Source organism: Emticicia sp. MM, from assembly GCF_001649495.1.
In genome coordinates, this window is sequence record NZ_LXHX01000111.1 from 1 (window position 1) to 57671 (window position 57671).

General features: G+C 37.1%; 50 protein-coding genes (1 of these 50 running past the window's edge). 24 read left to right on the forward strand and 26 right to left on the reverse strand.

Annotated elements, in window-relative coordinates; genetic code table 11:
* The first annotated feature begins 164 nt into the window (after window positions 1-164).
* From A6M55_RS14490 to A6M55_RS14505, 4 genes are all read left to right on the forward strand, one after another.
* Entirely contained in the window at window positions 165-1718 is a 1554-nt protein-coding gene (locus A6M55_RS14490) for an NFACT RNA binding domain-containing protein (RefSeq protein ID WP_064198287.1), read from the forward strand.
* Window positions 1719-1815: 97 nt separating this feature from the next.
* Window positions 1816-2100, forward strand: a complete 285-nt coding sequence (locus A6M55_RS14495) for a DUF1456 family protein (RefSeq protein WP_064198288.1) — start codon at window positions 1816-1818, stop codon at window positions 2098-2100.
* Between the two features lie 93 nt (window positions 2101-2193).
* Window positions 2194-2886 carry a hypothetical protein gene (locus A6M55_RS14500; protein WP_156511073.1) on the forward strand — a complete coding sequence of 231 codons (693 nt, stop codon included), beginning with the start codon at window positions 2194-2196 and terminating at the stop codon, window positions 2884-2886.
* 36 nt (window positions 2887-2922) lie between these two features.
* Window positions 2923-3615 (forward strand): pseudouridine synthase, encoded by a 693-nt coding sequence (locus A6M55_RS14505; RefSeq protein WP_064198290.1) that lies wholly within the window; start codon window positions 2923-2925, stop codon window positions 3613-3615.
* A 9-nt stretch (window positions 3616-3624) separates the two neighbouring features.
* On the opposite strand, the gene A6M55_RS14510 is transcribed toward A6M55_RS14505, so the two are convergent.
* The 4 genes from A6M55_RS14510 to A6M55_RS14525 form a co-directional block, all read right to left on the reverse strand.
* Window positions 3625-4971, reverse strand: a complete 1347-nt coding sequence (locus A6M55_RS14510; RefSeq protein ID WP_064198291.1) for a DEAD/DEAH box helicase — start codon at window positions 4969-4971, stop codon at window positions 3625-3627.
* A gap of 148 nt (window positions 4972-5119) precedes the next feature.
* On the reverse strand, window positions 5120-6766 hold the full coding sequence (locus tag A6M55_RS14515) for an FAD-dependent oxidoreductase (protein WP_064198292.1): 1647 nt from the start codon (window positions 6764-6766) through the stop codon (window positions 5120-5122).
* 122 nt (window positions 6767-6888) lie between these two features.
* The gene (locus tag A6M55_RS14520) at window positions 6889-7971 is read right to left on the reverse strand and encodes an aminotransferase class V-fold PLP-dependent enzyme (RefSeq protein WP_064198293.1); all 1083 of its coding nucleotides are present in this window, start codon (window positions 7969-7971) and stop codon (window positions 6889-6891) included.
* A 121-nt stretch (window positions 7972-8092) separates the two neighbouring features.
* Window positions 8093-9325, reverse strand: a complete 1233-nt coding sequence (locus A6M55_RS14525; protein ID WP_015029263.1) for a pitrilysin family protein — start codon at window positions 9323-9325, stop codon at window positions 8093-8095.
* A gap of 149 nt (window positions 9326-9474) precedes the next feature.
* Between A6M55_RS14525 and A6M55_RS14530 the strand changes: the two genes are divergently transcribed.
* Together A6M55_RS14530 and A6M55_RS14535 are read left to right on the forward strand one after the other, a co-directional pair.
* Window positions 9475-10554 (forward strand): glycosyltransferase family 1 protein, encoded by a 1080-nt coding sequence (locus tag A6M55_RS14530; RefSeq protein WP_064198294.1) that lies wholly within the window; start codon window positions 9475-9477, stop codon window positions 10552-10554.
* Between the two features lie 89 nt (window positions 10555-10643).
* Window positions 10644-11672 carry a fibronectin type III domain-containing protein gene (locus tag A6M55_RS14535; RefSeq protein ID WP_156511074.1) on the forward strand — a complete coding sequence of 343 codons (1029 nt, stop codon included), beginning with the start codon at window positions 10644-10646 and terminating at the stop codon, window positions 11670-11672.
* Between the two features lie 156 nt (window positions 11673-11828).
* On the opposite strand, the gene A6M55_RS14540 is transcribed toward A6M55_RS14535, so the two are convergent.
* From A6M55_RS14540 to A6M55_RS14560, 5 genes are all read right to left on the reverse strand, one after another.
* A complete protein-coding gene (locus A6M55_RS14540; protein ID WP_015029266.1) occupies window positions 11829-13094 on the reverse strand; it encodes an amidohydrolase family protein in 1266 nt (421 codons plus the stop codon).
* A gap of 31 nt (window positions 13095-13125) precedes the next feature.
* Window positions 13126-13755, reverse strand: a complete 630-nt coding sequence (locus A6M55_RS14545; protein ID WP_015029267.1) for a LysE family translocator — start codon at window positions 13753-13755, stop codon at window positions 13126-13128.
* An 11-nt stretch (window positions 13756-13766) separates the two neighbouring features.
* On the reverse strand, window positions 13767-14228 hold the full coding sequence (locus A6M55_RS14550; protein ID WP_015029268.1) for a hypothetical protein: 462 nt from the start codon (window positions 14226-14228) through the stop codon (window positions 13767-13769).
* 9 nt (window positions 14229-14237) lie between these two features.
* Window positions 14238-14528 (reverse strand): YciI family protein, encoded by a 291-nt coding sequence (locus tag A6M55_RS14555; protein WP_015029269.1) that lies wholly within the window; start codon window positions 14526-14528, stop codon window positions 14238-14240.
* A 171-nt stretch (window positions 14529-14699) separates the two neighbouring features.
* On the reverse strand, window positions 14700-15644 hold the full coding sequence (locus tag A6M55_RS14560; RefSeq protein ID WP_015029270.1) for a hypothetical protein: 945 nt from the start codon (window positions 15642-15644) through the stop codon (window positions 14700-14702).
* A 320-nt stretch (window positions 15645-15964) separates the two neighbouring features.
* Here A6M55_RS14560 and A6M55_RS14565 point away from each other — a divergent pair, with 320 nt between their 5' ends.
* Complete coding sequence (locus A6M55_RS14565; protein WP_064198296.1) at window positions 15965-17149, forward strand: MFS transporter; 1185 nt, start codon at window positions 15965-15967, stop codon at window positions 17147-17149.
* Between the two features lie 2 nt (window positions 17150-17151).
* On the opposite strand, the gene A6M55_RS14570 is transcribed toward A6M55_RS14565, so the two are convergent.
* The gene (locus A6M55_RS14570) at window positions 17152-17598 is read right to left on the reverse strand and encodes an NUDIX domain-containing protein (RefSeq protein ID WP_082893041.1); all 447 of its coding nucleotides are present in this window, start codon (window positions 17596-17598) and stop codon (window positions 17152-17154) included.
* Between the two features lie 160 nt (window positions 17599-17758).
* Window positions 17759-21460, reverse strand: coding sequence for a 3-coathanger stack domain-containing protein (locus tag A6M55_RS14575; RefSeq protein WP_197491717.1), 3702 nt, complete (start codon window positions 21458-21460; stop codon window positions 17759-17761).
* A gap of 366 nt (window positions 21461-21826) precedes the next feature.
* Here A6M55_RS14575 and A6M55_RS14580 point away from each other — a divergent pair, with 366 nt between their 5' ends.
* Window positions 21827-22807 carry a pyruvate dehydrogenase complex E1 component subunit beta gene (locus tag A6M55_RS14580; protein ID WP_015029274.1) on the forward strand — a complete coding sequence of 327 codons (981 nt, stop codon included), beginning with the start codon at window positions 21827-21829 and terminating at the stop codon, window positions 22805-22807.
* A gap of 50 nt (window positions 22808-22857) precedes the next feature.
* Here A6M55_RS14580 and A6M55_RS14585 read toward each other — a convergent pair whose 3' ends face one another.
* Complete coding sequence (locus A6M55_RS14585; protein WP_064198298.1) at window positions 22858-23439, reverse strand: Crp/Fnr family transcriptional regulator; 582 nt, start codon at window positions 23437-23439, stop codon at window positions 22858-22860.
* A 169-nt stretch (window positions 23440-23608) separates the two neighbouring features.
* Between A6M55_RS14585 and mgrA the strand changes: the two genes are divergently transcribed.
* The gene (gene mgrA, locus A6M55_RS14590; protein ID WP_064198299.1) at window positions 23609-24604 is read left to right on the forward strand and encodes an L-glyceraldehyde 3-phosphate reductase; all 996 of its coding nucleotides are present in this window, start codon (window positions 23609-23611) and stop codon (window positions 24602-24604) included.
* 22 nt (window positions 24605-24626) lie between these two features.
* On the forward strand, window positions 24627-25826 hold the full coding sequence (locus A6M55_RS14595; protein ID WP_064198300.1) for a PQQ-dependent sugar dehydrogenase: 1200 nt from the start codon (window positions 24627-24629) through the stop codon (window positions 25824-25826).
* A 135-nt stretch (window positions 25827-25961) separates the two neighbouring features.
* On the opposite strand, the gene A6M55_RS14600 is transcribed toward A6M55_RS14595, so the two are convergent.
* The 4 genes from A6M55_RS14600 to A6M55_RS14615 form a co-directional block, all read right to left on the reverse strand.
* On the reverse strand, window positions 25962-27071 hold the full coding sequence (locus A6M55_RS14600) for a glycoside hydrolase family 18 protein (RefSeq protein WP_064198301.1): 1110 nt from the start codon (window positions 27069-27071) through the stop codon (window positions 25962-25964).
* A gap of 261 nt (window positions 27072-27332) precedes the next feature.
* Window positions 27333-28406 carry a hypothetical protein gene (locus tag A6M55_RS14605; RefSeq protein ID WP_064198302.1) on the reverse strand — a complete coding sequence of 358 codons (1074 nt, stop codon included), beginning with the start codon at window positions 28404-28406 and terminating at the stop codon, window positions 27333-27335.
* Window positions 28407-28479: 73 nt separating this feature from the next.
* Window positions 28480-29277 carry a hypothetical protein gene (locus tag A6M55_RS14610; protein WP_064198303.1) on the reverse strand — a complete coding sequence of 266 codons (798 nt, stop codon included), beginning with the start codon at window positions 29275-29277 and terminating at the stop codon, window positions 28480-28482.
* Window positions 29255-29809, reverse strand: a complete 555-nt coding sequence (locus A6M55_RS14615; RefSeq protein WP_015029281.1) for an RNA polymerase sigma factor — start codon at window positions 29807-29809, stop codon at window positions 29255-29257. The genes A6M55_RS14610 and A6M55_RS14615 overlap by 23 nt, the downstream gene beginning before the upstream one ends.
* Window positions 29810-30073: 264 nt before the next feature.
* On the opposite strand from A6M55_RS14615, the gene A6M55_RS14620 reads away from it, so the two are divergent.
* The gene (locus A6M55_RS14620) at window positions 30074-30319 is read left to right on the forward strand and encodes a type B 50S ribosomal protein L31 (RefSeq protein WP_015029282.1); all 246 of its coding nucleotides are present in this window, start codon (window positions 30074-30076) and stop codon (window positions 30317-30319) included.
* 82 nt (window positions 30320-30401) lie between these two features.
* On the opposite strand, the gene A6M55_RS14625 is transcribed toward A6M55_RS14620, so the two are convergent.
* Window positions 30402-31283, reverse strand: a complete 882-nt coding sequence (locus A6M55_RS14625) for a DMT family transporter (RefSeq protein WP_064198304.1) — start codon at window positions 31281-31283, stop codon at window positions 30402-30404.
* A 126-nt stretch (window positions 31284-31409) separates the two neighbouring features.
* A complete protein-coding gene (locus A6M55_RS14630) occupies window positions 31410-32132 on the reverse strand; it encodes a GNAT family N-acetyltransferase (RefSeq protein WP_409012489.1) in 723 nt (240 codons plus the stop codon).
* Window positions 32133-32480: 348 nt separating this feature from the next.
* Between A6M55_RS14630 and A6M55_RS14640 the strand changes: the two genes are divergently transcribed.
* Window positions 32481-33107 (forward strand): phosphatase PAP2 family protein, encoded by a 627-nt coding sequence (locus tag A6M55_RS14640; RefSeq protein ID WP_156511075.1) that lies wholly within the window; start codon window positions 32481-32483, stop codon window positions 33105-33107.
* A gap of 82 nt (window positions 33108-33189) precedes the next feature.
* Here A6M55_RS14640 and A6M55_RS17645 read toward each other — a convergent pair whose 3' ends face one another.
* Window positions 33190-33315, reverse strand: coding sequence for a hypothetical protein (locus tag A6M55_RS17645; RefSeq protein WP_255364425.1), 126 nt, complete (start codon window positions 33313-33315; stop codon window positions 33190-33192).
* On the opposite strand from A6M55_RS17645, the gene A6M55_RS14645 reads away from it, so the two are divergent.
* The 3 genes from A6M55_RS14645 (at window position 33259) to A6M55_RS14655 (ending at window position 35571) form a co-directional block, all read left to right on the forward strand.
* Entirely contained in the window at window positions 33259-33789 is a 531-nt protein-coding gene (locus A6M55_RS14645) for an RNA polymerase sigma factor (protein ID WP_229235545.1), read from the forward strand. The genes A6M55_RS17645 and A6M55_RS14645 overlap by 57 nt on opposite strands.
* A gap of 95 nt (window positions 33790-33884) precedes the next feature.
* Window positions 33885-34454: a hypothetical protein gene (locus A6M55_RS14650; RefSeq protein WP_015029287.1), complete on the forward strand. Its 570-nt coding sequence runs from the start codon at window positions 33885-33887 to the stop codon at window positions 34452-34454.
* On the forward strand, window positions 34429-35571 hold the full coding sequence (locus tag A6M55_RS14655; RefSeq protein ID WP_064198307.1) for a DUF4097 family beta strand repeat-containing protein: 1143 nt from the start codon (window positions 34429-34431) through the stop codon (window positions 35569-35571). The genes A6M55_RS14650 and A6M55_RS14655 overlap by 26 nt, the downstream gene beginning before the upstream one ends.
* A 123-nt stretch (window positions 35572-35694) precedes the next feature.
* On the opposite strand, the gene A6M55_RS14660 is transcribed toward A6M55_RS14655, so the two are convergent.
* The 6 genes from A6M55_RS14660 to A6M55_RS14685 all read right to left on the reverse strand — a co-directional run bounded on the left by A6M55_RS14660 (window position 35695) and on the right by A6M55_RS14685 (window position 44368).
* Window positions 35695-36852: an endonuclease/exonuclease/phosphatase family protein gene (locus tag A6M55_RS14660; RefSeq protein WP_015029289.1), complete on the reverse strand. Its 1158-nt coding sequence runs from the start codon at window positions 36850-36852 to the stop codon at window positions 35695-35697.
* A gap of 113 nt (window positions 36853-36965) precedes the next feature.
* A complete protein-coding gene (locus A6M55_RS14665) occupies window positions 36966-37910 on the reverse strand; it encodes a hypothetical protein (RefSeq protein ID WP_015029290.1) in 945 nt (314 codons plus the stop codon).
* 109 nt (window positions 37911-38019) lie between these two features.
* Window positions 38020-39390 (reverse strand): HAMP domain-containing sensor histidine kinase, encoded by a 1371-nt coding sequence (locus tag A6M55_RS14670; RefSeq protein WP_082893044.1) that lies wholly within the window; start codon window positions 39388-39390, stop codon window positions 38020-38022.
* Window positions 39391-39428: 38 nt separating this feature from the next.
* Entirely contained in the window at window positions 39429-40106 is a 678-nt protein-coding gene (locus A6M55_RS14675) for a response regulator transcription factor (protein WP_041693521.1), read from the reverse strand.
* Window positions 40107-40223: 117 nt separating this feature from the next.
* Complete coding sequence (locus A6M55_RS14680) at window positions 40224-43064, reverse strand: glycosyl hydrolase (RefSeq protein WP_064198308.1); 2841 nt, start codon at window positions 43062-43064, stop codon at window positions 40224-40226.
* Between the two features lie 173 nt (window positions 43065-43237).
* Window positions 43238-44368, reverse strand: coding sequence for a glycoside hydrolase family 88 protein (locus A6M55_RS14685; protein WP_064198309.1), 1131 nt, complete (start codon window positions 44366-44368; stop codon window positions 43238-43240).
* Between the two features lie 293 nt (window positions 44369-44661).
* On the opposite strand from A6M55_RS14685, the gene A6M55_RS14690 reads away from it, so the two are divergent.
* The 6 genes from A6M55_RS14690 to A6M55_RS14715 all read left to right on the forward strand — a co-directional run bounded on the left by A6M55_RS14690 (window position 44662) and on the right by A6M55_RS14715 (window position 53464).
* The gene (locus A6M55_RS14690; protein ID WP_015029295.1) at window positions 44662-46041 is read left to right on the forward strand and encodes a Gfo/Idh/MocA family protein; all 1380 of its coding nucleotides are present in this window, start codon (window positions 44662-44664) and stop codon (window positions 46039-46041) included.
* Between the two features lie 157 nt (window positions 46042-46198).
* On the forward strand, window positions 46199-46984 hold the full coding sequence (locus A6M55_RS14695) for a S1/P1 nuclease (RefSeq protein WP_082893045.1): 786 nt from the start codon (window positions 46199-46201) through the stop codon (window positions 46982-46984).
* A gap of 266 nt (window positions 46985-47250) precedes the next feature.
* Window positions 47251-47535 (forward strand): hypothetical protein, encoded by a 285-nt coding sequence (locus A6M55_RS14700; protein ID WP_015029297.1) that lies wholly within the window; start codon window positions 47251-47253, stop codon window positions 47533-47535.
* Between the two features lie 191 nt (window positions 47536-47726).
* On the forward strand, window positions 47727-48866 hold the full coding sequence (locus A6M55_RS14705) for an efflux RND transporter periplasmic adaptor subunit (protein ID WP_015029298.1): 1140 nt from the start codon (window positions 47727-47729) through the stop codon (window positions 48864-48866).
* A gap of 13 nt (window positions 48867-48879) precedes the next feature.
* Complete coding sequence (locus A6M55_RS14710) at window positions 48880-52038, forward strand: efflux RND transporter permease subunit (protein ID WP_064198310.1); 3159 nt, start codon at window positions 48880-48882, stop codon at window positions 52036-52038.
* A complete protein-coding gene (locus A6M55_RS14715) occupies window positions 52025-53464 on the forward strand; it encodes a TolC family protein (protein WP_015029300.1) in 1440 nt (479 codons plus the stop codon). Before A6M55_RS14710 ends, A6M55_RS14715 begins: the two co-directional genes overlap by 14 nt.
* Window positions 53465-53532: 68 nt before the next feature.
* Here A6M55_RS14715 and A6M55_RS14720 read toward each other — a convergent pair whose 3' ends face one another.
* Window positions 53533-53853 carry a hypothetical protein gene (locus A6M55_RS14720; RefSeq protein WP_064198311.1) on the reverse strand — a complete coding sequence of 107 codons (321 nt, stop codon included), beginning with the start codon at window positions 53851-53853 and terminating at the stop codon, window positions 53533-53535.
* A gap of 136 nt (window positions 53854-53989) precedes the next feature.
* Between A6M55_RS14720 and A6M55_RS14725 the strand changes: the two genes are divergently transcribed.
* From A6M55_RS14725 to A6M55_RS14735, 3 genes are all read left to right on the forward strand, one after another.
* The gene (locus tag A6M55_RS14725; RefSeq protein WP_064198312.1) at window positions 53990-56485 is read left to right on the forward strand and encodes a bifunctional YncE family protein/alkaline phosphatase family protein; all 2496 of its coding nucleotides are present in this window, start codon (window positions 53990-53992) and stop codon (window positions 56483-56485) included.
* A 108-nt stretch (window positions 56486-56593) separates the two neighbouring features.
* On the forward strand, window positions 56594-57085 hold the full coding sequence (locus A6M55_RS14730) for an NUDIX domain-containing protein (protein WP_064198313.1): 492 nt from the start codon (window positions 56594-56596) through the stop codon (window positions 57083-57085).
* A 404-nt stretch (window positions 57086-57489) separates the two neighbouring features.
* A protein-coding gene (locus A6M55_RS14735) for a T9SS type A sorting domain-containing protein (protein WP_064198314.1) crosses the window boundary here: on the forward strand, window positions 57490-57671 show its 5' end (the start). It continues 3463 nt past the right edge of the window; 182 of the gene's 3645 nt are visible here — the first part of the coding sequence; the start codon lies at window positions 57490-57492; its stop codon lies off the right edge, out of view.

Here is a 57671-nt window from a genome sequence, read left to right on the forward strand (position 1 = left end):
GAGCAAAGTTCTACGGTTGGTGAGCAAAGTTCTACAGTTGGTGAGCAAAGTTCTACAGTTGGTGAGCAAAGTTCTACGGTTGGTGAGCGAAGCCGAACCAAGCCAAGAAATTGCTACTTCCCTACAAAATCACGTACTTTGTACTGAATATTTAGAATATACCTGTGCATAATAATTATTATTTTCTCCGTAAGCTTACCAAACAACTTGCGTCTAAGATTATAGGCTTGAAGTTGATGGAGTGCTTTAGTCAGGAAAAAGATGAATTAGTATTGGGTTTTGCGGCGGCTCGCGGTAAAAACCGAAACTACAAAGAGTTTTTTATCAAAGCTATTGTCTTTCCTGATTTTTCGTGTTTGTATTTTACCGATAAGTTTGAGCGTGCCCGACGCAATAGCGTAGATTTATTTGAGCAACTAATTGATTTAGAAGTAACGGGCGTGAGGCAATTTAAAAATGAAAGATGTTTCGCGATTACTTTCGAAAATGGATTTTCTTTGGCGTTTAGAATGTATGGAACTCGCTCGAATTTAATTTTATTTCATGAAAATGAAGTTTTAGAGCTATTTCATAGTAGAATTGTTTCGGATAAAAACCTTATTTACAATCAATTAGATAGAGAAATCGAGCAAACATACGAGCGTTTTTTAAGCGAAAAACAAGATTATAGAAAATTATATCCAACGCTCGGGAAAATTGTAAACGACCAACTTACACTGGGTAAAACTACTTGGGAAGAGCTACAAACGTTTGTGCAGCAACTTGAGCACCCACGCTATTATTTGGTTAGGTGGGAGCACGCGTTGCATTTATCGCTTTTGCCTGTCGGAGAAATTATAGAAGAATTCAGCGAGCCAATAGAGGCGATGAATGCCTTTTATATTGCTTATAATAAAGTAAATACGCTTGACGATGAAAAAGCTGAGGTGCTCAGACGCTTATCAAAAGAGAAAAAGCAAACCGAAGCTTATCTACAAAATTCGTATCAAAGAATGGAATCGCTTGATTCGGAGGTTAAAAATGAAGAAATTGGGCATATTCTAATGGCCAACTTACACCAAATCGAAGAGCGTGCTGAGCGAGTAGAACTTTTTGACTTTTACCGAAATCAAAATATTGTTATAAAACTCAGAGGAGATTTATCGCCGCAAAAAAACGCCGAAAACTTTTACAGAAAAGCCAAAAATGAGAAAATTGAAATAGAAAAACTCATAGAAAATATAGAAAGTAGAGAGGCTTTGCTCGAAACCATCAATCGTCATATTGAAAATATCGAACAATCGGAAAACCTGAAAAATCTACGAAGCTATCTAAAAGCTAATGGTTTATCGCCCAATAGTAAGTTAAAAATACAGTCGTATCGAGAATTATTTAAGCGTTTTGAGGTAGATGGTTTTGAAATTTTAGTTGGTAAAAACTCAAAAAATAATGATTTACTTACGCAGCAATATGCTTATAAAGAAGACCTTTGGCTACACGCCCGCGATGCCACTGGTTCGCACGTAGTATTAAAATATAGAGCTGGAAAGAAGTTTCCGAATGCTGTAATTGAAAAAGCGGCCTCATTAGCGGCATATTTTTCAAAACGCCGTAATGAAACTTTGGCACCAGTGATTGTTACGCCTAAGAAGTTTGTTCGTAAACCCAAGGGCTTTGCCGAAGGACAGGTATTAGTCGATAAAGAAGAGGTGGTTATGGTAGAGCCTAAATTACCTTGATGGCTTTATACGCTTCAAAAACTGAATTTATTTAGTGATTAAATCATTCAAAATTAATCAAATTGTTTCCAACCTTTTTTTATAAAAACAGTCAATTATGTCGAACAACGATATTTTAAAGAAATTGCGAGTTGCTTTGCAATTACGCGATGACCAAATAGTTGAGATATTGAAACTGGCCAATTTCAATGCCTCAAAAGCCGAAATCGGGGCTTTTTTTAGAGATAAAGAACACCCAAGTTTTAAACCTTGTGGCGACCAGATTCTAAGAAAATTTCTTGATGGACTCATTATACACTTGCGTGGGCCGAAAGAAGATAAAAAGCCGTCGATTGTTAAAGGTAATATTTTGGTACAAGAACCCAAAACGTCTAATAAGTAGTGTTTAGTAGGAAGGTTATGGGTATTTCTCTAAAAGTTGTTTGTATTTCATTCATTCATTTTGGAGTAAAAATCCGATAACTTTCTAAATACTGTGAGATTATTATCACTTAAACTATACGCAGGCATTATTTGCTTGTGTGTTTTGGCCTGTGTAAAGCCCCAACAAAATATTGAGCCAGTGGCCAATGAGGTGCTCGTTCCAAAAACAATTACCTCAATTCCTAAGGATACGGTTTTGGTTCTACCCAAAGATACGCTCATTGCAAAAAATGATACTGTAAAAAAAGTAGCAGTTCAAGATACGGTCAAGAAAAAGCCTGAAGGCGAACAAATCTTCGAGTTTTATAATATTACATCGCCCGATATTTCGATTAGTTTACCTTCGCATAGTATCGTGATGATTCCTGTTACTTATGTTGGCAAAGATATCGGCGTAGCTAATAGTTTTTGCGAATACTGGCTTTATACCAAAGATGGAAAATTGGTCTGCTATTGCAAAAATACGGTGAGTGGTTTACACCCAGTTTATGCCAATAATTTCAATACCAATAATCATTTACCTCAGTTTACAAAAAAGATTGCCTACGGCGAATATCGTTTGGTTTATAAAAATATTTCTAAGGCGGCGGTTAGGCAAGATTTAATGTTTGGTTTGATTATTAATGAAAATAAAGACCAAATCAATGTAAAAGTTGATAGTGGCGAAACACGCGAGTTTTGGATTAATATTTATCCATCGACAAGTGCGTTTAAGATGAATAATAACAATAAGGATAAAATATAGTACCTGCTCATTGAGCATTTACTTCTAAACATTCAAATGACTTTTCGGAACCGCTTGCAGTATTTATTAGTAGTTAGGTTGCAAATCTCCAATAAAGAGGCTTTAGCTTTGATTTTGTCGGGAAAGGTGTTGGTCAATGGAGTTGCGGCGACTACAAATTGCGAGTTAAATCAAACCGATGAGGTGATTTATGAAGGAAAAATACTACAAGAATCTAAGAAAATGATTTATGTGGCCTACTACAAGCCACGTGGAATAGAAACTACTTTAAATACACAAATTGAAGATAATCTGAAGGAAGTTTTGCCTTTTGAAGAAGAGGTATTTCCAGTTGGACGACTTGATAAAGCTTCGGAAGGACTTTTATTATTAACCAATGATGGTAGGGTCTATGATAAAATTTTGCGGAATGAAAATAAAACCGAAAAAGATTATGTCGTAGAGGTAGATAGACCAATTACTGATGAATTTTTGAAGCAAATGGCAAGTGGAATTGTGATTATGGGCAAAAAAACACTTCCCTGTAAAGTCGTAAAATTGGATGACTTTGTTTTTAAAATTACCTTAGTTCAAGGCCTAAATCGACAGATTCGAAGAATGTGCTATAAACTCAACTATGAAGTTTTGAGCTTAAAAAGAGTGCGAATTGAAAATATAGATTTAGGAGATTTGAAAGCAGGAGAATATCGGTTTTTAGACTTTCAAGGTTTCAAAACCTCGAAAGTCTAAAAATAATGTTTATCTATCGCCACGTTTAGGTTTATTCCCAGATTTCTTGATAGGTCGGCCATATTTTGCCCATTTTTCGGCTTTAATATCGCGTCTTACGTTCACTTTTTTATTTTTGGCCAATTTCTCATGAAAAGCTGGACCAACATCTTCTCGTTTTGGGGCCTTTACCAACACATTTTTCATCTTTACCTGTGGCATTTCGGCTTCGGTCAATACATCTGAAATTGTGAGGTTTTCGGGTAATTCAGCTACAGGAATTTCGTAGTTCATCATCTCCTCAATGGCATCAATTTGCTCAATTTCTTTTGGAGTCATGAAAGTGATGGCGATACCTTTTTTATCGACACGCCCCGTACGACCGATGCGGTGAATGTAGTTTTCGGGCACTTCAGGAATATCAAAATTAATAACGTGCGAAACCTCAGCGATATCTATACCACGAGCAATGATATCGGTGGCAATGAGCATTTTACAACTTCCTTCTTGAAAAGCTTTTACGGTGTTGAAACGCGTATTTTGTGCTTTATTTGAGTGAATAACGCCTACTTTTTCGCCGTATTTTCTTTCAATTCGGTTATAAAGTTGGTCGGCCAATTCTTTGGTAGCTGCAAAAATCAATACTTTACTCATGCTGTCGTCGTCCATTAAAAGCAATTCGAGTAAATTTACTTTTGTATTGAAATTTGGTACATGGTAGAGCGTCTGCGAAATATTCTCTAATGGCGAACCCGCTGGTGCAGCTTCTACTCTCATAGGTTCGTTGAAGTATGTTTCAATGATTTGCTCAACTTCTTCGGTAATTGTAGCCGAAAAAAGCAAATTTTGGCGGCGAGTTGGCAATAAATCAAGAATGTTTTTGAGTTGAGGACGAAAACCCAGATTGAGCATTTCATCTACTTCATCAATGATTAGTTTTTTGAGAGATTTGGTTTTAATAAAACCACTCGAAAGCAAATCAATCAAACGGCCAGGTGTTCCTACCAAAATATCTACTCCATTCTGAATGTCTAAAATTTGAGGCTTGATGTTTACCCCACCATACACACCCACGGTTATGACACTCATGTAGGTTGTAAGTTTCTGAATAGATTCTACCACCTGTACTACCAGCTCACGTGTAGGAACAATGATGAGTACTTGTGGCATTTTTTCTTTCGAAAACTGATATTGGCGTAAACTTGGCAATAAATAGGCAAAAGTTTTACCTGTTCCAGTTTGGGCAATTCCGCAAACATCTTTACCCGACATTACCACCGAGAAAACTTTCTGCTGAATGGTTGTTGGCGTTGTATAGCCCAAGTCATCGAGGGCATTGATGAGTTGTTTATTGAGATTTAATTCGTTGAAAGTCATTGTTTTTATTAATAGACCGATTGTATGGGTCAGGGTTGTTAGAGCAGATGGTCGCTAACAAAAAATCCTTATTTACTTCGAAATAATCCACAAAGTTACGGTTATTCTGCGAGTAAATAAGGATTTTAGGCATTTACCTCGAAAAATGCTATAATTCTAAGACTTGTTTTTCGTTTAGAAGAACATTTTTGAGCACTGAATAAGGAATTTTATGCGGAATAGTTTTTGAATCAATGGCCAAAACTGCCGCCGCCGCCGCCGATTGCCCTAAAATCATGAAAACGGGTTCCATGCGAATAGAACCATAGGCAATATGCGAACTTGATAGGCAGACAGGTACTAAAAGATTCGAACATTCGTTTTCTTTAGGCAAGATTGATTCGTAAGCAATAGAATAAGGTTTGTCGGGATGCACGCCAATATCACCTTCATTTTGCACATAACCATCGGCTTTCACAAAACGTTGAGCATTGTGCGAATCTAATGAATACGAACCCATTCCAATTGGATTTTGGACATTGGTTTTACCTAAAGCATCGGCTTCTTTCATTACGTATTTACCAATCATGCGGCGTGCTTCACGAATATAAAGCTGGTGTGGCCAATGTCCATTATCCTTAAATTCGTCTTTAGGTAAGCCCCATTGTTGCATTTTTTCTCTTACATCGTTCGGTACACGTGGGTCATTTTGTAAGAAATACATGAGTCCTTTCTGATAATGTTCGTGTTCTTTGATAATTTCTCTTCGGCGTTCGTAACTAGCTTCAGGGTAATCGTAGTTTTTGCCTATGTAATCAGTACTAAAGGGTCCATGATTATTAGTATCAGTTTTTCGATTAGGAATAGCATCAAACTTATCGAAAGTTTCTCGCCACCCACTGGCAAATACCCTTGCGTAAAGTTCATACCGAGCAGGGTCATAGCCATCAGGTTTAGCAAATGGTATTCTGTTATCGGGGTGATTACTCAAACACATTCTGAAGCAATAGGCTTGAATTTTATTATCTCCCGAACCATATTCTCCGGGTGGTTCGGCTGAAACTTCTGGTAAAAGTCCACTTTTGGGGTCATTTTCAACTACGTAAGGGCTAATTTTAGCTTTGAAATGATGCCCGTGCTGAAATACATTTGTTTGCACGCCATTCCATTTTTCACTATAAACACTATTAGCTTCACGCCCGATGTGGTAGCTTACACCAGCGGCAGCCATGAGGTCACCTTCATAAGTGGCATCAATAAACATTTTGCCTTCATAAGTCTTGCCACTGAGTGTTCGAAAAGAAACGATTCTTTCATTTACTTTTTTTATGCCTTTGGCTGAGCGGTCTAACCATTCATTGCGGTAAATGATTAAGTTATTCTCTCGGGCAAAATCTTCGAATACTTGTTCTGCGGCATGGGGTTCAAAAATCCACATGGTTCGATTTGCTCCATCGAGTGCGGGCGTTCCTTGTCCTTTATTGCCGTATTCTTCTCTTTTTTGCCATTGCCATGATTCGGGTTTCTGATAGTGGCTGTATAACCTTTGGTAGAATTCACGGGAAAGGCCGCCAATTACTTGTTTATTTCCTGTATCCGTAAAGCCTAAACCTCCCGATGATAAACCGCCTAAGTGTTTGTCGGGGGAGACAATAATGACGGTTTTTCCCATCTTTTTTACTTGAACGGCAGCCGTAATTGCCGCAGAAGTGCCGCCATAAATAATTACATCGGCTTTGTTGATTGCTTTTTGTGCGAATAGTCCGTGAAAAATTAGTAAACAGAAAGAGAGGTTTCTGTAAAAGTAGTAGTTCATAAAAAATGAGTTTTGGGTTGGATAGCGTTTTCGATATTAAGTTAGGTAAAAAAGCCTAAAGCAGAAAATAAAAAAGCCAGCGAGATAAAATCTGCTGGCTATTCAAAAAATCAATGAAGCTATCATTCCATTGCTTTCAATTCTTTTAGTAAATTATCTACTTGCTCAGGTGTATTTGAAGGGAAATTCGAAATTCTGATTTGAGTATCTTTATTCGGGCCATAACCACTTCCAATAATCATATTTTTTTCCTTCAATGTTTCGATAATCGCTTTCGAGGGTTTTTTAGTATCGGCCACTATCACCGTTTTCGAGCGGTGCTCTGGATTTTGTACGGCAGCACTACACAAACTGCTGGTTTCTAGGTATTTATAAATTTTCTTTACCTTCTCGTCGGTTTCTTTTCTGATATTCTCAATACCTTTTTTGTTCATATCTTCAGCTACTTTACCGAGTAGATAAATCCCTAAAACATTTGGAGTAGCTGGCGTTTCGTAAGTTTCGTAGTTTTTCCACAAAACTGGTAAATTATGGTGTGCTCCGATGGTAATGTTTTCATATTTGGCCAAACGTTTGGCTTTTTCTAAACATTTTTCATTGGCAATCCATACACCTAAACCTGCGGGTAAACCAAAAGCTTTTTGAACCGAAAAGAAAGCGGTATCAATTAAATCTAAATCTAACTCGGGAATGGGTGCTGATGAAACTATATCTACAGCCATGAGGCGTTTTTGATTACTGCGTTTGAGTTTATGAATATCGGCCTCACGCATTTGTACACCCGTACTGGTTTCATTCTGAGTGACACAAATAAGCTCTGCATATTCGGGAACTTCAATTTCACCGTAGCTAAATCCTTCGCCCAATGGTTTTTCAAATTTATGAGCGAATTTTTGAGCCGAAACGGCATATTTATAGAATTTGTCAGAGAATGAACCATTGACTAAATGAAAACTCTCGTGCTCAACGAGGTTCAATAAGATTCGCTCCCATACTTCCGATGCCGAACCTGTGAAGAATATACCCGACGATGCTGGAATGTTCATTAGTGTACGTAGGTTTTCTACGCAGTGCTGATAAATCTTACGGAATTGTCCGCTACGATGTGAAATCGAACCGATTTGCTCGTCAATTGCTTGACGCATAAATTCTTCGAATTTAGGGTTCAATTCGGCTGGCCCGGCAGTGAAATAGATATTTTTCATGTTTGGTTTTGTTATCGGAGATTCCAAAAATAAAAAAAGTCAAGCAGATAGCTATCCGCTTGAAATAAATGCTTTAAAAAGTATAATTCTTTCTTGAAGTAGCACAATTATTTGACTAGATTTATTCGGGAAGAAACGTCAGATAGCTTAACTGTGTTTCATCGAACATATCTTTTGTAATTTCTTGGAGGTCAGCGGCTTCAATATTTTTTATATCTGCAAAAATACTTTCCAGCGATTCAACCTTTCCGATATCTAAAATACTCTTGGCCATCATGAGCATAAAACTCTGATTGCTTTCCTCTGCCATGGCTAGCTGCCCCATGAGTTGTTCTTTGACTGTATGTAATTGTAGCTTGCCCAATGGTTTGTCTTTCAAGATTTGCATTTCTTTCAAAATCAAGGAATTTGCCTTATCAAGGTTTGATTTATCGGTTGCGAAATAAATGCCAAAAAAGCCTGTATCCGTAAAAGGGGAGTAGGTAGCATCAATGCCATAAACTAAACCATATTTTTCACGAAGGGTCATGTTAAGGCGTGAATTCATGCCAGGGCCACCGAATAGATTGACGAGCATAAAGAACGGTAAGCGATGCTCATCAGACATTGAATAAGAAGGTCGGCCAATGGCACAATGTGCTTGGGTGATTTTCTTAGTTGTGGTGATTCGCTGTGCTTGATAGGCCGTTGGCGGAACACGCACAAGGTCTGATTTCTTGGCAGGAATATCTTTGAGGTATTTTTCTGCGATTTTGATGGCTTTCTGAAATGGAATATTTCCCACAATCGACATCACGATTTTTTCAGTATCCATATTCTCAGCAATGAAATCTTGTAATTCTTTGCGAGTAAAGCCTTTTACACTCTCTTGCGTACCTAAAATATTGGCTCCAAGTTGGTGATTGGCAAAAACAATTTCATCGAAATCATCTTGTAGGGCATCTTCTGGAGAATCTTGATACATCGACATTTCTTCTAAAATCACCCCACGCTCTTTTTCGATTTGATTTTCGGGGAAAACCGAATCGAAGGTAATATCGGCTAAGAGTTCAACCGATTTTTCGAAATGTGCATCAAGCACCGATGCGTAGAAACATATTTTTTCTTTAGTCGTATATGCGTTTAATTCGCCACCTACCGACTCTAATCTATTAATAATATGGTAAGATTTCCGCTTTTTCGTACCTTTGAAGGCCATGTGCTCCCAAAAGTGAGCCAAACCTAATTGATTGGGCTTTTCATCACGACTACCCATGTCGAGCATGAGTCCGCAATGTACAATTTGGGTGTAAGGTACTTGTCGATGAGCAACTCTAATGCCGTTTGGCAATGTATGTATTTGGTATTCGGTCATAAATTGGGCTTTCAGCGATAAGCTAAGGCTTTTAGCTAAAAAATAAGGCTCGAAATAGAAGTTTGATGATATTTCAAGCTAATCGCTAATAGCCTAGGGCTAATAGCAAATAATATAATATTTGACAAATTTAATCAAAAGTTAGTTCAATGCGTATAGGTTTTGATGCAAAAAGGGCTTTTAATAATCATACTGGTTTGGGTAATTATAGTCGATTTATTATTGACTCCCTACTGAAATATGCTCCACAGCACGAATATTTGGCATATACGCCTAAAAAGCCTAAAACAACATTAGCTTTAGCTCCGAAATTACCCACTACGACTTTTGGTGGAGGCTTATGGCGGAGCTGGCTTATTAATAACGATTTGCAAAAGGATAATGTTGATATTTTTCACGGATTAAGTAATGAAATCCCATTTGGTATTAAAAAAACAGGTGTAAAATCGGTCGTAACAATTCATGATTTGATTTTCGTTCGTTATCCTGCATTATATCCTGCCATTGACCGTTTTTTTTACCAACAGAAATTTAAGTACGCTTGCCAAAATGCCGATGCCGTGGTGGCAGTAAGTCAGCAAACCAAAGATGATATTGTAGATTTTTACAATATTGACCCCGATAAAATTTCGGTAATATACCAAGATTGTCAAGCGACATTTTATCAAAATGTTGATGGTCAACTATTAACGAGCATAAAAACGAAATATCATTTACATAAACCATACCTCATTTGTGTATCATCATTCAGTGAGCGAAAAAATCAAAAACGCTTGGTTGACGCTTTTCAAGCATTGAATTTGAAAAACTATGATTTGGTATTAGTTGGTGGAAAATCTAAATATGCCGAAGAAATTTTAAGTAAAAATATTGCTGGAGTTCGAATGCTTTTCAATGTACCATCGAGCGATTTACCAGCTTTATACCAAGGGGCTTCTTTGTGTGTATATCCTTCTTTTTTTGAGGGCTTTGGTATTCCAATTGTCGAGGCTTTACATTCGGGTATTCCAGTGGTGGCTGCTACGGGTTCTTGTTTAGAAGAGGCTGGTGGTGAAGGTGCTTTGTATGCTAATCCTTTAGATGTAAATGATTTATCAGGAAAAATACACGAAGTATTAAGTTCTGAAAGCTTACAAAAAGCGTTGGTACAAAAAGGTCAGGAACATATTCAACAATTTTCTTCCGAAAACATTGCTAAGCAATTGGTAGAACTCTATCAAAAATTATAAAATAAGGTGTTGATTATCATATTTTTACGCAAAAATATGTGCTTATTTTGTCAAAAATAAAAGTATTCACACTGAAAAATAGCCTGATAGTGAAAAGTATCATTAAAAGATTCGTATTATTTGGATTATCACTCAATTTGCTTGCGTGCAGTATCGACAAGGAAGCCCCTATTTTGCCCAGATTTGATGCTGTAACTATCAGCGAAACAACAATAGCTTCTGCAAGTTTATCCGTTTCATTCTTGGAAGTTGGTAATCAATCTATAACTGATTATGGGATTGTTTATTCAGAAACAAATCTTTCTCCTACACTAACAGATAGTAAAGTTAGTAATGGAGCTCTCACTCAAACAACTTCACCTTATACTTACCTTGTTAAGATAAGTAATTTGAAGGCGAACACCGTCTATTATGCAAGGGCTTATGTAATTACTGAAAGTGGAACTATTTACAGCAATGTAATTTCGGTTAAAACATTGGCCATTGTTTCTCCTAGTATAAAAACTACAGAAGCTAGCACTTATACCATTTATTCGGCAAAAGTGGGAGGGAGTATTGAAACCAAGGGTTCGTATGATATTAGCGAGTATGGAATTTGTTGGTCTCAAAGATTTGCAGTTCCAACCATTGAACATTCTAAAGAAAAAATCACTGGCGATGTAAGCACTTTCCCGAAAGCATATTCACTCATTATTTATAACTTACCAGAAAAAGGCACAATCTATTATCGGGCTTATGTGATTTCAAATGGAAACGTTATTTATGGAGATGTTTTAACTTATACTTTAGAAGTTGAGGGTTATCCAAAAGTTTCAACTGATGGTGCGGTATATGTAGCTGATAGTGTGATGAAATTGAATGGAACTATCGTAAACAAGGGGAAATATGAAGTTACAGAATATGGAATGTGTTGGGGTTTCAATGATTCATTTATAAACCCAACCGTTTGTGAAAATAAAGGAAGCTTGACGGTCATGCCTAATTCCTTACCAGCACCGTATTCAATAGAGGCTAAAAAACTGAAAACAGGGGTTGTATATTTTTATCGGTCTTATCTAACCTCGAATGGAATTACAACTTTTGGTACTCAAAAATCATTTATCATTGAATCGAAATAAGGAAAAACTTGAGTTTGCTCGATAATAAATTTGACTTTAGTCAAAGAAAATGTTTAGACTAAAGTCAAATTTGTTTTTATTCAGGATTGCTACAGTTAAAACTGACTGCAATGAGTAACAATTCTTTAAAATTCGAGATAAGCCAAGTTTCTTAACTTATTTTTTATAAACAACGCCATCTTTCATTACAAAAGAGAGTTTCTTTTCGATTACAGTAATATCTTGCTCAGGATTACCATCAACGGCGATAATATCGGCAAATTTACCTACTGAAATCGAACCAATTTTATCTTTTACTCCAATCAAATCTGCTGCATTGATAGTTGCTGATTGAATGGCCTGTACGGGAGTCAGGCCATATTTTACCATATAGAAAAACTGCTTAGCGTTATCGCCGTGAGGATACACACCCGCATCGGTTCCAAAAGCTATTTTTACACCCGCTTTAACTGCTTTTTGAAAGTTTTCTCTTTGTGTACGACCTACCATACGTTCTTTTTCAATGATTTTTTGTGGGAAACCCAATTTAGCATATTCAGCTAAAATAAAGTCATCATTATAAATATCAGCTACCAAATACGTTCCTTTTTGTTTCATTAATTCTATTCCTTCTTCATCGATAAAGCTTCCATGTTCGATAGAGGCTACGCCCGCTTTTACAGCTCTTTTTATTCCCTCAGTTCCATGTGCGTGTGCGGCTACTTTTTTGCCCCACATTTTGGCTTCTTCAACCATTACGTTCATTTCTTCTTGCGAATACTGCGGAGCTCCTACCGATTCTTCTTCAGTAAGTACGCCTGCAGTTGCACCAAATTTGATTAAATCTGCTCCGTATTTGATATTGGTTCGAACTTGCTTTCTGATTTCATCAACACCGTCGGCCACTGAACCAATTTGGTGGATTTTTACATAAGGTGAAAAGCCATTCATATCGCCATGGCTGCCCGTTGCACCAATGTAAGGGCCTGCAACATAGAGGCGAGGCCCTGCAACCTTACCTGCATTGATAGCATTACGGAGAGCAATATCTACATACTCAAGGGCACCTACATCGCGGCAAGTAGTGAAGCCAGCTTCGAGCGTTCGTTTAGCATAAATATGAGCTGTAACTGCCACGTCAATTGGTGATTTACGGAAGAGGTCTTCCATGTAGTTTTCGGGTTGACCCGTGATGTGCGTGTGGCAGTCGATGAGCCCAGGTAAAATGGTTTGTTTACTTAAATCAATAATGCTAGCATTAGCTGGAATTTTCAGGTTTGAGCCAATTTCTGAAATTAGATTGTTTTTTACGATAATTGTTTGATTATCAATAAATACACCTCGTTCGCTATCAAACAATCGGCCTGCTTTGATGGCAATAATGGTTTCGGTTTGTGCGAAACCAATGAAGCTAGTCAAGAATAAAAAAATGATTTTTTTCATTTTGTTTTTGAAGTAAATGTAATCGAATAGATTATTTTTTTAAGGCAATTTGTAGGCCCAAGCCTACCAGAACAGCCCCCGAAATTTTGTTTTGTATTTGCCAAAATCTTTGAAAGTTTTTCAATTTGGCAATCACCTTACTGAAAAGTATGGCAATGAGTATATTGACAACTGTTCCCGAAAAATTAAACCAAAGTCCTAAAAGTAGAATTTGTGTAGATACATTTTCGACTTGTGGATTGATAAATTGTGGTAAGAATGCCAAGAAAAATAATGAAACTTTGGGGTTTAAGACATTGGTAATTGTTCCTTGACGAAGAATTTTTAGATTGGTATTTTTATTATTGTCGCTTTGACTAAATACCATTGCCGTAGGTTTTTCCATGAAACTTTTGATTCCGATGTAAATCAAATATCCTGCACCTGCGTATCGAATAATATTAAACAAGACCTCCGATTGCTGAATAATTACCGAAAGCCCCGCCGCTGCTGCAAAAGTATGTACGAAACAACCCAATGCAATGCCTAAAGCTGCATAAACGCCTGCACGTGTGCCATAGCTGAGGCTGCGAGAAATGACAAAAATCATATCATTACCAGGGGTAATATTGAGCATTAGAGCAGCTAAGACAAACAAAATAAAATGTTGGAGGTCGAGCATGGTATTATTGTTTATTTCACTCTTACATATTTCTCAATATTCAACCTTTCGATTCCTGCTTTTTCTACCTTTTCAATTCCCTTCTGAATCAGTGTGTCATTCTTGATAGTTACAGTAAACTCAAATTTATTATTTTCCCATTCCTTTAACTTATAATATTCTAAATGCTCAGTGTAAGTACTATCTTTTAGGGTGTAACTTCCACCACCAGCATCAAAAGTAGCGGTTGAGTCGGTATTATTTGGGAGTGGGTGCTTCAAGAACGCAAAATGTGTTCCGTTGATAATTTTAATAAAAGATACGTTTTCGGTATAAGAAGTAATCGTTGTATCACCTTTTTCGATGATAGTACCTGTTAGAAGTTTCCACGTTCCTTCAATTGGAAGTTTTGATTCTTGGGTAGTGGTTTTACTTTGACAAGCATTTAATAATAAAATGCTTAAGCCTAAGAATAAGGTTGAATAGCGTTTCATCTTTTGTTTTTATATATCAGCTACTTTAAATGGCATCACTTCTACAAATTTCCAAACGCCCTGTTGGATATATGGCTCGTTGTCATACCATTCTTTCATTTTTTCATCGTTCTCAAATTGTACAATCATTACTGAGCCAATCATTTTCCCATCGTCATTGAGCATAGCTCCGCCAACAATAAAATTATTATTTGCCTTTAGTGCTTTTGCACCAGCAAGGTGTTCGGGGCGTGCTGCCATGCGGCGGTCTAATGCTTCTGTATCACGGCCATCTTGTGCTACTACTACGTATTGTTTCATAAGAGTTCATTTTTAGTTCTACTACAAAGAAAACGCTTTTAGTTGACGAATAAAAAAAGCGTTGCCAAAATTTTGGCAACGCTTTCTGAGCATTTAAACGTGTTACTAACCTTTTTCTATTGTTCTATGAAAAATTGAAAAATTCAACTGTTAAATCAGAGGAATACACTCTTACTTCTTTCCTTTACCACCTTTTCCTCTCGTTCTTTCTTTTTCTACAGTTACACCATTAGTTGTTTCTGTATATTTTAAATCACAAGTGCCATCACCATAATCAACTATTTTCTTCGTGCCATCTGCCGCTACAATTTCTTCGGTTCCACTTACAGGGAAGCCCTTAGCATCTGAGCAAGAGTTTTTAGTAATAAGTGCTTTAGTAATATTACTTGAGAATGTAGTTCCATCGCTTGAGCTACCATTGGTTGAGCCAGTTACTGAGTATTCATCATCGTTGCGGCTTAAAGTACCTTTATTATCTACTACTCTTGAACGTGTACTTGTATAAGTGATAGTTTTACCAGATTTTGAGTTCAAGATACTCATTTTAGCTAATTTTTCACTAGAAGTAGCCTTGCCATTAGCTAAAGTTGTTGTAATGGTATGTGTACCGTTTATAGTAAGCGAATCACGCTTTAAGTTATCATAAGTAACCGTACGAACTAATGTTCCTGAGAAAGTTGAATCTGGTTTGACTGGCATTGAGATAGTCATTTTACCACCCACAGGAGTTTCACCACATACCCCACCAGCTACCGCTGTAAAATCATATACAATTGTGATAACGTTATTTGTTACAGTCTTTGTAACTGTTGCACAATTGGCATCTTTCCCTTTCCACGGACGATTCCAACCCATTCCTAACATCGGAAAGAAACCGTTACCACCACCAGTAATATCAGCCGTTTCACGGAAATTTCTACCCCCAAATGGTAAGAATGTGGCGTCATCAACTAATTCATAAGCGGATTCAGATTGTTCGTTAGCCGTTTGATTGTCAATTACGGCATTGGCTAGTTGGTCGCTTGATGTGATTGTACTATTTGTTTTATCACAGGCGATTAAAGCCACTCCTAAAGCAATACTAAGAGCTGTAATCTTGAGAAGATTGGTTTTCATTTTGATTTGGTTAATTTAAGATAGTAATACATTGAAAATTTATTTTGTATATATCTTTCCATAAAAATTGTTGTGAAATCTAATTTGAAATTCAGAGCTCTGTTGTGTTAGACGTATATTTTGACTGTAAGCGTTGCGTAAGGTTTAAAAAAAATATGTTTTTTTTAGAAATGATAAAATAAATCATGAATGAGATTGATATAAAAATACCTTTATTGTTTGATAAATAGACCGTATTTTTGCGAAAAGATTCTTCAAAAAGGTCAGAATGCCTATTTATTTTTGAAAACTTGGTGGGGCTTTAAAGGCTTTTGATTTTTATGAAACAACAATCTGAAAGTATATTTTCGCTACAATTTTGGCTACTCTGCATTAGTTCGTTGGTTTTTTTTACAAGTTTTAATATGCTTGTGCCCGAACTTCCTGACTATCTGACGAGTTTGGGTGGTGCAGATTATAAAGGACTTATCATTAGTTTATTTACTGTCACAGCAGGGTTATCAAGGCCGTTTAGTGGGCGTCTTACTGACCGCATTGGTCGAGTACCTGTGATGGCTTTTGGTTCGTTGGTTTGCTTTGTTTGTGGATTTTTCTATCCCTTGGTTACGGCAGTTTACCCTTTTCTTTTTTTGCGTTTAGTGCATGGATTTTCAACAGGTTTTAAACCTACTGGAACGGCAGCCTACATTGCTGATATTGTACCAGCTCACCGTCGGGGCGAAGCCATGGGGATGCACGGCCTCATGGGAAGTCTAGGAATGGCATTTGGACCAGCCTTAGGAAGTTGGATTGCTGCTACATTTTCACTCAATATTTTGTTCTATACTTCATCAATGTTTGCTTTAATTTCGATAGCGATTCTTTATAATATGAAAGAAACGCTTCCTAAAGAACAGCAAGAGAAATTTACGCTTAATTCGCTTAAAATCACGAAGGCTGATGTTTTCGACTCAAGTGTTTTACCAGCCGCTGTGGTAATCTTTCTAACATATTTTAGCTATGGGGCTATCGTTACATTGGCTCCCGATTTGACCAAATTTGTGGGGCTGAAAAACAAAGGAATATTTTTTATGATATACACTTTATCGTCGTTGTTTATAAGAGTTGTGGCGGGGAAATTCTCCGACCGAAATGGTCGAGTTTCGGTACTTCGATGGGCTTGTATGGTTTTAATTATAGGCATGATGTTGCCTGCCATTGCAAATAATGTTTATACTTTTGTTGGTTCGGCTATACTTTTTGGCTTGGCTTTAGGTGTTATTTCGCCAATTACCCAAGCTTGGACGATAGATTTATGCGAAGAAGAAAATCGAGGACGTGCATTAGCAACGATGTATATTTCGCTCGAAGCAGGTATTGGTTTAGGGGCATTTTTATCAGCAATGATTTATCGAAATGATGCGAGTCGTTTCCCGATAGCGTTTGCAGCAATGGGTAGTTTTGCTATCATTGCCTTGATATACCTCTACACACCGAAAGTTCGACGGTTAAAAGCTAATCAATAATCTTAGAACCACTGTTGGTTGATTTTACCTACATATTTATTAGTTAATTGATTATTCAGGTATTCTATTATTTGTTGACTTAAATTTGGGTAAAGGTTTATTTGTTGAAGTTTATCAATATCTATCCATTGAACGCTTTGTGCTGAGGTTTCTTGCGGGTTTATGCTTGGAATACCATCAATGATTTGTCCCTCAAATAGTAAGTGAAGTGTATGTTTTTTTCGCTCTTCGAAATAAACTTCCCCTACTAAAACTAATTGACCAACTTTAATTTCAAGTCCTAATTCTTCTTTTAATTCACGAGCAAGTGCATCACTTAGGTGTTCGCCTAATTCTAAATTTCCCCCTGGTAAATTATACACATCTTGCCCACTATAGTTATACTGCATAGTAAGAAGTTGTTGATTTTCGATAATTAAAATTGCTGGTCGAATATTAATTGACTTCATGAATTAACAAGCTGAAAAATCTTTTTAAAATCTATAAAACATTCCCCAATATCAATAATAAAAAGCGTTATCAAAATACAAATGTTCAAATTTTTAGACACGCAGAAAAATTACTTCCTCAAATCTTACCTTGGGGCGTTCTTCTGGGCTTCTAACTTGCTTAATTTCCACAACCTTTTATTTCTGCTTTAAAAATAGAGTTATTTATCTCAAAGCCAGCGTTGAGCTCGATGGCTTTGCCTGCTTGATAGTTTGCATTCGTCGATGAGTTTATCTTGTTTGTAGCATTAATAATTCCCCCAACCTTTATCTGGGTACTGGTGTTGTTGATATCATTGGCTGGGCTACTTAGTGTAACTCGATATTTGTTTATACTAATCGAAGAGGTGCTTGCTATACTCTCCAAAGTCTGATTTGTAGAAACAATTCTAATCTTATAATCGGTTCCTTCTGTCAAACCAATGGGTAAGCTACAATTAATGCTTCCTATACTTGCACTACTACCAATAATCAATGGGTTATCGAATATACCATTTATATCGGATAATTGTGCCTCAAATTGATTAGAAGCATCGAAACTTCCTGTAGCATTAAAATTTAAACTAAAGTTCGAACCTGCACACAGGGTGGTGCTTGCTAATATCGGAGCACTGATGGTGGCTGAATTTTGTACAATTGTAAAATGTATTACTACGGGCCCGTATAGGATATTTCCAGTAGCATTATCTTGACTATATCCAGTGGCTGTAAGGGTATAGCTTCCTACTGGGAGTATCCTTCCAAGAACGTTTACACCAGTATTATTGAATAATGAATAGTAAAAAATATTTTCAACGGTTTGGTATGACTCGAAAGGAGGAGGACCTGTAAGTTGTAGTTTAAAACTTTCAATATTCGTAGCTTCGCATGAAGGTTTTACAAGAATAGACGTTTGTTCTTCAGATGCAGCAATCACTATATTATCCTTTAAAGGGAATTTGAAAGTAAATGGGTTACCAGCTTTTACATAATCAAAATTAACTTTAAAATTACAAGGAGTAATATTTAACGTTACTGCTTTTCTCACACTTGTCGGACATGGAATCGTACTTTGTGGGCATGCAGCTTCTACATAGTATGTATAATTTCCGGGTAAACTTACTTCGGGTATAAGTTCATTCCCTCTGGTTAATAGAAGGCCACCACTTGGAGAATCCCACCATGTAATTGTACTCGAAGAACCACTCGCATCTGTAAATACAGTTACGGAAAATGATTCTACACAAAGAGGGTCTAAAGTACCGTTATCGTTGGCCAGTAGTGTCCAAATTCCGTTAGGGTCTTTGCCGTTTAAATTTGAAAGCCGTTGAACTGGTTTAAAAGTTCCTGAGTTGGGTATTGTGCCAACTGTAATTCCTCCATCATCGAAAACGGTAGTCACAAGTCCACTTGAAGTTCGACCAACTGCGTAAGTGTCAGGGTTTAATAAACTTATAATAGTATTGTCAGGCCCTTTGATTTTAAATGAGACTTCATTGTTGTAGGGGTAACTCGCTCCACCTGTTGTTCCACAATCATTGATTGTGCCGCCATTACGCTTTTGCCAAGTAATAGAGATGCGTACATACTTAATTTTTCCGTTAATTCCATTGATGGAAGCAGTGGGGTCGGGGCCACTCTTTCTATTACCATCATAGCCAATACTTGGGCCTGCGTAAGTGGCTGTTTGTTCGGTAGGACAAAAAGCGGTAGCCTGTAAGCCATTTCCGTTTGTGAGTAGTGTACCCACTTCAATCGTTCGATTAATTGTGATGGGAGGGGCAACTGCAAAAAGTGCAGTTATATCAATATTTCGAGAAGGCAAGGTACAATCTAAATTAGTAATATTTACAGAATATTGCCCCGTACTTTTAACGACTAATTGTGCTTGATTTGCTCCTGAAATATCAATACCATTCTTTTGCCATTGAAAAATATAACCATTAGCCATATTTGCATTAAGAATCACTGAATCTCCTTCACAGAAAGTTGTGGAACGTGTGATTGTAATACTTGTTGATGGACAATTAGGGTTTAGTGTTGAAAGAACTGCCTCATCTGCTTTGATTAAGCCTGCTCCAGTTGCATAGTCGAAGCCAGTATCAAAATCAGAAGTGTTGGGGTCGTCCATATCTACGCATGATTTAATGAGGTATTGTCTAATGGTAGTTGATGTAAGCGAGGGGTTTCCTTGAAGCATCAATCCCGCAACTGCTGCTGCATGAGGTGCCGCTGCTGAAGTTCCTGCAAAATTCGGAAAGCCATCGCCCTCGTAATCGTATCCAGGAATAAAAAACGAAGTATTAGCTCTATCGGGTGCAACAATTTCTGGTTTTCGACGGTCGACTGGACTTGCCAATCTATTTCCAGAAGCATTAAATAAAACGGATGTTCCTCCTCTAGACGAGAAATATTCTATTTGTGGAGGATTAACCCCAAAGGCAGGGGTTTTATCATAACTAGCGGCTCCAACAGCAATGGCTCCTTCGGCATTTGCGTGTCCAGTAGTAGTACCCGATTTTATGCCCTCAATGGTTGATGGGGTGGCATCCCAAGACAAGCGAGCATAGTCGATAAATTTAATTCTAGTAGGAGCAGGACCAGCATATTTTGTGATTAATATATAAAAAGTGCCAGTTCTACTAAACTCAAAGATTTCAAAAGGGTCGGCCCCGATGTTGTTATCAAAGGAAGCAGCTTCAACTGTATAGGTGATATTATCAGTAGTTGAAAGAACAAAAATATCCAAATCAGAAGCCGAACCCGCCGAGCCATTACCTGCTGATAAATAAGGTTCATCCCATTGAAAGGCTGTTAGTAATCCTCTACTACCGACAGTTATCGGTAAAAAGTACACTGGATTTTCTGCTGAACCAAAATTGTGAGCAATGGCATCATCATTGAAAGGATGATAAGTTGAGGCCTTGAAAGGGGCTTCATAGGATAAATTCGACTGATTACCTGCTGAAGAAAAATAAGTAGCACCTTTCACATTTACAGCATAGTCAACGGCTTGGGCTATAATTCCATCTTGGAAATAGGGTTCATCGAAGTAAATTACGTCATCAACTATTACTTTACAGCCTGCGTCAGCTAGAGCTCTAATTCCATTCGCAAAATCGGTTTCCGACTGAAATGCCGTGTAAAAATATAATTCTGCGGCAGGAGCAATATCATGAATAATTTCGAGCATAGCTCTGCCTTCATCACTTCCTGAATTATCATTCAAATCATTTAAAACTGTTACGGGCGTTGTATAACCAAGTGGATTGCCAGTACCGGGCAATTCACCACTATTTACACCATTGGCTGCCCCACCCAAATTATTATAACTATCTGATAAAACGCCAATTTTTACACCTGTGCCATTTAAACCAGTTAGCTGGCGGGCAATATCTGAGCGTTGTGCCGCATCACCTTGCGTACGAACGGGGGGATTAATTGAGGCAGCATTATGAATGGGTTTTAGTACAGGCTGAATCCAACTAATGGCTGTATTTTTCGAAATATCATTAATTTTACTTACTTCTAACCAACAAGTGATTCTATTATTGAAACTTGATACCAACTCCGCACCATTATTGATGAGTGTCTTTTTTAGACTATTATCATTAGAAATAATATCTACTAATATTTTCTTTTCCGTTTCTCCTTTGAACGAAAACAAGTTATAATTCGCTATATTTCTTGGTGTGGCACCAGCGGGCATATTGGCAATAGTAGATAAGCCTAATTTAAGTTTGGGGTCTTTAGGTGAATTAATCTTATTGATAATTTGAGCATTCGTTTTTGAAAAACTCAAACAAATAAACATTATAAAAATCGAATATATATTTTTGTTCATAGTATAGAGATTCATAAGTCTTTAAAAAACTAAAGAGATATGAATGGGTTAATTAAAAATTGTTATCATTTGTTTGTCAAAACTATTTATAAGCAAAAATTGGACTAATTTATCAGGTATTAGTAACATTATTTCTTTTTTGTAGGTTTAATTCCAAAATTTATTTCTGGATGGTAGATTCACTATGAGATATAAATGTTTGAAAAAATTATTTTAAATACTTGATTTTAAGTGTTTTATCCTTTTAAAAAGATGTATTGAGTAAGATAAATTCACGAAACATCAATTCTTAAATCGAATTGTTTTGAGTTTCGGGGCGTATGTACTAATTTTACGCTCGCAAAATGCAAAATTCTAAGCGAAAAAATGAGAGAAATACAATTTAGAGAAGCCCTCCGTGAAGCCCTATCAGAAGAAATGCGTCGTGATGAGAACGTATTTTTGATGGGCGAGGAAGTAGCCGAATACAACGGTGCCTATAAAGTAAGTCAGGGAATGTTAGATGAATTCGGTGCAAAACGAGTAATCGATACCCCAATTGCTGAATTAGGCTTTGCAGGAATCGGTGTTGGAGCAGCCGTAAACGGTTTGCGTCCAGTTGTCGAGTTCATGACATTTAACTTTTCATTGGTTGCTATCGACCAAGTTATTAACTCTGCTGCCAAATTTATGGCAATGTCGGCAGGTCAATATTCTTGTCCGATTGTATTTCGTGGCCCAACCGGAAACGCTGGTCAGTTAGGTGCTCAACACTCACAAAACTTCGAAAACTGGTTTGCTAATACACCAGGCTTAAAAGTAGTAGTACCAAGCAACCCTTATGATGCCAAAGGCTTATTGAAAGCCTCAATTCGTGACAATGACCCGACTATCTTCATGGAATCGGAGCAAATGTATGGCGATAAAGGCGAAGTGCCAGAAGGCGAATATATTCTTCCACTTGGTAAAGCCAATGTAGTAAAAGAAGGCTCTGATGTAACAATCGTTTCATTCGGAAAAATGATTCCAAGAGTTGTTCTTCCTGCTATTGCTGAGTTAGAGAAAGATGGTATCAAAGTAGAATTAATCGACTTACGCACAGTTCGTCCGATTGATTATGCAACTGTTATCAATTCAGTAAAGAAAACAAACCGTTGTGTGGTAGTTGAAGAAGCTTGGCCTTTGGCCGCGATTTCATCAGAAATTACTTATCATTTACAACGTTATGCGTTTGATTATTTAGATGCACCAGTGATTCGTGTAAATAACATGGATATTCCACTTCACTATGCTCCAACGCTTATCGAGGCAACATTACCAAACGTGAAACGTACGGTAGATGCCGTGAAAAAAGTAATGTATAAATAATTTATATATTGATATTGAAAAGGCATTGTTCGATTATCGAGCAATGCCTTTTATTTTACCTTCAGCTGACGGTTTCGTAGTCTACTCAAAAACTCTGGTGTTATACCCAAATAAGAAGCAATATAATGCTGTGGTACTCGTTGCGAAAGCGATGGATAACGTTTCGTGAATTCTTCCAATTTATCCATGGCAGTATAAGAAACAGTTCGAAATAAACGTTTTTGCAGTACACTTAAATGCCGTTGAATCATTAGGCGAAACATGCGTTCTAATTTCGGTACGCGTGCCAATAATTCATCCTTCGATTCTCTCGAAAGCACTAATAATTGACAGTCTTCCAAGGTTTCAATATACATCGTACTGGGAAGCTGATTCTCAAAACTGGTAATATCGCTTACCCACCAATCTTCTACCGCAAATTCGAGTGTAAGTTCTTGCCCACGATGGTCGATAAAGTATTCTCTGATACAACCTTTGAGTACGTAAGCTTCAAAATTACAAATATCGCCTGCATTCAGTAGCAGAATTTTTTTTGGTATTTCCCGAAATTTCATGCACGATTCTACCACCGATAATTCTTCTGAACTAAGGCTTACAAACTTTGAAATATAGTTTATGATGCTTTCGTGCATATTTGTAAGGAAATTGACTTAAGGCTAAAATTTAAATTTGTAAAACTTTTCTTGTCCCAGTTCAATGCTTTTTCTGAAAAGAACCACCAACTTTGCAAATCAATTACAAATCTATGTTGGTATTTTGATTTTAGAAAACGTTTAATTTACACAAAACCTATAAATTACTATGAATTATACAGCATCGCCGCAACGATACCAAGAAATGGAGTATCGACGTTGTGGAAAAAGTGGTTTAAAATTACCTGCTCTTTCATTGGGCCTTTGGCATAATTTCGGTGGAATTGACAATTTCGAAAATGCTAGAAATATCCTCAAGTTGGCATTTGATAAAGGTGTTACACACATCGACTTAGCTAATAACTATGGTCCACCCGCGGGTTCGGCTGAAGAAACCTTCGGTCAAGTATTAAAAAAAGACCTTAAACCTTATCGTGATGAATTAGTTATTACAACTAAGGCAGGTTTTTATATGTGGGAAGGGCCATACGGTGAATGGGGTTCGAAGAAATATTTAGTTTCGAGTTTAGACCAAAGCCTAAAGCGTATGGGTTTAGATTATGTAGATATTTTTTATCACCACCGCCCAGACCCAGAAACACCTTTAGAGGAAACAATGGCTGTCTTAGACCTAATCGTGCGTCAAGGAAAAGCACTTTATGTGGGTATTTCAAATTATAGTGCAACTGATACCGAAAAGGCAATAAAGATTTTAAACGATTTGGGTACGCCATGCCTCATTCATCAAGCGAAATATTCAATGTTTGACCGTTGGGTTGAAGGTGGGCTATTAGATGTTTTAGAAACAAATGGTACTGGTTGCGTTGCCTTTTCACCATTGGCTCAAGGCTTATTATCGAACAAATATATCAAAGGTATTCCTGCCGATTCTAGAGCAGCATCGGGCCGAGGAAATGGAGCTTTGGAGCAAAATCGCATCACGGAAGAAAACGTAAATAAAGTAATTAAACTCAACGATTTAGCCGCTCAACGTGGTCAAAATTTGGCACAAATGGCTTTATCATGGATATTAAAAGACCCTCGTATTACTTCAGTAATTTTGGGTGTAAGTAAACCTGAACAACTTACTGACTCACTTGAATGTCTAAAAAATACTTCGTTTAGCGAATCAGAGTTACATGAAATAAATAGTATTTTGGCTTAAATTTTTATAAACCTTTAGTAAAATGCAAAAGAATATCATTTTATCGTTGGCTTTTAGTGCTGTAGCTTATGCATCGTGTGCACAAAATGCCAATAATTCGGTAGAAACAAAAGCTCCTAATTCAGATTATAAACCTGCGTTTGCTGGACAAACCAGAATAGGTGCTGTAAAAACCACCACACCTTACGCAGCAAAAGTTTTGACAGAATCGCTTACCTCTCCGTGGGGTGTGAAAAGTTTGCCAGATGGCCGATTGATTATTACTGAGAAAAGCGGAGTCATGAGAATTGCTAAAGTTACTGGCGAATTAAGTCCTGCAATTACTGGTATTCCTGCCGTAAATTCTGATGGTCAAGGTGGGCTTTTAGGACTTGCTTTAGACCCAGAATTTGAAAAAAATCGTATGATTTATTGGGCATTTTCTGAAAATGTTGAGGGTGGTACACTCACTTCATTAGCAAAGGGTAAGCTTTCGAAAGATGAAACTAAAATCGAAGGTGCTACGGTGATTTATCGTGCTACACCTGCTCACAAAGGTACACTTCACTATGGTGGAAGAGTAGTTTTTGATAAAAAAGGTAATATTTTCTTGAGTACAGGTGAGCGTTCTGACCTGGTTACACGCCCGCAAGCTCAACAACTTAATTCGGGCTTAGGAAAAGTTATTCACATTACAAAAGAAGGAAAGCCAGTGGCTGGAAATCCGTTTGAAGGCAAAGAAGGAGCAAGACCTGAACTTTATTCTTACGGACACCGTAATGTACAAGGTTTAGCTTTCCACCCTGTAACTGGCGAATTATTTTCGAATGAATTTGGCCCAAGAGGTGGCGATGAGTTAAACCATGTGGAAGCTGGTAAAAACTACGGTTGGCCAACAATTACTTATGGTATTGAGTATAGCGGTAAGAAAATTGGTAATCCAACCATTCAACAAAAAGAAGGTATGGAACAACCCGTTTATTACTGGGATCCATCGGTATCTCCGAGTGGTATGACTTTCTACAGCGGAAACATGATTCCTGAATGGAAAAACAACTTATTTATTGGTTGTTTGAGTGGAATGCACATTGCTCGCTTAGTTATTGAAAATAATAAAGTGGTTGGTGAAGAAAGATTACTTACAGAAGAATATCAACGTTTCCGTGATGTAACACAAGGGAAAGATGGAGCTTTGTATGCTGTAACAGACCAAGGTCGCCTTTACAGAATCGCTAAGAAATAAGAGTAAAAATGATTAGTGGATGATAGCCCACAGATTATGAATAAAAAAGTGTCTCGACCTTCGACAGGTACCGAGGCACTTTTTTTATGTCAAATGGTTATGGTAAACAACCAATCGTCATTCGTAATTTTGAATCTATTTCCCTTTGAGTGTTTTATCAATCACTTCGAGTAGGCCGTTTTGTGGTTTATCTTCTCTTAATTGCCAAAACATAATGCCATTAAGCTTATTCTTGATTACGTACTCGGTTTTGAGCTTCATTGATTCAGGGTCATCGTAAGAGAAAAATAGCTTTTCTTCTTCCGAAAACAGATAAGGAGCTTGAGCTGTTGAATCCCAGAATTTTTTGTAGGTTTTGTGTTCGGCTAAATATTTCTCTAGGCTATTATACGAAACCCCTCGTTCGAATTTACAAGGTTGGTAAAGTCCGTTATTTTCGGTGGCACTTAGCTTAAAAACTCGACCATACATGGCTGCTCCAATGGCAATTTTATCAGCAGGAACACCCTTCGCAAGGAGCATTTTTACACCATTATCAATAGATTCTTTTAATTGAGGCGTAGAATACAGGCCTGTGTGATGACCACTTACTTCGCTGTATCCATGTACTAAATCATAGCTCATCAGATTAATTCGGTCGAGTAGGGGAGTTACTTTCTCCCATTCAACAGATTCTTCTATGTATTTGGTAAATCCACCTGCTGCAAAGCTAAGTTCATATTTATTGCCAAAAGTGGTTCGAAGAATTTTCACTAAATCGGTGAAATTTTGCTTGTCTTCAGGCATAAATGGGTGTCCCGGAGGCCCTGCAATGGCAGGATATTCCCAATCTAAATCAAGGCCATCGGTATTAAACGAGACCAAGAGTTTTTTTACAGAAGCTGCAAACTCTTCTCTACCTTTTAGAGTAGCAAAAACTCCCGAGCAAGTGTAGCAACCTTCCCAGCCTCCTAAAGATAAAATAACTTTTAGTTTTGGATTTGTTTTTTTTAGTTCAACCAAACGTTTAATTGTTAGACTATCTTTGGCATTATCAATCCTCAATTCATTACCTTTAAGGTGCAAAAATGAGAAAATAATGTGCGTAAGTTTATCAACTGGGTATTGGTTGATGTCGGTACTATTACCTGCGTAATAGCCAATTACGGCAATTTCTTTTTGTTTTTTAGGTTGGGCGAATGTGTGGAACACCAAAATAATGCAACAAAAACAAGTAAGTACGAGGGCTTTAGTGTGTATTTTCATGAAGATTGCTTAGAAAAATTTAAAATGGATTTTTTTTTAAAAGATTTTTCAAAGATACTATTGAAATTTCTTTTTCTTCTTCCAAATCTCAAGCCAACAGCCATAATATTCTGAGTGTTCGAACTTCATTCTAATTTCTTTCCATTATTTCCGAGTCATCTACGTGCTTTTGGGAGACTCTGAGGGAATGAAAATTTGATAAAATGTGCCGTTAGGCACTAAATATTGGTAGAAATCTTAATATGGATGTTTCGTCTGTTTTCACCTCCCAAATCGCAGCCCGATGGTTGTGATATTTTGGGTTGCAGAAGAGCGGTCGAAACTATTGATAAAAACGCTCTTCACATCGGCTTCCATGAATACATTTACAATGCCATACCCGACGTTTAGAATGATTCCGTAGCGGTAAGGATTTTCTTTATTTTTAATACTAATTTTGGTTTCTTGCCTGTTGAGTGATTTTATTTCTTTGTAGTTCCTACTTCCTTGCAATAACATACCGATATATGCTCCAATGCCAAAATGAAATGTCTTTTCGTTGTTTTGACCATAAAAATTAATGGTTGGGACAATCTTAAAATCGGTATATAATAAGGTCTGATTTGCTGTGTAAGGAGCAAAACCAGCTTGTTCGAGTTGGGGATTATTAATACTTGAACCCGATTTTAGATTTTCTACGGTATAATAATTATCTCCACTCTTGGCTGGACGATAGACAGCTACTGTATCGTATTTGGTATTATCAAGACTATTAAGGCGAAGTAAATAAGAGTTTCGTTTGGTACTCATGCTATGTAAGCGATACCAACTAACATCAAACCCATAGCGTAAAACAATTTCTTTATGTCCTGTTCGTGTAAAGCTTTCTTGACGCATCAAAGCAATACTAATGCTGGGTGATGTGAGAAAATTCTGACGAAAGAGCTGTTCCGTCATTTTAAAAGGGTTATAGGTAATAGTGTTGACTGTCAGATAATTAGCAGAATTTAAACCTACAGAAAAATTCAAATAAGTATTACGCTTGAGGCGTTGCCAAGAGGTCATGGCTTCAAGTTGGCGTTGCAGGGATGTTTCTTTAGTATAGCTATTGCCTTCATAATCTTGTCGGAAACTTCTACGCACATTACTGGGCATTTCGTCTAAATCTTGGTTCATCTGCACCACAATTCTATTGAGGTCATATTTCTCCAAAGCTCTTAAGTCATCTTTTGTTTCTCCCCAAAGCACAATTCGTTTGCGTTTTCCAATATTCACCACAATTGAGTCAACATCGGTACTTTCTGCGTATGAAAGTTGTGCAATAAGCAGTAGTATTAAAACAAAAAATTTATTCATCGAGCAGTGGGAGAGATGATTGAGAGAAGAGTTTAGTAAGTCTTTTGAAGAGCGAACACGCCGTTCGCCCCTTTTATCGTCCAGTTGTATCAACGGCCATCGTTTCGTTTTTAAGACTTTCTTTTACGAAAGCCCAAACTTTATTTGGTCGACCGCCAACTGAAGGTAATTCTTCGTCTATTTCTGTTGATTTTTTATTGATTTTTCTTGTGAAACGAGTCAATAATCCACCCCTTTTCTCTCGTCTTTGATTTTGGTTGTACTCTTCCTCATCATCAGGAATTTCGAGAATGGCTACTCTTTCACGCTTCGGTGGAGCAGCTCTACGCTCAGCAAAACTTTGAAAAGGAATAAACCTAAAACCTTGTTCTGAAGTGGTAGTTTCAACCTTTGGCATTTCTGTTGTTGCTCCTGTTGGCTCAATAGCAGCAACTTCATTCTTTACTTCTTCAGGTCTTATTGATTCGGTTACCACCATTATTTCATCTGTCGTTGTCAGGTTGTTTAATTGGCTTGTTTGCTTTTGAATACTTCTCTGAACGGCATGAGAAATTTCAAGATTATTTTTAGTTAAAAACTGTGTAGATTTAGTAGTTTGCGTAACATTAGGTTGTGTCGATAAAATAGTATCATTACTAGCCTGATTAACAGGTTTTTCGGTATTCGTATAAAAATAGATGCCCATTCCGCCCAACAATACAATGCTGGCTGCGGCTGCTTTCCACCACATAAAAGGCTGTTTTCTTTTGCTTTGTTTTTGCTCAATGCGTTGCCACACGTCATGCCTATCCCATGCAGGAAACGCCGCTTCCTCCAAATCAGCTTCGCTGACTTTTTGTTGGATATTCCTATAAAATTCTTCTGCTTGCATGATTTTCGCTCCTTAATAAAATCTTTTTTTGTAATAATTTTCGGGCGTGATTTAGCTGTGATTTAGATGTTCCTTCATTGATGCCGAGTTGTTCGGCAATTTCTTTGTGTGAAAATCCTTCAATAGCAAAAAGGTTGAATATGGTTCGGTAGCCATCTGGTAGTTCGGCAATTAATTGATAAATTTCATCACTTGAAATATTATCTAAAACATTATCGTCAACTCCAATTTCAATTGCTTCACTTTCGGGCATTAGTTGAAAACTCGCTTGCTTCCGTAAAAGCATGAGAGCTTCGTTAACAACAATCTTTTTCATCCAAGCCTCAAATGAGCGTAAATTATCAAAACGCAAATTATGGGCACCTTCGAAAATCTTTAAAAATGCATCTACTACTAAATCTTCGGCCGTCATGCGGTCTCGTACATAACGGTAAGCAACTCTATACAAAAAGCTGCCATATTGCTCAAAAACTTTTTTCTGAGCAGCAGGGTCTTTGCTTCGTAAGCTTTCTATGGTAGAGTTTGCAATCAAGCGTTTAGTAACAGAGGTTTCTATGATGTAAATGCAAAATGTCTGCGGAAAGTTGTATGAGAATAGAATATTTTTTTCGAACCTAAAACCTTGATTATAAATATTTGATGTTTTTTCGGAAAAGAAATGGCGAAATGGTTTAAAAAACTAAAAATATCTGAAAAAAAACGCTAAAAATTTGTATAGCTTTTGCTTTTTTCAGATTGAATTTCTAATTTTGCAGTCCGTTTTAGAAAAGTAATAGAAATTTCAATAAATAAGGTAATGAAAAAAGATATTCATCCAAATTATAGACCAGTTGTTTTCTGGGATTTGTCAACTAACTTCAAGTTTATCACGAAATCGTGTGCAAATACGAAAGAAACAATCGTTTGGGAAGATGGCAACGAATACCCAGTTTACAAAGTAGAGGTTAGTTCTGACTCACATCCATTCTACACTGGCAAAAACGTATTGCTCGATACTACAGGACGTGTTGATAAATTCAACAAACGTTACGGTAAAAAATAATATTTTTGCGGTTATTATCAATGAAGCCTTTCTGAGAAATCGGAAAGGCTTTTTGGTTTTGAGTATATGCGAAGTATTTTGACTATTTCTTCTTTAAAAATGGGTGTAATACCACCGAGAGTAGAATCAGTATCCCACCAATGTAAAACCCTGAGGTCATCTTTTCGCTTTCGCCGAAGATAAAGTAGGCCATAATGATTCCGTAGATAGGCTCCATATTAATGGCTAAATTGAGGGTAAAGGCTGAGATTTTCTTCAGCAAGTGCATCATTTCGTTGTAAGGATAAACCGTACAAACCAAACCTAAAATACCAATCCAAAGCCAGTCATAATTAGTCGGAATAAGTTGAAAATGCTCATTGGGTAAAGCAAAAATAATGATTGGTATATAAATCCACATTGCCCCAAATGCTCCCACCATTTCGTAGAAAGTAACTGTTTGAGCATCATATTTTTGAGCAAATTGCCCATTTATGACCGAAAATACGGTAGAGAGTAAAGCTCCAACCAAGCCAATTAGAATGCCCACAATGTATTTCCCTTCAAAAGTAAATACAAAATACATGCCCATCACTACTAAAACTCCTAATATAACTTCTACCCAGCTAATTTTGGTTTTACGCACAAAAGGCTCAATGATACTCGTAAAAAACGAAGTTGTTGAAAAAGTAACTAAACTCACCGCTACTGTCGAAGCACGTGCCGAACCAAAGAAGCAAATCCAGTGAAACGACATGATTGCCCCCACACCAAGCAAAGGCCAAGCTTGAGCAAGTGAAATTTTTAGGCTTTTTTTCTGAAATTGAGCAACTGCCCACATTCCTGTGGCCGCTAAAAAGGTGCGAAAAAATACAACACCCAAAGTAGAAACTTCGGTTAGGCGACCCAAAATGGCTGTAAAACCTAATATAACAACAATGAGGTGGAGTTTTAGGTAGTCTTTAGGTAAGGGTTTGGTATTCATGAAGTGGTTTTTTCTGCAAATATAGTACGATTACGCGATATAAAATGCTTTAAAACAAAACGTGCTACACTTCAAAGTGTAGCACGTTTTATGATTTTTATTCCATCCTGCCCTTGATTGTATTAATTACGCCATCAATTCCACTTCCTCTAATTTTTTTTTTCGACGTTCTTCGCGTCGTAATAATATTCTTTGCTTGAATCTCATCCAACGCTCATATAATGGTGATTCTGTTAAGAAATCCCAATCGTCTTCTTTCTTACCAGCTTCTTCTTTCTTCTTTGCTTCAACGGGGTCAAACAACATTCCTGTACATAAGCAGTGCTTACGATTGGTACGCGATAAAACATCATAGTTTACACAACTCGAGCAACCTTTCCAGAAGGCATCATCGGCAGGGAGCTCGCTGAAAGTAGTTGGTTCATAGCCTAAATCTGAATTGATTTTCATTACGGCCAAACTGGTTGTTAAACCGATGATTTTTGCATCAGGATATTTCTTGCGTGAGAGCTCAAATGCTTTTTGCTTAATGCGAGTAGCTATCCCACTCTTGCGGTGTTCTGGATGCACAATTAGACCTGAGTTTGCTACAAATTTACCATGGTCCCAAGTTTCGATATAACAAAAACCAACCCATTCGCCTTTATCAGTGAGGGCGATGATGGCTTTACCTTCACGCATCTTCTCGATTAGATAATCGGGCGAACGTTTGGCAATACCAGTACCACGAGCTTTGGCACTCTCGGCCATTTCATCACAAATGGTTTGTGCTAAATGAAAGTGGCTTTCGTTTGCAACTTGAACAATATATGTAACTTCGGAAGTGATTGCTGAATTATTCATCGTCATTTATTGGGCTTTCCCTCAAACGGAGACGCTGTATCCTAAAATGTTTAAATTGAAAAAATAAGAAAACTTTGCTGAAGCCAGAAGGCAAAAAAATTACTGCCTGATATTAATATATCGGAATCGTCGAACAGGCGTTATGGGGAGACGAATATGCATTTTCTTAAAATAGGATGCAAAGATGTTAGGTTTCAGATTAATATCCAATAGTTTAGACCTAATATTTTTGTTTGCAAGAAAATAACGAAGATGTTTGGGTTTTAGTTCGGTTAATTTTAAAAACTTTTACGATGAACTTCGTTTTGTGCACCGCTTGTATTTTAATAACTTTGGCAAAAAATAGATTACCCATTGAATACTCGTTTAGCAAATTTTTTATCAATGTTGTTGCATCCATTGTTGATGCCAACATTCTTATTTCTGATACTTCTTTTCTTATCGCCTGCACCATTGGGAGCTGAGCCGCTTGAGCCTTTAATGAAATTGGCTGTAGTTGGTTTTGTATTTATTTATACTTTTCTTTTACCTGCTTATTTTGTTTACTTACTCAAAAGATGGGGTATAATTGGTAGCCTAAAACTTGAAAACCTAAAAGACCGCCGAATTCCATATTTTGTAACGGCCATTATCTATACGGCTTTAGGTTATTTTTTATATTCAAAAAACTCCATGCTGTATCCTTGCGGCTTTGTATTATGGAGCATTGCTGCCGTAATACTTTGTGTAGGAATTATTAGCCTATGGTGGCAAATTTCGGCACACGCTGCTGGCGTTGGAGGAATGTTGGGGGCCTTAGCAGGTATTTTAGTACAATTTGGCGAGCATAATTTATTTATGCCAATGCTTTTTCTTACGATTTTAGGGGGCTATGTTATTTCGGCACGATTAGCCCTTAATGCACACACACCTGCACAAGTAGTGGCTGGTTTCTTCTTAGGTTTGGGTTTAAGTTTATCGGCTATTCAGTTTTTATTTTGATATAATTTGTTGATAATTAATGATTTGTAAACAATTTTTAAAATTGTTTTGCGTTTCATGCAACATTTTATTTTTCAGATTGTCATTTAGTCGAATCTTTAAACACTAAACTTTTCTGACAAACACTATTTTCATCAATAAGCATTACGACTTGGTCGAGCGATGCAAGCGTGGCGAAAGTAAGGCTCAATACGAATTGTATAAGCATTACTCAAAGGCTATGTTTAGTATTTGTATGCGGATACTGAACCATGTAGGCGAGGCTGAAGATGTCTTGCAGGAGTCGTTTATTGATGCCTTTGCCAAAATTGGAGATTTTCGACAGGAATCTACTTTTGGCATTTGGTTGAAGCAAATTGTGGTCAATAAAGCTATTAACCAGCTTAGAGCCAGAAAAGTGCAGTTTGTTGATATTGAAGAGTTTGGTGGAGATGAATATGACATAGCCGATGCTCAGACGGGTTATGTTGATGAAGAAGATACAAAATTTGAGGTTGAGCGAATCAAGCGAAGCATGGAGCATTTACCCGAAGGTTTTAGAGTAGTGTTATCATTATATTTGTTTGAAGGCTACGACCACGAAGAGATTGGTAAAATTTTAGGCATTACCGAATCTACTTCTCGCACACAATACATGCGGGCAAAGAAGCGGTTATTGGATTTCATGAGTGCCAATTTCTGAAAAAATAAAAACTTATACATGAACATTTTATGTATAGGTGATTAACTAATATTTTAAATCAAAGTTTCGCTTAAAATGCGAGGCGGCAGTATAGTATGAATAATCAATTAGAAAGATTTGTTCGAGACAACCGTGAGTCGTTTGATGATTACGAACCATCGGTCGATTTATGGAAGAAAATAGAAGCAAAAACTAATCCTACCAAACCCAAAGGTAAGATGGTGGGCTTCCAAAACTGGATTGGCAGTAAACCTAAATTTGCCTTAGGGATGGTTGCGGGTTTTGCAGTGTTTTTATTGATTAGTTACTTAGGCTACCAATACGCCAAACCTGCTGCACAAAATCCAGATATTATGGCCTTGAGTCCATCTTATGCTAAGGAACTTACACATTTTACATCGTTGGTTGAGGAGAAACGTGGAGAATTAAAGGCATTAGAGAAAGAAGACCCAGAGTTGTATCATCAATTTGATACTGAACTGACAGTGCTCGACTACAATTACCAGAATCTTCGTAAGGAATTACCGAAGAATCCAAATCAAGAGGAATTACTGAAAGCAATGATAGATAATCTTAGCATGCAGATTGATTTATTGAATCAGCAATTACAAATAATTCAGAAAATTAAAGAAGCAAAAAATGGAAAGACTAACACGATGGTTTGATTTGGCTTCTCCTAATACTCGATTGAAAGAGAAGCTGACGATATTATTTTCGCTGATAACGATTATATCTTTCGCCAATAATGGAGAAGACCCCGGCAAAGAGTGTAAACCTATCGAATGGATAGAACGCCACAAAAGTATCACGTTTGCGTATCCACTTTCGGGAAGCGATAAAGTTTCACTTGATAATCAGTTTGGTGATGTAAAGGTGAGTTTTTGGGAAAAGAATGAAGTTAAAGTAGAGGTAATGATTTTGGCCAACGCAAGTTCTGAAGAGCGTGCAGAAGATTACATCAGAAATGTGGATGTGGTGGGCAAAAAATCTGATGGTATGGTGAGTATAAAAACCACTATTGACCGTGAAGATAGCCGATACAGCAATAACACTTGGAATAAGTCGGGTAATGGTGAGAAAAATTCACTCCGCATTGATTATAAGGTATTTATGCCTAAATCAACAGTTCTGAAGGTGAAAAACTCTTTCGGTAATACTTATTTGCCAATTTTTACGGCATCGTTGGTGGTGAATCAGAGTTACGGAAAATTGATTGCCGAGGAAATTTCGAATCCAAATTCTGAGGTAAATTTAGAATTTTGTAAAGGTTCAAGCATCAAATCTATGGCGGGTGGAAAGTTAAGAGCCTCTTATTCGAGCATCAAAATGGAGCGTGCCGATGATGTAATTTTTAATAATAGTTTCGGTGAAATTGATATTAAAGAGGTTGGAAAGTTGAATGCAAAGATTTCGTATTCAAGTGGAATTATTGGCACAATCAATGAATCTTCAAATTTGAAACTAGAGTTTTCGGGTGGTTTTAAATTAGGGGAATTGGGTAAAAACGTCAAAGAATTGAATATCAACGCCAATTATTCTCCAATTAATCTGACTTTGAACGATGCCGCAGCTTATGATTTTGAAGTGAAGGCTAATTACGGAAATTTTAGTTATCCAAACGATAAAGGAGTTTCGTTTTCAAGAAATACCGAAACAGAGTCGAAAAAACAAGAGCATTATTCTTTTAACCCTACAAAATGCTACTCAGGAAAAATTGGAAAGGGTTCGCCTGAGTGTAAAATTGTTGTGAATGGGAATTTCAGTAATGTGAGGTTTAAGTAAGCAAAATTATTGATTTGAGTTTGAAAGTATAGTAGAACGCAGCTTAATTGGATGAAATGATATTTAGATGAAAATCATCTTTAACTATCACAGAATCAACATTAGCTACGTTCTATTTTTATATTATTTATAGGCTACCAAAGGAGGCGTTTCTACAAGTGATTTTTTCAATACATATTTTGCCATTACAGGAAAATGGTCAGAAAATTTTACGCTTGAAATGGTTTTACATGATGTTACGTGCCAATCTTCGCTCACAAATTGCTGGTCGATTCGAGCAAAATATGGCTGGCGATTGAGTGTAAAACCAAGTCCTTGTCCAGCTTCTTCAAAAGCATTTTGGAAGCTTAGTTTAAGCTTTCCGTAAGAATATCCAAATGGAGTTTCGTTAAAATCGCCACAAATAATAACAGGAAATTTGCTTCCTGAAACATACGATTCCACTTCACGCATTTGTTCATCTCTTTTTTCGAATCCTACTTTTAGGCGAGTAAAACTATCGGATAATTCATTAAAAAACGTCTTTACTTGTCCTTTTTTCAAAGCTTCAAGGGCTAAATTTGTGCGAATACCCATCGACCAAAGATGCACGTTAACAACCCGAACCGTATCTTGTCCGTAGGCGATATCGGCACATAAAAAACCATTGATATTGGGTTGATTACCACGGTCCCAAATTCTGCTATATTGGTTAAGAATTGGATATTGAGAAAAAAGGGCTAGACCAATTTGTTTTTGCTCTTCAAATGTGGTTAGCTTCGTAATGCCATTAGCATATTGTGCTTCGATAGCTTGATTGGGTGAGTATTCTTGAAAACAAGCAATATCAGCTTTTAGTTTTTGCCAGTGTTGGTCGGTTTTATGTGCTGGGTCGAAACATTCTCCATTAAAACTTAGCACTTTCAATGCCGAAACATCTTCAAATTTTATTTTACCATCGTTGATACCTACCATTCTTTTAATGAGTGGAAAAGTAAAGAGTATCCAGATAAAACCTGCCGTAGCAACGATTTTCTGTTGTTTGATTAATAAGTAGCAAGCTGCCACTAAACCAGTAAGAATAGCGATTGGGAGGCTCATCATGATAAAACCAGCTATCCAATGGTCGAAAATGGGATAGTAGCAAAACGCCATTGTTATGAATAAATAAGCAATAGCTGAATAAGAAATAGGATGTTGGCGGAAAATGTTAAAAAGGCTTACAGCCAATTTATGTAAGATTCCGAAGGCAACCATGGTAATGGCCGAAATAAATATTTTAAGATTAGAAAGTTTCATCATAGTATTATAGAGGTTAGGTAGGCACGGATGGGGAGGTATGAAAATTACAAAGACGGAATATGTTCATGTGGACATAGACCGTCTTTTGCAATATTAAATTGAAATGGGACTTCTTATTTTACTTCAAAACCTCCCTTACCAATTTTAAAGCCTTCAGAGTAAAGCTCTACTGTGTATTTTCCTTTGGTGAAGTTGGCTACTTTGCCAGAAACTAATTCAACTCTTTGGTCATTGTTTTCGAATGGTACACTGTTTTTGAATGTATAACCAATTTCCTTTCCATCGATTTGAGTTACACCACCGTTACCATTTTCAACCACAGCTCCGTTTGCATCAAGCACACGAACGAAAATATCTTTGTTGTTTTGTGCCGCAATCGGATTTGAAGGCATGATGAATGAAACCTTAATTTGGTCGATTCTTCTGGCTTTATATTCGCCACCATCACGCTCTTTTCCTTTTGAAGAGAGTGCAGCTACTTGTACGTTTACCGCTTTCATTGCCGAAGCTAAAGTTACTTGACGAGAAAGGTCTGTATTTTTAGTATTTACGTCGGCCAATGTAGTTGTAAGGGCTTCTTTTTCAGTTTTTAAGCTAGTATTTTCAACAATAACTTGTTGTTTTTCTGTCTCAAGTGTTTGGTTTTTAGCTACTAAAACACCATTCTCTTCTTTCAATTTACGAATATCATCATCTTTGGCGACTAAGAAGTTTTCGTAATCTTTGATTTTGGCTTCGTATTTCTGAACTGAGAAGTTGAGGTCCGACTTCAATTTCTTTTTATCGTTTTCGAGTTGAGCTTTTACTGCTTCCAACTCAGCTACGCTTCCGCCTAAACTTTGTACTTCAAGAATTTTTTGGTCTAATGATTTAGAAATTGAATCAAGTTTGATTTGTGTAGAAGAAAGTTGTTCAACTTTCGAAGTTAATGATTTTTGAAGTTCGATGGTTTCATTTCTTGCACCCATGAACAAATATCCTAAAAGAGCTAATACACCAGCCATTACACCGATGATAACTTTCAAAAGGCCATTGTTGTTAGATTGTGTTGTTTCCATTTGCTTAATAATTATGATATTAAAGTTTATGGTTACAAAGCAACAATGTCAAGGTTAAAGACGAATTAAATCGACTTTAAATTTACCTTAAAAAATGAATTGAATATTTTTATCGCTCAAATCTTAAGGTAAAGGTTGTGCCTTCTTGGTTTGAAATTACATCTACGGAGCCGTTGTGAAGTTTGGTTATTTGGGCAACAATAGCTAATCCAACTCCGTGTCCTTTTACGGAATTGGCGGTGGCATTGCTTCTATAAAATGGGCGAAAAATATAGGGTAAATCAGCGGCTGGAATAACAGGGCCTTGATTGAAAAATGAAATCATAATTCTTTGCGTATTGGCCGAGAAACTAACAAAAACACTATGGTTTTCGGAGAATTTGCAGGCATTATCCATTAAATTCATGAAAGCTACTTTGAGAGAAGCTTCATTGCCGTTGAACATGAGCGATTCTTCTTCTTCGGGAAAATCGCTAAAATCAATGTTTATTTGATAATCTTCGTGCCATTTTTTTAGCTGACTTTTAGCATCCCAAAGGAGTTCATCCATTCGAATAGGCGTGCGTTGAATGGCTTCAGCATTGACTACTGTACTAGCTAAATTCAGTAGGGTATTGGTTAGTTGTGTGAGCGTTCGTGTATCTTCTTGTAGCGATTTTAAGCTTTCTTCATAAATTTCTGGTGTACGTTTCTGCAATAAGGTGATATCAATTTGTGAATAGATTTTAGTAAGTGGGTTTTTTAATTCGTGTGAAACATTGGCAATAAACATCTTTTGCATCGTGAGGGCTTCTTCGATGCGGTCAAGCAATTGATTGAAAGTGGCAACTAATCGCCCAATTTCATCAGATTTATTGGGGTGCTCGACTCTTTTCTCGGTATTGGCAGGAAAGATTTCATTTACTTGGGCAATAATTCCTGACATCGGAGAAAGTGCCTTGTCAGAAAAGAACCAACCTGATAACCCCGAAAGAAGCAAACCAACTAAAATCATTACGGTTAAGATTTTTCTTAAATCTTCAAGGGCATCTTTACCGTTTTGGTCGATGGCACTTACAATAACCCAATAGCTTGCAGTGCCTTTTTTGAGCTGAATACCAAGGGTTTGGTAATACCCTGCATAATGGTAAGTAGCATTTTTTTGTTTTTGAATATTTGGAATAAGTTCTTCAAATAACCCTTTATATGGCTCTTGACTTGCAAAAACTAGCTTTTTTAGATTTTCATCATAGACATAAATACTCTCATCGCTTAGGAGTTCTTTATCTGCTGTGTTTACTAATTTCAAAACAGTCGTATCGGCAGTTTGAAGGTCAAAGAGTAGTGTTGTGGTTGTGATGGCACGATCTTGAAGGCGTTTGAAAAAGCGTTTTTCGAGATAAAGCTTACTAAAAAAGTACACACCCACCGAAAAAAACAATAAAATGGCTGTTACAATTGCCATAAATTGATAGGTGAGTCGAGAGCGAATATTTATCATCGAGAAAATGCTATTTTAGAAATAGTTTATATCTAGTTTCATGGTTTCTTCAATACATAACCCATACCTATGTGCGTGTGAAGAAGTTTTGGTTCGAAATCTTTGTCGATTTTCTTGCGAAGAAAATTCACATAAACTTCAATCACATTGGTGCCTGTATCGAAGGTTACATCCCAGATTTTTTCAGCTAATTCTACTTTCGAAATCACTCTTCCTTGGTGCTTGATGAAGTATTCAAGTAAAGCAAACTCTTTGGCCGTAAGTACAATTGGCTTGTCGCTGCGACTTACAGTTTTAGAATCTAAGTCCATTTCGAGGTCGGCAAATTTTAAAAGATTGGCAGTTTGAACGCTTCCAGTATTACGGCGAGTTAAGGCACGAATTCGTGCAAGTAACTCCCTAAATTCGAAAGGTTTAACCAAATAATCATCAGCACCAGCATCGAGGCCAACAATTTTATCATCTGTTGTACCTAGTGCAGTTAACAGTAAAATAGGTGATGCAACGCCTTTGGTGCGAAGTTGCTTACAAAGTTCAAGACCACTGATACCGGGCAAGATAATATCTGAAATGATAATGGTGTAATTTGTGCGAGTTGCGAGTTGTAGACCAATCAATCCATCGTATGCCACATCAACTTCCCATTGTTGCTCTTCAAGACCTTGTTTGATTAATTGCAAGGTCTTGGCTTCGTCTTCTATTACTAATATTTTCATACCGATACCGATTGGATTTACGCCAAAATTAGAAAAATTTAGAGATAAACGAAGAAAATGAAGGTATAATTGTAAATACCTACGTAAATGATAGAACAGCAATTTTAAAAATAATGATTATTTCTTCTCAACGGCTATTAGCGTTACTTTATCGAGTAGGCCAGAATCACGTGGTTGCCAATTGAGTGTAGTGAAATAACCGTTTTTACCTAAATTTGGACGTAACCTCGCCGAAATATTGATATTATAAAACTTTTGCCATACTTGTCCTTCTTTTTCAATAGCAATTACACGATTAGCCATTGAATTTGAAACTTGTACCGTTAATGTATTTTGTTCTTTAAAAAGAGTTTTCGGTACAAAAACTTTATAGCTTGGCCCAATTAAAGTACCTAAATTTTGCCCATTTAATATTACACTTGCACTTTCGGCTACTTTACCTAAATCAAGCCAATAACCAGCGGTTATATTTGTACTACTTGGTTTGGAGAAATCAAGTGTATAAGCAGCAGTGCCTGAAAAGTTTTTGTAAGCGTCTCCATCTAACTTTGTCCAAGAACCAAGCGATTGTATTTCGATAGTTTTGGGTAATGTTGGCCCTCCCTCCAAGAAACTAAGCTTCCAAGTACCTTTGAGTTCTTGTGGTTCAGCCGCCGACTTGTAATAAGCAAAATTGCTGCTTTGAACAGGCGTATTGTAGGTTTCGATAATGCAGGATTCTCCCGCCGCTAATTGCAGGTAAATTTCATTGGTTGTTGCATTGTATTTTGCCATGCCCAAGGCCCCCGTCATCGGATTATATAAAGCTGCCGATTTTGCAGAAACAGTTAGTTTTACCCAACCATCAAATGCTTTGTTGGTTTTGTTGTTGATAAAATAATAATATCCTTTATCATAGGTTTTTCTGACAAACTGAAGTCCTTCATCAATCATGGTTTCACGCCAAATTTTGGCGGTATTCATCATGGCATCTAAGTTTTCGCCTACCAAAATTGTTCCTTTGCCAACAGATGCTTGCTTGAAATTTGCCGAATTTTCTACAAAGTTCATTTCAGAAAGCAAGGCTTTGAATTTGGTTTGACGCTGAGCAAGATTACCTAAACCTGGCACATCGACAGGTAATTTTTTGTGAAAAATGATGGTAGCTCCTTCTTTAGCCAACGAAACTAACTTTTCAAATGTTTCAAGGGGGATTTGCTCACTTTCAGCCATTAAAATGGTTTTGTATTTAATTCCTCCCGTGAGAATTTGTTGATTTTGTGCTTGTAGATTTAAAATCTGACGGTCAGAAATAAAGTCAAATCCATATCCACGGTCAAGTAGTTTTTGCCCTACTTCTTTAAAATCAGTTCCATTAAATTCTGGCGTAACGCCATCAAAGTGTTCTAAAAGACCTTTAGGTGAATGTTCTGTCAGGCGGTCAGTAATTGGGAAATAGAATAATATATCATTATTACCTTTACTATTTTGTAAGAAGCTTTGGCAGCGAGCTACATAATTATTGAGCGTACCAAAATCTTTCCAGAAAGGGTTATTAGGCATGAAGTGCACGGCAGCATAAAACAACCACCCTGGATATTGAGCATCTTTTGGCGAATAACTAGTGCCGTGGTAAAAAATATGATTAATTCCACCCACCATAAATAAATCTAAAGCACGCTTTACATCGGCTAGATTCGATAAGAAATGTTCATTTTCCCAAGTGGCAGATTCAGAAGATGCCAATTTTTTACCCATCACGTTGGCAGCTGATGATGCAAATTTTATGCGGAGCAGGTCAGTACCTTCAATTTCGGGAATATCAACGACACTATATAAATCTAAGGTATTTGCTGGTGAGCCATGTGCTTGATTTCGCACGATTTTTCCCCGAGCATGTGCCCATTTTGCCCATTCAGAAGTATATTTTTCTAGAATTAAATCACCTATTGTCGTGCGATAATCGAATAAAACTCTGCGATTTAGGTCGGTATTTTCTTTGCTGAAAAGATTGGGTAAATAATTTCGTAATTCATAACCTCGACGAGTTTTAAATTCATTGAAAAGATTATCTGTCCAGTCAGATTGCCCCCGTGCATCATCAACTTCATAAGAGTCATTAAAAAAAGCACGCATACCTGAAACATCAGCTTTGGCAAATGCTTTATCAAATGCTGAAAGATAATTTTTGATGGCTTTATCAGAGAAGTGATCAATGACATCACCTTCGCCACCGGGGCCAGCACGTTCAACCATTTTTCCATGAAAACCCTGAAAAACAGCATAAAGTGTCCAATTTCCAGCAGGGGCCTGCCAGCTTAGTTTTCCTTCTTTATTCACTTTATCGGTTAGATTCAATGCTTCTCCTTTATCTGAGTAAGCCATAAGTGTTTGTAAAGGAATAGGTCGTTCGAAACGTACTTGGTCAATGGCCAATTCTTGCAAATTATCATTTTTCGAAATAGGATATTTTAAAGCACTGATTTCGGTTGATTTCGGTAAAACATAGCGTAAAAGTGGAGGTTGAACGAAATTGATATTTTCATTTAAGGTTTCTCCTTCTTTTAAGCTATAAGTTTTATGAAAAACAGCCTTGCAAGCATCTTCTGGCGTAACCCAACGACCCCCAAACGGCCAACCAGAAGCATTGGCTAAGTCGATACCTAAACCTAATCGACTGCCTTCTTTTAGGGTATGTTTAAACATATCGACCCATTTCGGAGAAAGAAAGTCAATGAATTGTGCTTCTGCACCTTTTACGCCATAAATAGGTGTAATTTCTAGTCCACCCAAGCCTACTTTTTGGTAAGCTTCCATATTGTAGGTGAGGTCTTTAGGGTTTACGGCATTACCTTCCCACCACCAACGTGTCCAAGGTTTGGTTTGTTGGGTAATTGGTTTCCATTTAGGTTGTGCCATGGCAAACGTACTTCCGAGAAGGATGATTGCCGATGTTTTGAATAGGGTTTTGTTGAGCATTTTTCTGTATTTTACTCTTTCATTGATTAATATTATTAGTTAGCGAATAAATTCGCTGTCTAATGGAATAAGGGAATGAATTCGTTTATTTCCCGACTTGAAGTCGGAAAACGCTATGAGAATTTTATCTTTTGTTTCCCCTGTTACGCATTTCAATGGGTAATTTACTGTCTTTATTTCATTTTATAAACCTCAGTGCCTGCCAATAAGAAACAACCGACACCAAAATCGGTAAAATTGGGCACTTTATCATAAGAAAGCGGTTGTCCATCTTTAGGTTCTTTGCCTGTTCCTTGTACATAACCCAAGAATCCATTGGTATGCACACAATCTTTTATCATGGCATTCATGGCTTTAGCAATGATTGGTGTATATTTTTTTTTGTTTAATAAACCTTTATTAACCCCCCAAGCCATTCCGTAGGTAAAAAGAGCCGTACCTGTGAGTTCTTTGCCCCCAAAATCGGTTTCGTCCATGAGGCTTACATTCCAAAGGCCATCCTTACGTTGAAGAGGAGGCAGTGCCTGCATCATTTCTAGAAAAGTTTTTTCGTATTCTGCACGGTGGGGTGCATTTCTAGGCATTATATCAAGTACACGCACTAAGGCAGCTATCACCCAACCATCTCCACGCGACCAATAGCAACTTTTACCCGCAGGTGTGGTATAAGGAGGGTCGAAATCTTTATCACGATACCAAAGTTTTTCGGTAGGATTATATAGGCCATTAGCACCTTCAACTGTTTTGGTGTGCATATACATTTCATACATTTTCTCAAAATAGCGGTCATCTTTATACAAAACACCCAATTGTGCGAAAACAGGCATAGCCATTTGAAGGGCATCAATCCAAGTCCAGTCATCTTTTTTTGAGCTATCGACCATATTATCAATACACGCTTTTATATCTTTTATTCGCTCAGGCTTTGGGTCGATTAAATATAAATCAATGTAAGTTTGTCCGCAGCATTGGTCATCTCCATTGCGAGTTTTCGTGCCATTCCTCAAACCCCATTTATGGGCTTCTCCCCACGAAACAGCGTAATTATAATAAGTTTCTTGTTTATCAATTTTATAAAGAGCCATAAGTCCTTCGTAATAAACGCCACGTGTCCAGATATTACTTGGGCGAGTTTTGTCAGGAGCCCAAATAGGTTTGCTCACATCAGGCCATTCGTTCATGAAATAAGCATTGGCCGATCTTAAAGTCTGTAATAATTCTTTTTTTGGAGGTAGACTTTGAGCCTTTGATTGATTGAAAATAAAGCAAAAAACGAGTAGCGATGAGCAAATGAAACGTCGCATATTGGAAATGTAAGATGAGAGATGTAAGTCTGTGCACAATATTAATTATGCCATCATTAATATGACAAATGTAAGACTTCAGTAGGCTTTTTACTCTCCTGTGCTCTCACGGAAAATAGATGTGTGAAGTCGATAAATATGGCTTGGTGGTCGAAGATTTGAGGCTTATTAAAAAAATTTAAAATAAAATTCTTAAAATCGTGGAAGAAAGCCTTTTCTGTACTAAATTCAACTCGACAAAACAATCACAAGCAATACTAAATATTGCCTAAACATTCAATCCTAAACATATCATGCAATCAACACGTAGAAAATTTATCAAGAGCGTCGGAATGGCTTCTGCTTTATTCGCTACCGATTCTTTTGCGAAGCCTTTCAACATCATCAAAGACCTAAAAAAAGTTAGCCCGAATGACAAACTGCGTTTTGCAACCATCGGATTTGGTATTCAAGGCCATGGAGATACTCGTGCTGCTTTGAGAAACCCTGATGTAGAGTTTGTGGCGGTCGCCGATTTATACGATGGTCGATTGACACATGCAAAAGAGGCATTCAATAAAGACCTTTTCACTACGCGTGATTACCGTGAAATTTTAGATAGAAAAGATATTGATGCTGTAATTGTGGCTACACCAGACCACTGGCACGACCACATTAGTATTGCAGCCATGAAGGCAGGTAAGAATGTTTATTGCCAAAAGCCAATGGTTCAACACATTGATGAAGGCCATGCAATGATTGATACTTGGCGTAAAACAGGTAAAACTGTACAAGTAGGAAGTCAGCCAAGTAGTGGAGCGGCTTACGCTGAGGCTCGCAGATTGATGAAAACTGGAGCGATTGGTGAACTGAACTTTATTGAAGCTACTTATGACCGCTATAGTGCATTAGGTGCTTGGACTTATTCGATTCCACCAGATGCTTCGCCAAAAACGATTGATTGGGATACTTTTTTAGGAGATGCTCCAAAACGTCCATTTGATGCAACTCGCTTCTTCCGTTGGAGAAATTATCGTGATTATGGTACTGGGGTAGCAGGCGATTTATTCGTGCATCTTATTACGGGTATGCACTTTGCAACTGGAGCCATTGGTCCAGAAAGAATATTTGCTTCAGGAGAATTGAGCTACTGGAAAGATGGTCGTGATGTGCCAGATGTAATGGTAACGGTATTAGATTATCCACAGACTGAAAAACACACCAAATTCCAAGCTGTATTGCGTGTAAACTTTGCCAATGCAGGTTCTATTAAAAACGTGACGCGTATTGTAGGAACTGAGGGTGAAATTTTATGGAATGCTCAAGGGCTTACACTTACAAAGCGTAAACTTCCAAAAGCTCCGGGTTATGGTTCTGGCGAAAGTTATGCTACTTTCTCGAATGAAATGCAAGCAGAATATAAGAAAGAATACGATGCAAAATATGCCGAGTCTGACCGTGTAGCACCACCAGTTGAAGAAATTAAATACGAAACCCCAAAAGAAGATGACCCACACGCACAACATTTCAGAAATTTCTTTGATAATGTGCGTAAAGGAAGTCAAGAAACAGCCCAAGACCCTGTATTTGGTTTCCGTGCAGCGGCTCCAGCTTTAGCTTGTAATTTGAGCTATTTCGAAAATAAAATTGTGCACTGGGATCCAGTTGCGATGAAAGTATTGAAGAAAAAATAAACCTTCCCCTTATATTGCTAACCACGGGTTTCACCATTATTTGGCGAGTAATAGTATAAATTTTATCTAAACTTTGTACTACAGTTGTCAAAATCTCGGTGAAAGTCCGTGGTTTATTCTTTAATTTGCACCTAATTTTAAACAAACCATTAAAAAAATGATTAAAAAAGTATCTATACTAATTCTGTTGTTTACGTTTTCTCTACAAACTTTTGCTTGGGGGCCAACGGGGCATCGAGTAGTAGGACAAATAGCTAATTCTTATCTTTCTGGTAAGGCCAAACGTAATATTCGTAAAATATTAGGTACTGAATCAGTTGCCATTTCGAGCAATTGGGCTGATTTTATCAAGTCAGATACTTCCTATAAATATTTAGATTCTTGGCATTATATTAACATCAAAGCAGGTTTAAATAATACCGAGTTTACAAATTATTTGAATAACGATAAAGGCATAGATGCTTACACAAAACTTAATTTTTTGATTGGAGAATTAAAGAAAAAAGAACTATCAATTGAGCAAAAACGAATGTATTTACGCTTATTGATTCACATTGCGGGCGATATTCATCAACCCATGCACGTAAGTCGTGCTGAAGATTTGGGCGGCAATAGAATCAAAGCTTTTTGGTTTTCTGATGCTACCAACTTACACGCCTTGTGGGATGATAAAATCATCGAATTTCAGAAACTCAGCTATACTGAGTATGCTACAAGCATCAACCATGCTTCAAAAGAGCAGCGTCGTGAGTGGCAAAAACAACCGATGACTCAGTGGTTCTTTGAGTCGTATCAGATTGCTAATAAACTCTATGCCGATATTAAGCAACCAGAACCAAGATTAACCTTTCGCTATAATTTTGATAATATAGATACCCTCAATCAACAACTCTTGAAGGGTGGAATAAGACTAGCTGGTTTATTAAACGAAATTTTTGGCTAAACCAAAATCATTAAAAAGTGATAAAATATATTAGGCAAGAATGGAGAATTTTTAAAATCTAATTAAATTCTAATTTCTTGCCTAAATTGCGTTTATAGCTTGATTTAAGCCATTTTATTAGTAATTTCATCTACAAAAAGCCTCTATTGGTATCCTTCTCAAATCGAACAATTCGATACTATGACTTGTTTAAGTTATATTTGCTAAAACAAATATTTATCGAACATCTTGTGAGAAAACAAATTCTTTCATCAACATACTTTCTAATGCTTCTGCTTACTCTACTGACAAGTAGTTATGCTGTGTTGTGTGATATGTCGGCGAAAGATGGCATTTGTTCATCAGACACGGATATCGAATTAGTTGATGATGGAGGAATTTCAGATTTACCCTTCGATTCAGGATTCGAGCAAATAAATGATAACTTTATTGAACGAATCACAGATTTTAGTTTCAATAACTTTGCTTTTATCAATAACGACTTTTCATACCTTCAAAATACTTATAAGATATACTTAGGCTTACACACACCACCTCCTAAGTATATATAACTACTTTCAAATTTTACTTCCTATTATTTTGTGAAAATAAAAAATGGCCAAATGTTATTTGGTTGTATGTTTATTTTTGTACGATTCCAATAAAGAAATTTGACTTTCGAAGAAAACTTTGTAAGTCAGATTAAAATGTTTTAATTCCATTATAACTCATTGATTTTCTAAGCTTTACAATTGACCAAAGAATGAAAACGAAACACGCACTATTAGGTATTTGTACGGTAATTATTGTATCGTCTTGTGCTAACAAAGAGGAGCAGAAAAAGCAAACCGTCGATTATTTTCCGGTAACCTCGCCAATGGTAGTTGATACGACATTACATACTGATTATGTAGCCGAAATCAATGCCGTTCAGAATGTTGAAATTAGAGCCAGAGTAAAAGGCTATCTTGATAAAATTTATATTGATGAAGGTAAGTATGTGAAGCAAGGACAACTTCTCTTTAGTATTCATAACCCAGAATTAAGCGAGGAGGTAATAAAGGCATCGGCTATCACAAAAAGTGCTATTACGGAGCTAAGAGCCGCCGAGATAGATTTGAGTAATGTGAAACGTTTGGTAGAGAAAAACGTAGTATCAAATACTGAGCTTGAAGCGGCTAAAAATAAAGTAGAAATGATGAAAGCAAAAGTTGAAGAAGCCAAAGCCAATGAGTCATTTTCTAAAATTCAGATTACTTATACGCAAATTCGAGCACCATTTAGTGGAATCGTTAATCGTATTCCAAATAAAACGGGTTCGTTGATAGAAGATGGAACACTTCTGACTAGCATTTCGAAAAACGATGAAGTTTTTGCCTATTTCGATGTTTCAGAGAAAGAATATCTTAACTATTTGACCAATTTCAAGGAAAATGCACATAATTCAAGTAATGTAACCTTGATTTTGGCCAATGGTGAAGAGCATCCTTTTAAAGGAAAAATCGAAACAACAGAAGGTGAAATAGAGCCAAGTACAGGTAATATTGCTTTCAGAGCGAGATTTAGTAATCCAGAAAAAGTACTTAAACACGGAGCGAGTGGCAAGATTCGCTTACTGAAAAAGTATAAAAATGCCATGATTATTCCACAAAAAGCAACTTTCGAAATTCAAGACCGAATGTATGTGTATGTGATTGATGCTAAAAATCAAGTAAAATCAAAGCCAATTATTTCGAAGCATCGAATGCCACACTACTATATCGTTGAATCAGGTCTTGATAAAGGCGATAAGATTATTTACGAGGGTATCCAAAATGTGAAAGATGGTATGACAGTGAAACCTCAGTTTATTGATATGGACGAGATTTCTAAAGAACTAACGTATGTGAACTCACCCGAATAATTCCACCTTAAATATGTTTACAAATTTCATAAATCGACCAGTACTTTCACTGGTTATATCAATTTTTATTGTCTTGATGGGCGTATTGGCCATGACAGGCCTACCAATTACGCAGTATCCTGACATTGCTCCGCCAGCAGTTTCTGTAATTACAAAGTATACTGGAGCCAATGCCGAAGTTTGTGCTAAAGCCGTAGTTACTCCCCTTGAGCGTGCGATTAATGGTGTGCCAGGAATGACCTACATGACCTCGGTTTCTGGTAATGATGGTACGAGTATTATACAAGTTTATTTTGAAGTAGGAACCGACCCCGATGTAGCAGCAGTAAACGTGCAAAACCGTGTGACAACTGTACTTGATGAACTTCCAGAAGAAGTAATCAAAGCGGGGGTTTCGACCGAAAAAGAAGTGAATAGTATGTTGATGTACATAAACTTGATTAGTGATGATACAACACTTGATGAAAAATTTATTTATAACTTCGCCGATATTAACGTTCTTGCCGAATTAAAGCGTATTGATGGGGTAGGGTTTGTTGACATTATGGGTTCACGTGAGTATGCTATGCGTGTTTGGCTTAAACCCGCCAGAATGGATGCCTACGAGATTTCGGCCGAAGATATTATTACTGCTCTAAAGGCTCAAAACGTTGAAGCTGCACCAGGAAAAGTAGGTGAAAGTTCGGGCCGTCAACCACAGTCTTTACAGTATGTATTGCGTTATACTGGTAAAATGACTACCAAGGAGCAATACGAAAATGTGGTTATTAAGGTAACCGATAGCGGTGAAATGCTCCGTTTGAAAGATGTCGCTGATTTAGAATTTGGCTCTTTAGATTACGATGTACTTTCGAAAGAAAATGGCAAGCCATCAGCAGCTATAGTATTGAAGCAGCGACCAGGCTCAAATGCTAGTGAAGTTATTCAGAATATCAAGAATCGTTTAGATTTCTTGAAAGAAACAACTTTCCCACCGGGAATGAAATATACAATCAGCTATGATGTATCGAGGTTCTTAGATGCCTCTATTCATGAAGTAATTAAAACCCTCATCGAGGCCTTTATTTTGGTGGCTATTGTGGTATTTTTATTTTTACAAGATTTCCGCTCGACACTCATTCCAGTATTAGCCGTACCTGTTTCGTTGGTCGGTACTTTTGCCTTCATGCAATTGTTTGGTTTTTCTATCAACTTACTTACACTTTTTGCCTTAGTTTTAGCCATTGGTATTGTGGTTGATAATGCTATTGTTGTGGTCGAGGCTGTCCATGCCAAGATGGAAGAAAAACACATTGGCCCTCGTGAAGCCACCATTGAGTCGATGGATGAAATTAGTGGGGCGATTATCGCTATCACATTGGTGATGTCAGCAGTATTTGTTCCAGTTGCATTTTTATCTGGGCCTGTTGGTGTATTTTATCGACAGTTTTCCGTCACAATGGCCATTTCTATCGTTATTTCGGGGGTAAATGCCCTTACACTTACGCCTGCTTTGTGTGCCTTAATGCTCAAAAATGTGCATGCTGAAGGGCATAAAGATAATTTCCTTACTCGTTTTTTTAAAAAATTCAATCAAGCATACGACCGCCTTTCGGAGCGTTATGGTAGTTTATTACGACTCATTGCTAATCGTCGAGTAGTTACTTTTGGGGTTTTAGCAGCCTTTTGTGTGGCTACCTGGGGAGTAGGAAGCGTACTACCAACGAGTTTTATTCCAACCGAAGACCAAGGTACTATATATGCCAATATTACTACCCCCGTAGGTGCCACACTCGAGCGTACGGAAGAAATAATGAATGAAATTGATAGAATATCAAAGACTATTCCAGAAGTAGAGTCTATTTCAAGTCTTTCGGGTTTTAGTATGATGACCGATGGGGTAGGAGCATCGTTTGGTATGAGTACTATCAACCTTAAACCTTGGGATGCGAGAAAAGCTACGGCAGATGATATTATTGCTCAACTGATAGAAAAAACTAAGCATATCAAAGGAGCAGAAATACAGTTTTTCCCACCACCAGCCGTACCAGGTTTTGGAAATGCCAGCGGTTTTGAGGTTCGTTTATTAGACAAGACTGGTTCGGGGAATTTACAAAAGACAGCCGAAGTAGCGGAAAAATTCATTGGAGCATTGAAGCGTCGTCCTGAAATTAAAGATGCCTTCTCAAGTTTCAATCCGAACTTCCCGCAATACATGATTCACGTCGACCAAGATATGGCAGCTAAAAAAGGTATTTCGGTTGATGCAGCTATGAGTAATCTACAATCGCTCATTGGTAGTTATTATGCTACAAACTTTATATTATTTGGTCAGATGTATAAAGTAATGATTCAGGCCGACCCTAAATATCGTGCTTTACCAGAGGATATCATGAATTTGCGTATTAAGAATAAAAAAGGCGAGATGGTGCCGTATGCAATTTTTAGTCGCATCGAACGTGTCTATGGACCAGAACAACTTACCCGCTATAATATGTATGTATCGGCCATGCTCAATGGTGAAGCAGCAGATGGGTATAGCTCGGGTGATGCCATTAAGGCCATTGAAGAAGTTGCTAAAACTGAGTTGCCCCGTGGCTACACTTATGAATGGTCAGGTATGACCCGAGAAGAAGTACTTTCAGGCGACCAAGTTATCTATATTTTTATTATTTGTTTGATTTTTGTTTATCTACTTCTTTCAGCTCAATACGAAAGTTTCATGTTACCGTTGCCAGTAATTCTTTCATTGCCTGTTGGCATTTTTGGCTCGTTGCTTTTCTTGTATTTGTTTGGTTTAGAAAATAATATTTATGCCCAAGTAGCGATGGTCATGCTCATTGGATTATTGGGTAAAAATGCCATTTTAATTATAGAATTTGCAGTACTTCAAAGAAAGCAAGGAAAAACGATTCTCGAAGCGGCAGTAGGTGGAGCAGTAGCACGTTTTCGCCCAATTCTCATGACTTCATTTGCCTTTGTAGCTGGCTTAATTCCGCTTATGATGGCATCGGGAGCAGGAGCAATCGGAAATAAAACCATTGGTACAGCCGCCGCAGGTGGTATGATTTTCGGTACAGTTTTCGGGGTAGTAATTATTCCGGGCTTGTATGTGATTTTTGCTAAACTAAGCGAGCGGAAACCCCAAAAAAATTCCAAAGGACAATTAAAAGAAGCATATGTTAAAGCATAAAATTATATATCTAATAACCATAGTTGTATTGATTTCAAGCTGTAAGGTTAAGCAAGAAATTCCACAGAATAAACCACTTTTGGTAATGCCCAATAAGTTTACTACACGTGTGGATAGTATTCAGTCGAGTATTCCAATGGCCCGACAATTCTTCAAGGACTCGATTCTTATAGCTTTAATTGATACAGCTTTAAATAATAATTTCGATTTACAGATGACCCTTCAAAAAATCGAAATTGCACGAGCGGGTGTACGTCTAACAAAAGGTTTGGGAAAGCCAGATTTAGCTGGAAACTTTGCGATAGGTCAAAGAAAATTCGGAAATTACACCATAGACGGTGTGGGTAATTATGATACTCAGTTTTCGACTAATATTAATGAGAAACAGCGTATTCCAGACCCCATTATTCCAGATTATTATTTAGGGATACAATCATCTTGGGAGATTGATTTGTGGGGAAAACTTAAATCTCAAAAATCGTCAGCAGCGGCTCGTTTATTGGCATCGGAAGCAGGGAGGAATTTAGTCGTGAGCGAGTTGGTTGCACAAATCGCATCAGCTTATTACGAGCTATTGATTCTTGATAATGAATTAGATTTTTTGGAAGAAAATATCATATTACAGGAACGTGCCGTCGAATTAACCCGTATTTTGAAGCAATCTGGTCAGGGTAACCAGTTAGGTGTTGATTTACTTAATGCTCAGTTGCTAAGCTCGAAAGCTATGAAAATAGAAGTAAAGCAAGAAATCATTGAAGCTGAAAGTAAAATTAATTTCTTGGTGGGGCGTTATCCACAGAATATAAGTAGAGCAAAAATCGTTTGGGCAAATGTAATTCCGCCCAAATTAACTGCTGGCATTCCGTCTAAATTACTTGAAAATCGACCAGATATCAAACAAGCAGAATACGATTTGTTGGCTACCAATGCCAATTTATTTACAGCTAAAGCAGCTTTCTATCCTTCACTCAATATAACAGGTGCAATGGGGCTACAAGCTTTCAAAGCTTTAGTATTTCTGAATCCAGCATCTTTTGCGATGAATACCTTTGGTGGCCTCACAGCACCTTTGGCCAATCGTCGTCAGATTATTTCTGATTTAATGGCCGCCAAGGCTGAACAAAAAACAGCTTATACGAATTATCAGAAAACAATTGTGAATAGTTTTACGGAAGTATACAATCATTTGAATCTGATACAAAATACAAATGAAATGTATGACCTAAAAGTACAAGAAGTAGATGTTTTGCGTCAGTCAATCAATAACTCTTCAGAATTATTTCGTTCGGGTAGAGCAACTTATATAGAGGTAATTACCGCACAAAAAAATGCTCTGCAATCGCAAATTGAATTGATTAATCTAAAAAAACGCCAATATTCAGCGGTTATTGGACTTTATAAATCGCTCGGTGGCGGTTGGAGATAAACAACAGCATCTGTGGCATACTTCAAAAGTGTGCCACAGATGTTTATTGTATTCATAACTATGCAGGGTTATATCATTAACTTATCACCGTTCACACCTGCAATACGCATAGCTTCGTATTCCATTTCAACAATAAACTCGGTTTGCTCTTGGTCAAAGATTTCGTTGTCCCAGGCATTGAAATAAAGCTGAGTCTTAGTTTGAATATTTTCTACTTCCGCCTGTAGTTGTGAAATCAAGAAATCGGTGAATCGAATCACTTCTTGTTCCATTAGGGCTATTATTTCTGCCGAGGGCATTTCATATTTACGGTCTTCCCACTCATCTTGCTGAAATCGCTCTTTAAGTTTAAAAACCTCTAATAATTCTATACGTTCTTGATTTGACATCGAAAAATCTAAATTTTACCTAAAGGTAGGTACATTCATACATTTCTAAAAAATATCACGAAATCTTTATACAGATTTCAGCTGATATTTTCAGAAAAAGACATTATTTTGTTGAATATTCATCTTAACGAAAACTATGAAAAAAATTCTATTCCTCTGTATTTTAGGACTGTTGGGCCATTATGGTTGCAAAAAGCCTGCATCAAACCAAAATATTGAAACGGCTCTTATCAAGCAATTAGCTGCTAAACGAGTAAAACTTCCCAATGGTTGGGCTTTAACACCAGTTGGAAAGACTATCGAATTACGGCATGATTTACCACTAAATATCGTAATTTCTCCCTCAAAAAAGTACATGGCTATCACGAATAATGGACAAGGAAAACAGAGTGTAGCTCTTATTGACCTTGAAAATGAGGCTATTCTCGATGATGAGCCAATTGCAAAATCTTGGGTAGGCTTGACTTTTAGTAATGATGAACAAAATATTTATGTATCTGGAGGGAATGATAATAAAATCAATATTTATTCAACTAAAAATAAAACATTAACACCCGATTCTGCCATTATTTTAGGGAAACCTTGGCCTAATAAAATTTCACCAACTGGGCTTTGTGTCGATTCTGATAAGCATTTACTTTACGCTGTCACGAAAGAAAATAACAGCCTTTATATTTGTGATACGAAAGACCGAAAAGTTTTAAAGCAATTCAACTTGCCTAACGAAGCCTACACCTGTGTTTTATCTCCGAACAAAAAACAACTATACATAACTTTGTGGGGAGGAGCAAAAGTGGCAGTATTTGATACTGAAAAACAGGTGGTTACTTCTCAAATAGAGGTAGATAAAAATCCTAATGATATCATTCTTACCAAAGATGGAAAATATCTTTTTGTTTCGCATGGAAATGATAATACCGTTTCGGTAATCGAAACAGCATCTAACAAAAAGATAGAGACACTTTCGGCATCTTTATATCCAGACTCTCCCTTAGGAACAACACCCAATGGCGTGGCTCTAAGTGAAGATGAAACAAAACTTTTTATTGCAAATGCCGATAATAATTGTTTAGCTGTTTTTGATGTAACTGAAAAAGGGAAAAGTCGTTCATTGGGTTTTATTCCTACAGGATGGTATCCAACGGCAGTAAAAGTTATTGGAAATAAAATTTACGTGACAAACGGGAAAGGAATGACTTCTTTGCCTAACCCTAAGGGGCCAAATCCTAATCTTTCGAAAGCTCCACAATACAAAGGGCCAAATTTCGAAGCAAATCGTGATGAAACGGAATATATTGGTGGACTTTTCAAAGGTACTCTCTCAATCATTGATATGCCTGATGAGCGTACCTTAGCGGCATATTCGCAGTTGGTTTATGAAAATACACCTTATAACAAACAAAAAGAATTAATGGCCGAAGGTGAAGTGGGCAATCCGATTCCGATGAAAGTTGGAGATGCTTCGCCAATTAAGTATGTATTTTATATTGTGAAAGAAAATCGTACTTATGACCAAGTTTTAGGCGATGTTAAGAAAGGCAATGGAGACCCGAGCCTTTGTCTTTTTCCGGAGAATATTACACCCAATCAGCATAAATTAGTCAATGAATTTGTATTGCTCGATAACTTCTATGTTGATGCCGAAGTGAGTGCCGATGGACATAACTGGTCGATGGCGGCTTATGCCAATGATTATGTAGAAAAAACTTGGGTGATTAGCTATGGTGGAAGAGGGGGAAATTATGACTACGAAGGAAGTAGAAATATTGCACATCCTAAAAATGGCTTTATTTGGGACCACGCCAAGCGTGCAGGAGTTACTTATCGAACCTACGGTGAATTTGCAGAAGCTAGTCAAAATGTACCTTCTTTAGCCACTGCCAATGCTGTTTGTAAAACCTTTAAAGGATATAATCTGGCGTACCAAGATATTAAACGTGAAAAAGAATGGGAAGCTGACTTTGATTCTTTGCTCAATATCAATGCTTTGCCTCGCCTAAATACCATTCGTTTGGGTAATGACCATACTTCGGGGGCAAGGGTAGGAGCTTATTCGCCTTTTGCGGCTGTTGCTGATAATGATTTAGCCGTTGGGCGATTAGTTGAGCATCTTTCTAAATCAAAAATCTGGAAAGAATCAGTGGTATTTATCCTTGAAGATGATGCTCAAAATGGACCCGACCATGTGGATGCTCACCGTTCGACTGCCTATGTTGCTGGTGGATTTGTGAAAAGAGGTTTTGTTGACCACACCATGTACTCAACATCTTCGATGCTACGCACCATTGAATTGATTTTAGGCATGAAACCTATGAGCCAATATGATGCCGCCGCTCGTCCGATGTATCGTTGTTTCAGTAAACAAGCCAATACAACGGCCTTTCAAGCGGTTGAACCTTTGACCGATATTAATGCTAAAAATGTGGCGGTAAATCGAAACTCTATTCGTTCACAGAAACTCAATTTAGCTCAACCAGATGCCATTAATGATTTAGAGTTTAGTGAAATTGTATGGCAGACAGTTAGAGGATTAAATAGCAAAATGCCATCACCTAAGCGTAGTGCATTTGTAAGGTTAGGAAAAGGAGATGACGAAGAAGAGGATGAAGATGGTGATGACGACGATGATTGAAAATATTCTTATCTGATTTAAAACACCAAAAAGGTTAATTCAAGCTTATGAGGTAGTAATAATCAATACTTCATAAGCTTTTTTATAAGGAATAATTCAATATTTATTATGACATTCCCAGAAGGCTTAAAAAGATTAGCGGTTATGTGTGTCTTAAAAAACGAAAACAAATTTTTGTTATTAAAACGCCTCAAGGAGCCCAATAAAGATACATACACACCAGTTGGCGGAAAGCTAGACCCACATGAAAGTCCATATAAGGCCGCTTTGCGAGAAACCTTTGAAGAAACAGGTATAAAAGTAGAGCAAATGAAATTTTGTGGAATACTGACTGAAAGTTCGCCTACAAAGTATAATTGGACTTGCTATGTTTATTTAGCCGAAATCGAATTCATTCCACCTCCGCCATGTAATGAAGGAGATTTAGAGTGGATTACTCTTGATAATCTACTCAATCTACCAACTCCTAAAACAGATTGGTTTATTTATCAGTATCTTTTATTGGGTAAAATCTTTGTTTTTAATGCCGAGTATGATGAAAATCTGAATCTTCTGAAAATGAATGAAGAAATAGAAAATGTTTCAGTATTTAAATTCTAATTCAAATATTTAAAAATGAGAATGCGAGACATGCATTTTAGATGATGATTTAACTATTCGAAACTATGTTAAGTCTATTAAAGGATATTTCTACTTAAATTTTGGCCATTATGGCTAATAATCGGCATTTTTTGCATGATTAAGTTGAAAAATAAAATATTTAAGAAAACTACTGTTTGCGTTTAAGGGATAACAATAATTTAATTTTTCGGAATTTTAAAGATGTCGTCTCAAATTCTTAAGCCGCAGATGACGCGGATTTTTAAGCAATTATCGTCATCTGTGTGCCATCATTTTTAATTGTGACAGTATCTTTCATAATTCCGATTTTTTTAATAAATATTTAATAACTTGCTCTGCTTTTATCATTTTAACCCCAAATTTTCTGTATTTTATTAGTAAATATGAATAGAAACCTATACGCATTTTTGTTAATTCTATTTTCACTCACACAACAAAATGTCTTTTCTCAGGCCGATGATTGGCGTGCCATGATTAATGGTCAAAAAGTTAATTTCTATGAAGTCCAAAAGCTTTTTCTTGAAGAATTAAGTAAAAACCCTAATATGCCTAATTATGAAAAATT

Bases quoted from the DNA above. Each gene is read 5' to 3' on its own strand.
- A6M55_RS14495 (WP_064198288.1), top strand. From the start codon at position 1,816: ATGTCGAACAACGATATTTTAAAGAAATTGCGAGTTGCTTTGCAATTA.
- A6M55_RS14505 (WP_064198290.1), top strand. From the start codon at position 2,923: ATGACTTTTCGGAACCGCTTGCAGTATTTATTAGTAGTTAGGTTGCAA.
- A6M55_RS14510 (WP_064198291.1), bottom strand. From the start codon at position 4,971: ATGACTTTCAACGAATTAAATCTCAATAAACAACTCATCAATGCCCTC.
- A6M55_RS14515 (WP_064198292.1), bottom strand. From the start codon at position 6,766: ATGAACTACTACTTTTACAGAAACCTCTCTTTCTGTTTACTAATTTTT.
- A6M55_RS14520 (WP_064198293.1), bottom strand. From the start codon at position 7,971: ATGAAAAATATCTATTTCACTGCCGGGCCAGCCGAATTGAACCCTAAA.
- A6M55_RS14525 (WP_015029263.1), bottom strand. From the start codon at position 9,325: ATGACCGAATACCAAATACATACATTGCCAAACGGCATTAGAGTTGCT.
- A6M55_RS14530 (WP_064198294.1), top strand. From the start codon at position 9,475: ATGCGTATAGGTTTTGATGCAAAAAGGGCTTTTAATAATCATACTGGT.
- A6M55_RS14540 (WP_015029266.1), bottom strand. From the start codon at position 13,094: ATGAAAAAAATCATTTTTTTATTCTTGACTAGCTTCATTGGTTTCGCA.
- A6M55_RS14545 (WP_015029267.1), bottom strand. From the start codon at position 13,755: ATGCTCGACCTCCAACATTTTATTTTGTTTGTCTTAGCTGCTCTAATG.
- A6M55_RS14550 (WP_015029268.1), bottom strand. From the start codon at position 14,228: ATGAAACGCTATTCAACCTTATTCTTAGGCTTAAGCATTTTATTATTA.
- A6M55_RS14555 (WP_015029269.1), bottom strand. From the start codon at position 14,528: ATGAAACAATACGTAGTAGTAGCACAAGATGGCCGTGATACAGAAGCA.
- A6M55_RS14560 (WP_015029270.1), bottom strand. From the start codon at position 15,644: ATGAAAACCAATCTTCTCAAGATTACAGCTCTTAGTATTGCTTTAGGA.
- A6M55_RS14565 (WP_064198296.1), top strand. From the start codon at position 15,965: ATGAAACAACAATCTGAAAGTATATTTTCGCTACAATTTTGGCTACTC.
- A6M55_RS14570 (WP_082893041.1), bottom strand. From the start codon at position 17,598: ATGAAGTCAATTAATATTCGACCAGCAATTTTAATTATCGAAAATCAA.
- A6M55_RS14575 (WP_197491717.1), bottom strand. From the start codon at position 21,460: ATGAACAAAAATATATATTCGATTTTTATAATGTTTATTTGTTTGAGT.
- A6M55_RS14580 (WP_015029274.1), top strand. From the start codon at position 21,827: ATGAGAGAAATACAATTTAGAGAAGCCCTCCGTGAAGCCCTATCAGAA.
- A6M55_RS14585 (WP_064198298.1), bottom strand. From the start codon at position 23,439: ATGCACGAAAGCATCATAAACTATATTTCAAAGTTTGTAAGCCTTAGT.
- mgrA (WP_064198299.1), top strand. From the start codon at position 23,609: ATGAATTATACAGCATCGCCGCAACGATACCAAGAAATGGAGTATCGA.
- A6M55_RS14595 (WP_064198300.1), top strand. From the start codon at position 24,627: ATGCAAAAGAATATCATTTTATCGTTGGCTTTTAGTGCTGTAGCTTAT.
- A6M55_RS14600 (WP_064198301.1), bottom strand. From the start codon at position 27,071: ATGAAAATACACACTAAAGCCCTCGTACTTACTTGTTTTTGTTGCATT.
- A6M55_RS14605 (WP_064198302.1), bottom strand. From the start codon at position 28,406: ATGAATAAATTTTTTGTTTTAATACTACTGCTTATTGCACAACTTTCA.
- A6M55_RS14610 (WP_064198303.1), bottom strand. From the start codon at position 29,277: ATGCAAGCAGAAGAATTTTATAGGAATATCCAACAAAAAGTCAGCGAA.
- A6M55_RS14620 (WP_015029282.1), top strand. From the start codon at position 30,074: ATGAAAAAAGATATTCATCCAAATTATAGACCAGTTGTTTTCTGGGAT.
- A6M55_RS14625 (WP_064198304.1), bottom strand. From the start codon at position 31,283: ATGAATACCAAACCCTTACCTAAAGACTACCTAAAACTCCACCTCATT.
- A6M55_RS14630 (WP_409012489.1), bottom strand. From the start codon at position 32,132: ATGACGATGAATAATTCAGCAATCACTTCCGAAGTTACATATATTGTT.
- A6M55_RS17645 (WP_255364425.1), bottom strand. From the start codon at position 33,315: ATGCTTATACAATTCGTATTGAGCCTTACTTTCGCCACGCTTGCATCG.
- A6M55_RS14650 (WP_015029287.1), top strand. From the start codon at position 33,885: ATGAATAATCAATTAGAAAGATTTGTTCGAGACAACCGTGAGTCGTTT.
- A6M55_RS14655 (WP_064198307.1), top strand. From the start codon at position 34,429: ATGGAAAGACTAACACGATGGTTTGATTTGGCTTCTCCTAATACTCGA.
- A6M55_RS14660 (WP_015029289.1), bottom strand. From the start codon at position 36,852: ATGATGAAACTTTCTAATCTTAAAATATTTATTTCGGCCATTACCATG.
- A6M55_RS14665 (WP_015029290.1), bottom strand. From the start codon at position 37,910: ATGGAAACAACACAATCTAACAACAATGGCCTTTTGAAAGTTATCATC.
- A6M55_RS14670 (WP_082893044.1), bottom strand. From the start codon at position 39,390: ATGATAAATATTCGCTCTCGACTCACCTATCAATTTATGGCAATTGTA.
- A6M55_RS14675 (WP_041693521.1), bottom strand. From the start codon at position 40,106: ATGAAAATATTAGTAATAGAAGACGAAGCCAAGACCTTGCAATTAATC.
- A6M55_RS14680 (WP_064198308.1), bottom strand. From the start codon at position 43,064: ATGCTCAACAAAACCCTATTCAAAACATCGGCAATCATCCTTCTCGGA.
- A6M55_RS14685 (WP_064198309.1), bottom strand. From the start codon at position 44,368: ATGCGACGTTTCATTTGCTCATCGCTACTCGTTTTTTGCTTTATTTTC.
- A6M55_RS14690 (WP_015029295.1), top strand. From the start codon at position 44,662: ATGCAATCAACACGTAGAAAATTTATCAAGAGCGTCGGAATGGCTTCT.
- A6M55_RS14695 (WP_082893045.1), top strand. From the start codon at position 46,199: ATGATTAAAAAAGTATCTATACTAATTCTGTTGTTTACGTTTTCTCTA.
- A6M55_RS14700 (WP_015029297.1), top strand. From the start codon at position 47,251: ATGCTTCTGCTTACTCTACTGACAAGTAGTTATGCTGTGTTGTGTGAT.
- A6M55_RS14705 (WP_015029298.1), top strand. From the start codon at position 47,727: ATGAAAACGAAACACGCACTATTAGGTATTTGTACGGTAATTATTGTA.
- A6M55_RS14710 (WP_064198310.1), top strand. From the start codon at position 48,880: ATGTTTACAAATTTCATAAATCGACCAGTACTTTCACTGGTTATATCA.
- A6M55_RS14715 (WP_015029300.1), top strand. From the start codon at position 52,025: ATGTTAAAGCATAAAATTATATATCTAATAACCATAGTTGTATTGATT.
- A6M55_RS14720 (WP_064198311.1), bottom strand. From the start codon at position 53,853: ATGTCAAATCAAGAACGTATAGAATTATTAGAGGTTTTTAAACTTAAA.
- A6M55_RS14725 (WP_064198312.1), top strand. From the start codon at position 53,990: ATGAAAAAAATTCTATTCCTCTGTATTTTAGGACTGTTGGGCCATTAT.
- A6M55_RS14730 (WP_064198313.1), top strand. From the start codon at position 56,594: ATGACATTCCCAGAAGGCTTAAAAAGATTAGCGGTTATGTGTGTCTTA.